This is a genomic window from Geodermatophilus sp. CPCC 206100 (assembly GCF_048569675.1).
Classification (GTDB): Bacteria; Actinomycetota; Actinomycetes; order Mycobacteriales; family Geodermatophilaceae; genus Geodermatophilus.
On sequence record NZ_JAQISV010000041.1, the window covers coordinates 1 to 56796 of the forward strand.

General features: G+C 74.4%; 50 protein-coding genes and 1 riboswitch (1 of these 51 only partly in view). Of the genes, 16 read left to right on the forward strand and 34 right to left on the reverse strand.

Translation table 11 applies throughout. The features are described 5' to 3' along the window. The 3 genes from lysS to PGN05_RS18280 form a co-directional block, all read right to left on the reverse strand. Window positions 1–1563 (reverse strand): lysine--tRNA ligase (lysS, locus tag PGN05_RS18270; protein ID WP_419753989.1); only part of this gene is annotated, 1563 nt, incomplete at its 3' end. Then, a complete protein-coding gene (locus tag PGN05_RS18275; RefSeq protein ID WP_419753990.1) occupies window positions 1560–3179 on the reverse strand; it encodes an FAD-dependent monooxygenase in 1620 nt (539 codons plus the stop codon). The genes PGN05_RS18275 and lysS, both read right to left, overlap by 4 nt. Window positions 3180–3299: 120 nt before the next feature. Beyond that, window positions 3300–3998, reverse strand: a complete 699-nt coding sequence (locus tag PGN05_RS18280; protein ID WP_419753991.1) for an HdeD family acid-resistance protein — start codon at window positions 3996–3998, stop codon at window positions 3300–3302. Window positions 3999–4351: 353 nt separating this feature from the next. Here PGN05_RS18280 and PGN05_RS18285 point away from each other — a divergent pair, with 353 nt between their 5' ends. Beyond that, window positions 4352–5656: an FAD-binding oxidoreductase gene (locus PGN05_RS18285; RefSeq protein WP_419753992.1), complete on the forward strand. Its 1305-nt coding sequence runs from the start codon at window positions 4352–4354 to the stop codon at window positions 5654–5656. Between the two features lie 42 nt (window positions 5657–5698). Here PGN05_RS18285 and PGN05_RS18290 read toward each other — a convergent pair whose 3' ends face one another. From PGN05_RS18290 to PGN05_RS18320, 7 genes are all read right to left on the reverse strand, one after another. Beyond that, window positions 5699–7972, reverse strand: a complete 2274-nt coding sequence (locus PGN05_RS18290; protein ID WP_419753993.1) for a LuxR C-terminal-related transcriptional regulator — start codon at window positions 7970–7972, stop codon at window positions 5699–5701. Window positions 7973–8008: 36 nt separating this feature from the next. Next, window positions 8009–10861 (reverse strand): cation-translocating P-type ATPase, encoded by a 2853-nt coding sequence (locus tag PGN05_RS18295; RefSeq protein ID WP_419753994.1) that lies wholly within the window; start codon window positions 10859–10861, stop codon window positions 8009–8011. Window positions 10862–10947: 86 nt separating this feature from the next. Next, entirely contained in the window at window positions 10948–11427 is a 480-nt protein-coding gene (locus PGN05_RS18300; protein WP_419753995.1) for a hypothetical protein, read from the reverse strand. Continuing rightward, window positions 11417–12268: a CPBP family intramembrane glutamic endopeptidase gene (locus tag PGN05_RS18305; RefSeq protein WP_419753996.1), complete on the reverse strand. Its 852-nt coding sequence runs from the start codon at window positions 12266–12268 to the stop codon at window positions 11417–11419. Before PGN05_RS18305 ends, PGN05_RS18300 begins: the two co-directional genes overlap by 11 nt. Continuing rightward, window positions 12265–12531 (reverse strand): hypothetical protein, encoded by a 267-nt coding sequence (locus PGN05_RS18310; RefSeq protein ID WP_419753997.1) that lies wholly within the window; start codon window positions 12529–12531, stop codon window positions 12265–12267. Before PGN05_RS18310 ends, PGN05_RS18305 begins: the two co-directional genes overlap by 4 nt. A 10-nt stretch (window positions 12532–12541) precedes the next feature. Continuing rightward, complete coding sequence (locus tag PGN05_RS18315; RefSeq protein WP_419753998.1) at window positions 12542–13114, reverse strand: DUF6653 family protein; 573 nt, start codon at window positions 13112–13114, stop codon at window positions 12542–12544. Window positions 13115–13231: 117 nt separating this feature from the next. Continuing rightward, complete coding sequence (locus tag PGN05_RS18320; RefSeq protein ID WP_419753999.1) at window positions 13232–13966, reverse strand: hypothetical protein; 735 nt, start codon at window positions 13964–13966, stop codon at window positions 13232–13234. A gap of 331 nt (window positions 13967–14297) precedes the next feature. Between PGN05_RS18320 and PGN05_RS18325 the strand changes: the two genes are divergently transcribed. Then, a complete protein-coding gene (locus tag PGN05_RS18325; RefSeq protein ID WP_419754000.1) occupies window positions 14298–16274 on the forward strand; it encodes an ABC1 kinase family protein in 1977 nt (658 codons plus the stop codon). Between the two features lie 85 nt (window positions 16275–16359). Then, window positions 16360–16881 carry a GNAT family N-acetyltransferase gene (locus tag PGN05_RS18330; RefSeq protein ID WP_419754001.1) on the forward strand — a complete coding sequence of 174 codons (522 nt, stop codon included), beginning with the start codon at window positions 16360–16362 and terminating at the stop codon, window positions 16879–16881. 142 nt (window positions 16882–17023) lie between these two features. Here the strand turns inward: PGN05_RS18330 and PGN05_RS18335 are convergent, their stop codons facing one another. The 4 genes from PGN05_RS18335 to rox all read right to left on the reverse strand — a co-directional run bounded on the left by PGN05_RS18335 (window position 17024) and on the right by rox (window position 20179). Continuing rightward, window positions 17024–17494 (reverse strand): hemerythrin domain-containing protein, encoded by a 471-nt coding sequence (locus PGN05_RS18335; RefSeq protein ID WP_419754002.1) that lies wholly within the window; start codon window positions 17492–17494, stop codon window positions 17024–17026. Between the two features lie 188 nt (window positions 17495–17682). Then, entirely contained in the window at window positions 17683–17895 is a 213-nt protein-coding gene (locus tag PGN05_RS18340; protein ID WP_419754003.1) for a hypothetical protein, read from the reverse strand. A gap of 32 nt (window positions 17896–17927) precedes the next feature. Next, window positions 17928–18515, reverse strand: a complete 588-nt coding sequence (locus PGN05_RS18345; protein ID WP_419754004.1) for a hypothetical protein — start codon at window positions 18513–18515, stop codon at window positions 17928–17930. 233 nt (window positions 18516–18748) lie between these two features. Then, on the reverse strand, window positions 18749–20179 hold the full coding sequence (rox, locus tag PGN05_RS18350; RefSeq protein ID WP_419754005.1) for a rifampin monooxygenase: 1431 nt from the start codon (window positions 20177–20179) through the stop codon (window positions 18749–18751). Window positions 20180–20411: 232 nt separating this feature from the next. Here rox and PGN05_RS18355 point away from each other — a divergent pair, with 232 nt between their 5' ends. After that, the gene (locus PGN05_RS18355) at window positions 20412–21212 is read left to right on the forward strand and encodes an SRPBCC family protein (protein ID WP_419754006.1); all 801 of its coding nucleotides are present in this window, start codon (window positions 20412–20414) and stop codon (window positions 21210–21212) included. Between the two features lie 40 nt (window positions 21213–21252). On the opposite strand, the gene PGN05_RS18360 is transcribed toward PGN05_RS18355, so the two are convergent. Continuing rightward, window positions 21253–21438 carry a response regulator transcription factor gene (locus PGN05_RS18360; protein WP_419754007.1) on the reverse strand — a complete coding sequence of 62 codons (186 nt, stop codon included), beginning with the start codon at window positions 21436–21438 and terminating at the stop codon, window positions 21253–21255. Between the two features lie 265 nt (window positions 21439–21703). Next, window positions 21704–22486, reverse strand: a complete 783-nt coding sequence (locus PGN05_RS18365) for a hypothetical protein (protein ID WP_419754008.1) — start codon at window positions 22484–22486, stop codon at window positions 21704–21706. Window positions 22487–22970: 484 nt separating this feature from the next. On the opposite strand from PGN05_RS18365, the gene PGN05_RS18370 reads away from it, so the two are divergent. The 3 genes from PGN05_RS18370 to PGN05_RS18380 all read left to right on the forward strand — a co-directional run bounded on the left by PGN05_RS18370 (window position 22971) and on the right by PGN05_RS18380 (window position 25926). Then, complete coding sequence (locus PGN05_RS18370) at window positions 22971–23306, forward strand: TraR/DksA family transcriptional regulator (RefSeq protein ID WP_419754009.1); 336 nt, start codon at window positions 22971–22973, stop codon at window positions 23304–23306. Window positions 23307–23333: 27 nt separating this feature from the next. After that, window positions 23334–24620 (forward strand): NAD(P)/FAD-dependent oxidoreductase, encoded by a 1287-nt coding sequence (locus PGN05_RS18375; RefSeq protein WP_419754010.1) that lies wholly within the window; start codon window positions 23334–23336, stop codon window positions 24618–24620. Window positions 24621–24702: 82 nt separating this feature from the next. Beyond that, complete coding sequence (locus tag PGN05_RS18380; RefSeq protein WP_419754011.1) at window positions 24703–25926, forward strand: PucR family transcriptional regulator; 1224 nt, start codon at window positions 24703–24705, stop codon at window positions 25924–25926. On the opposite strand, the gene PGN05_RS18385 is transcribed toward PGN05_RS18380, so the two are convergent. After that, window positions 25817–26341 (reverse strand): CBS domain-containing protein, encoded by a 525-nt coding sequence (locus PGN05_RS18385; protein WP_419754012.1) that lies wholly within the window; start codon window positions 26339–26341, stop codon window positions 25817–25819. The two genes, PGN05_RS18380 and PGN05_RS18385, sit on opposite strands and share 110 nt — an antisense overlap. A gap of 407 nt (window positions 26342–26748) precedes the next feature. Here PGN05_RS18385 and PGN05_RS18390 point away from each other — a divergent pair, with 407 nt between their 5' ends. Then, window positions 26749–27231, forward strand: coding sequence for a DUF1707 SHOCT-like domain-containing protein (locus PGN05_RS18390; protein ID WP_419754013.1), 483 nt, complete (start codon window positions 26749–26751; stop codon window positions 27229–27231). A gap of 87 nt (window positions 27232–27318) precedes the next feature. On the opposite strand, the gene PGN05_RS18395 is transcribed toward PGN05_RS18390, so the two are convergent. Further along, window positions 27319–27597 (reverse strand): hypothetical protein, encoded by a 279-nt coding sequence (locus tag PGN05_RS18395; RefSeq protein ID WP_419754014.1) that lies wholly within the window; start codon window positions 27595–27597, stop codon window positions 27319–27321. A gap of 207 nt (window positions 27598–27804) precedes the next feature. Further along, window positions 27805–29109, reverse strand: coding sequence for an AraC family transcriptional regulator (locus PGN05_RS18400; RefSeq protein ID WP_419754015.1), 1305 nt, complete (start codon window positions 29107–29109; stop codon window positions 27805–27807). Between PGN05_RS18400 and PGN05_RS18405 the strand changes: the two genes are divergently transcribed. Together PGN05_RS18405 and PGN05_RS18410 are read left to right on the forward strand one after the other, a co-directional pair. Next, window positions 29015–30604, forward strand: coding sequence for an FAD-binding oxidoreductase (locus PGN05_RS18405; RefSeq protein WP_419754016.1), 1590 nt, complete (start codon window positions 29015–29017; stop codon window positions 30602–30604). The two genes, PGN05_RS18400 and PGN05_RS18405, sit on opposite strands and share 95 nt — an antisense overlap. Window positions 30605–30738: 134 nt before the next feature. Continuing rightward, complete coding sequence (locus PGN05_RS18410; protein ID WP_419754017.1) at window positions 30739–31845, forward strand: NAD(P)-dependent alcohol dehydrogenase; 1107 nt, start codon at window positions 30739–30741, stop codon at window positions 31843–31845. A 218-nt stretch (window positions 31846–32063) separates the two neighbouring features. On the opposite strand, the gene PGN05_RS18415 is transcribed toward PGN05_RS18410, so the two are convergent. After that, window positions 32064–33518: a PLP-dependent aminotransferase family protein gene (locus tag PGN05_RS18415; protein ID WP_419754018.1), complete on the reverse strand. Its 1455-nt coding sequence runs from the start codon at window positions 33516–33518 to the stop codon at window positions 32064–32066. A gap of 118 nt (window positions 33519–33636) precedes the next feature. Here PGN05_RS18415 and PGN05_RS18420 point away from each other — a divergent pair, with 118 nt between their 5' ends. Beyond that, the gene (locus tag PGN05_RS18420; RefSeq protein ID WP_419754019.1) at window positions 33637–34749 is read left to right on the forward strand and encodes a cobalamin-independent methionine synthase II family protein; all 1113 of its coding nucleotides are present in this window, start codon (window positions 33637–33639) and stop codon (window positions 34747–34749) included. Window positions 34750–34827: 78 nt separating this feature from the next. Here PGN05_RS18420 and PGN05_RS18425 read toward each other — a convergent pair whose 3' ends face one another. The 7 genes from PGN05_RS18425 to PGN05_RS18455 all read right to left on the reverse strand — a co-directional run bounded on the left by PGN05_RS18425 (window position 34828) and on the right by PGN05_RS18455 (window position 41507). Continuing rightward, window positions 34828–35853 (reverse strand): AAA family ATPase, encoded by a 1026-nt coding sequence (locus PGN05_RS18425; RefSeq protein ID WP_419754020.1) that lies wholly within the window; start codon window positions 35851–35853, stop codon window positions 34828–34830. Window positions 35854–35984: 131 nt separating this feature from the next. Further along, on the reverse strand, window positions 35985–37052 hold the full coding sequence (locus PGN05_RS18430; RefSeq protein WP_419754021.1) for a DNA polymerase domain-containing protein: 1068 nt from the start codon (window positions 37050–37052) through the stop codon (window positions 35985–35987). A 51-nt stretch (window positions 37053–37103) separates the two neighbouring features. Continuing rightward, window positions 37104–38666 carry an alpha/beta hydrolase gene (locus PGN05_RS18435; protein ID WP_419754022.1) on the reverse strand — a complete coding sequence of 521 codons (1563 nt, stop codon included), beginning with the start codon at window positions 38664–38666 and terminating at the stop codon, window positions 37104–37106. Window positions 38667–38756: 90 nt separating this feature from the next. Continuing rightward, entirely contained in the window at window positions 38757–38915 is a 159-nt protein-coding gene (locus PGN05_RS18440) for a hypothetical protein (protein WP_419754023.1), read from the reverse strand. Window positions 38916–38925: 10 nt separating this feature from the next. Further along, window positions 38926–39669, reverse strand: a complete 744-nt coding sequence (locus PGN05_RS18445) for a class E sortase (protein ID WP_419754024.1) — start codon at window positions 39667–39669, stop codon at window positions 38926–38928. Window positions 39670–39726: 57 nt separating this feature from the next. Then, window positions 39727–40800, reverse strand: coding sequence for an ATP-dependent DNA ligase (locus PGN05_RS18450; RefSeq protein ID WP_419754025.1), 1074 nt, complete (start codon window positions 40798–40800; stop codon window positions 39727–39729). A gap of 5 nt (window positions 40801–40805) precedes the next feature. Next, window positions 40806–41507, reverse strand: coding sequence for a signal peptidase I (locus PGN05_RS18455; RefSeq protein WP_419754026.1), 702 nt, complete (start codon window positions 41505–41507; stop codon window positions 40806–40808). A gap of 84 nt (window positions 41508–41591) precedes the next feature. Here PGN05_RS18455 and PGN05_RS18460 point away from each other — a divergent pair, with 84 nt between their 5' ends. Both PGN05_RS18460 and PGN05_RS18465 read left to right on the forward strand, forming a co-directional pair. Then, window positions 41592–42560, forward strand: coding sequence for a hypothetical protein (locus tag PGN05_RS18460; protein WP_419754027.1), 969 nt, complete (start codon window positions 41592–41594; stop codon window positions 42558–42560). Then, window positions 42557–43345 (forward strand): hypothetical protein, encoded by a 789-nt coding sequence (locus PGN05_RS18465; RefSeq protein ID WP_419754028.1) that lies wholly within the window; start codon window positions 42557–42559, stop codon window positions 43343–43345. The genes PGN05_RS18460 and PGN05_RS18465 overlap by 4 nt, the downstream gene beginning before the upstream one ends. Before the next feature lie 38 nt (window positions 43346–43383). On the opposite strand, the gene PGN05_RS18470 is transcribed toward PGN05_RS18465, so the two are convergent. Both PGN05_RS18470 and PGN05_RS18475 read right to left on the reverse strand, forming a co-directional pair. Next, on the reverse strand, window positions 43384–44070 hold the full coding sequence (locus PGN05_RS18470) for a LuxR C-terminal-related transcriptional regulator (RefSeq protein WP_419754029.1): 687 nt from the start codon (window positions 44068–44070) through the stop codon (window positions 43384–43386). Then, the gene (locus PGN05_RS18475; protein WP_419754030.1) at window positions 44067–45581 is read right to left on the reverse strand and encodes a sensor histidine kinase; all 1515 of its coding nucleotides are present in this window, start codon (window positions 45579–45581) and stop codon (window positions 44067–44069) included. The genes PGN05_RS18470 and PGN05_RS18475 overlap by 4 nt, the downstream gene beginning before the upstream one ends. 250 nt (window positions 45582–45831) lie before the next feature. Here PGN05_RS18475 and PGN05_RS18480 point away from each other — a divergent pair, with 250 nt between their 5' ends. Both PGN05_RS18480 and PGN05_RS18485 read left to right on the forward strand, forming a co-directional pair. Continuing rightward, window positions 45832–46509, forward strand: coding sequence for a TasA family protein (locus tag PGN05_RS18480; RefSeq protein ID WP_419754031.1), 678 nt, complete (start codon window positions 45832–45834; stop codon window positions 46507–46509). A 114-nt stretch (window positions 46510–46623) separates the two neighbouring features. Continuing rightward, a complete protein-coding gene (locus PGN05_RS18485; protein ID WP_419754032.1) occupies window positions 46624–46860 on the forward strand; it encodes a type II toxin-antitoxin system Phd/YefM family antitoxin in 237 nt (78 codons plus the stop codon). A 12-nt stretch (window positions 46861–46872) separates the two neighbouring features. Here PGN05_RS18485 and PGN05_RS18490 read toward each other — a convergent pair whose 3' ends face one another. Together PGN05_RS18490 and treZ are read right to left on the reverse strand one after the other, a co-directional pair. Beyond that, window positions 46873–47598 (reverse strand): dihydrofolate reductase family protein, encoded by a 726-nt coding sequence (locus tag PGN05_RS18490; protein ID WP_419754033.1) that lies wholly within the window; start codon window positions 47596–47598, stop codon window positions 46873–46875. Window position 47599: 1 nt separating this feature from the next. Continuing rightward, window positions 47600–49354 (reverse strand): malto-oligosyltrehalose trehalohydrolase, encoded by a 1755-nt coding sequence (gene treZ, locus PGN05_RS18495; protein ID WP_419754034.1) that lies wholly within the window; start codon window positions 49352–49354, stop codon window positions 47600–47602. A gap of 123 nt (window positions 49355–49477) precedes the next feature. Here treZ and PGN05_RS18500 point away from each other — a divergent pair, with 123 nt between their 5' ends. Beyond that, complete coding sequence (locus tag PGN05_RS18500) at window positions 49478–51979, forward strand: hypothetical protein (RefSeq protein ID WP_419754035.1); 2502 nt, start codon at window positions 49478–49480, stop codon at window positions 51977–51979. Here PGN05_RS18500 and PGN05_RS18505 read toward each other — a convergent pair. From PGN05_RS18505 to glgX, 3 genes are all read right to left on the reverse strand, one after another. Continuing rightward, window positions 51948–52520, reverse strand: a complete 573-nt coding sequence (locus PGN05_RS18505) for a transglycosylase family protein (RefSeq protein ID WP_419754036.1) — start codon at window positions 52518–52520, stop codon at window positions 51948–51950. The genes PGN05_RS18500 and PGN05_RS18505 overlap by 32 nt on opposite strands. Before the next feature lie 2 nt (window positions 52521–52522). Next, window positions 52523–52666: riboswitch (cyclic di-AMP (ydaO/yuaA leader) on the reverse strand. Between the two features lie 298 nt (window positions 52667–52964). Beyond that, window positions 52965–55316 carry a malto-oligosyltrehalose synthase gene (gene treY, locus PGN05_RS18510; protein ID WP_419754037.1) on the reverse strand — a complete coding sequence of 784 codons (2352 nt, stop codon included), beginning with the start codon at window positions 55314–55316 and terminating at the stop codon, window positions 52965–52967. A gap of 2 nt (window positions 55317–55318) precedes the next feature. Further along, window positions 55319–56796, reverse strand: the 3' portion of a protein-coding gene (gene glgX / locus PGN05_RS18515) for a glycogen debranching protein GlgX (protein WP_419754038.1). It continues 637 nt past the right edge of the window; 1478 of the gene's 2115 nt are visible here — the last part of the coding sequence; its start codon lies off the right edge, out of view — the gene reads right to left on this strand; the stop codon is at window positions 55319–55321.

Sequence of the window (56796 nt, forward strand, 5' to 3'; positions counted from 1 at the left end):
CGGGGGCCCGGACTCGGGCCGCAGGGTCGGGAAGAGGATGACCTCGCGGATGGAGTCCACGCTGGCCAGCAGCATCACCAGCCGGTCGATGCCGATGCCGAGCCCCCCGGTGCAGGGCATCCCGCGCTCGAGGGCCCGCACGTAGTCCAGGTCGACGTCGCCGGCCTCGGGGTCCCCGTGCTGCTTGGCGCGGGCCTCGGCCTCGAAGGCGGCCAGCTGCTCGACGGCGTCGTTCTGCTCGGAGTAGGCGTTGCTCAGCTCGAAGCCGGCGACGATCAGCTCGAAGCGCTCCACGTAGGCGGGGTCGTCGCGGTGCGTGCGGGCCAGGGGTGAGACCTCGCGCGGGTAGTCGGTGCAGAACACCGGGCCGACGACCGCGTGCTGCACGCGCTCGTCGTAGACCTCCTTCATCAGGCGGCCGGCTCCCCAGCCGGCCTCGTACGGGAGACCCAGCCGGTCGAGGACGGCGCGGGCCTCCTCGACCGGCATGGCCGGGTGCATGGTCGCGCCGGTGACCTCGGCGATCATGTCGGCGAAGCGCCGGCGCGGCCACGGCGTCGCGCCGAGGTCGATCGCGTGCCCGCCGTAGTGGACGGTGAGGTCGTCGCCCAGCGCGGCGCGGGCGGCGTCGGTGACCAGGCCCTCGACCAGGTCCATCATGTCGGTGTAGTCGGCGAAGGCCTGGTAGGCCTCCAGCATCGTGAACTCCGGGTTGTGCCGGGTGTCGATGCCCTCGTTGCGGAACACCCGGCCGATCTCGAACACCCGCTCCATGCCCCCGACGATGAGCCGCTTGAGGTGCAGCTCCAGCGCGATCCGCAGGTAGAGGTCCAGGTCGAGCGCGTTGTGGTGGGTGACGAAGGGCCGGGCGCTGGCCCCGCCCTGGATGCTCTGCAGCACCGGCCCCTCGACCTCGGTGAAGCCGCGGTCCTCGAGGTGCCGGCGGATCGCCCGCACGGCGGTGTGCCGGATCCGGAAGACCTCGCGGGTCCGCTCGTTGACCTCGAGGTCGGCGTACCGCTGCCGGTAGCGGGTCTCGACGTCGGGCAGCCCGCGGTGCTTGTCGGGCGGCTCCAGCAGCGCCTTGCCCAGGACGGCGAAGTCCTCGACGGCCACGGAGAGCTCGCCGCGGCGGGTGGTCATCACCGTGCCCTCCACGCCGAGCCAGTCCCCGCGGTCGACGTCGTCGAACTCGGCGTGCCGGGCGGCGCCGAGCACCGAGCTGTCGACGAACAGCTGGAGCGCGCCGGTGCGGTCGCGCAGGGTGGCGAAGGTCAGGTGTCCCTGCCGGCGGATGAGCTCCACCCGGCCGGCGATGCGCACCCGGTCGGCCGTCCGCTGGTCCGGGGGCAGGCCGGCGTGCGCGGTGCGGATGCCGGCCGCGGTGGCGTCGGTGGGATACCGGTAGGGGAGGGCGCCCGGACCGCGGGCGCGCAGCGCCTGCAGCTTCTCCAGACGGTGCGCGCGCTGGTCGAGGTGCCGTCCCCCGGTGCCCGTCGCGCTCCCGGCGGGACCGGTGCGGGGGGCCACCGCGACCGGGGCGGGGTCGCCCGGGGTGCTCACGCCGGCTGCCGCTCGACGGAGAGCGCGGCGCTCAGGTGGTCGGCCAGGGCCGCGTCGTCGGCGGTGGACGACAGGTGCCCGAGGTAGCCGTCGGGCCGGATGAGGGCGGTTCCGGAGTCCCCGATGCCGTAGCGCCGGGCCACCGCTCCCGCGGGGTCGACGAGGGCGCCGGCGGGCGCGCCGGCGGCGGCCGGCACGACGGGGACGACGGTGCCCAGCGGGCCGAGGACGGCGCCGAGCCGGTCGAGCAGCGGCGGATCGGTCGCGGTGGTCAGCAGCAGGTGCCCGGGACGGCGGAGCAGGTCCCCGATCCAGGCCTCGCGGCCGTCGGCCGTCGTGAGGCCGGGGACGTCGGGCGCGTGGTCGCCGGGGCGGACGTGCCGGCCGGGACCGGTGTCCCCGTCGACGGCGGGGCTCCCCCGGTAGGCGATGCGGGTCTCGGTCACGCCCGCCATCACCTGGTCGCGCAGCGCCGGGACGTGCCCGAGCACGAACAGCGCGGCGTCGCGCAGGTGCGCCGCCGGCCCCTCGGCCGACATCGTGTCGGTCATCACGGTGGTCTGCCGCACGACGGCGGCGCCGACCGGGTGCCGCTCGGCGTGGTAGCTGTCGAGCAGCGCCGTCCCGGCCCGGCCGGTGGCGACCAGGGCCAGCTTCCACGCGAGGTTGACGGCGTCCTGCACGCCGGTGTTCATGCCCTGCGCGCCGGCGGGGCTGTGGACGTGGGCGGCGTCGCCGGCGAGGAACACCCGGCCGGAGCGGTACCGGGGGACCTGCCCGTGGTGCACCTCGAAGTAGGTCAGCCACCTCGGGTCGCTGATCCGCCACTGCCCGCCCATCCGCTCGTCGACCAGTCGCTGGGCCTCCGCCAGGGTCGGGACGGCGCCGGGCGCGGGGGCGTCGACGAGGAACAGCAGCCGGGTGCGGCCGCCGGGCATGGGGAACACCCCGCCGATCCCGTCCGGGTGGACGAACACCCGCAGGGTGTCGGCCGAGCGCTGCGTGTCCGCGGCCACGTCGGCGAACAGGAAGTGCTGGCCCCGGAACACGCCCTCCAGGCGGGTGCCGACGGCCACCCGGACCCGGCTGTGGCCGCCGTCGGCGCCCACGACCCAGCCGTAGCGGTGCCGCGTCGTCCCGGCCGGTCCGGTCAGCGTGACGGGAACCCCGTCGTCGTCCTGGGCGAGCTCGTCGAGGGACGTGCCCCGTTCCACGACGATGCCGAGCTCCGCGGCCAGCTCCGCGAGGATCGCCTCGGTCTGCGGCTGGGCCAGGTCCAGGATGCGGCGGTAGCGGGAGTCCACGTGCTCGGTGGTGAGGCGCACCCGCGGGGTGGCCTCCCGCCCGGTGTAGAGCTCCACCGCCGTCTGGGCCAGCCCCTGGGCCTCGAACCGGTCGAGCACGCCCATCGCGGCGAGGTGCTCCTGGGTGCGCGGGTGGACGGTCACCGCGCGCGACTCGGTCGCCGGTTCGGCCAGCGCGTCGACCAGCCGGACCCGGGCGCCCTGGCGGACCAGCTCGCACGCCGCGGTCAGGCCCACCGGCCCGGCCCCGACGACCAGGACGGTGCGGGCGTCGCCGGCTGCGGCGTCGGGGTCGGTCCTCAGCTCCGTCATGGGGGTCGTCCTCCTCGGTCCGGGTGCCGGGCCACGGTGCCCGCGGCCGGTCCAAGGACGCTCCAACGCAGCGGTCGGGCCCCGCCGCCCTCCGACGGTCGGGGTCCGACGACGTCCGGTTCAGCTGCGGGGTGCGCTCTCCGCCGGGGTGTCGCGCGGCGCGGCCTCCCGCCGTTCCTGCGGTGGGATGGACGCGGTGTCCGCACCGGCTGCGGCCCGCTCCCGGAGCTCGCCCTCCTTGGCCATGTGGCAGAGCGCGATGGCCAGCATGAGGTCCGAGATGCCGCGGAAGATGGCCAGGAAGCCGACCCAGAGCAGGATGAACGTCGCCCGGCCCGCGAGGTCCCAGATCCGGTCGGACGACGAGACCCAGACCGCCAGGACGATGAACAGCCCGCCGCTGAGCACCTCGAGCCACCAGTGCGGGGTCTCGTCCCGCATGGCGACGCCCCGCCCGAGCGTGAGGATCCCCTGCAGGAACAGCAGCAGGCCGAGCACCGAGGCGAGGGCGAAGAACGTCTCGATCGGCCGGACGAACGCCCACACGGCCCCCAGCACGAAGAACACCGCCAGGACGACGTGCAGCCCGGCCCAGCCGCGGGACACCATCGCCGCCATCGCTCCCTCGTTGACCGCCGCGAGGAGGAAGACCCCGCCGATGAGCAGGCCCACCGTGGCGAGCGAGGTGGTGTCGGCGCGGAGCACCAGCCACGCGATGAGGAACCAGGCGACCGCGGCGACCAGCGGCGCCCACCACCAGCGGGCGGCTCCCCGCTGGAGCAGGCGGCGTCCCTCGGGCACGAGGACGTCGGAGTTCATGGTGCCTCCTCTCCGGCGCACGGAGCGGGCACGGCCGCCGCTCGGCCGGGACCTCACCCTCCGTGGCATTCCGGACACACCGATGATCACCGCGGGCCGCCGGCCGGGACACGGACCTTCGACCCTCCCGATGACTTCTCGGTCCGGTCGCCGTCGATACCCGCAGACACCGGGCACGGCCCGGAACCGCGACGGAGGAGGGGAGCCGTGTCCCGCCTGGTCCTGTCCGCGTCGATGTCGTCGGACGGGTTCGGACGTTCGACGGCCGCACCTCCGAGCTCGTCCACCGGCCCACCCGGCGTGCCTGAGGTCCCGAGATGCCACCGACCCGCCCATCGACGAGGAGCGCGACCATGGCCGATCCCGAGTTCCTGCGGCCGGGCGACGCGGGCTACGACCGGCTCCGCCGGGTGTGGAACGCCATGGTGGACCGGCGGCCGGCGCTGATCGCCCGGTGCCGGGACGTTCGGGACGTCGCGGGCGCGATCGCCCGGGCGCGCCGGGAGGGCCTGGAGATCGGCGTGCGGTGCGGCGGCCACAGCGTGCTCGGGCTGGGGGTGCCGGACGGCGGGCTCATGCTCGACCTGACCCCGATGGGCGGCGTCCGGGTCGATCCGGAGCGGCGGCTGGCGTCGGTCCAGGGCGGCGCGCTCCTGGGGGCGCTGGACGCGGCGACCCAGCCGTTCGGGCTGGCCACGCCGGCCGGCAACGTCTCGCACACCGGCGTCGGCGGGCTGACCCTGGGCGGCGGCATGGGCTGGCTCGCCCGCCGGCACGGGCTCTCGTGCGACAACGTGGAGGCGTTCGAGCTGGTCACCGCCGACGGCGACGTCGTCCGCGCCTCGGCGGCGGAGAACGCGGAGCTCTTCTGGGGGCTGCGCGGCGGCGGCGGCAACTTCGGCGTCGTCACGGAGTTCCGGTTCCGGCTGCACGCCACCGGCACCCGGGCGGTCAGCGTCGAGCTGGACTTCCCGGTCGCGGCCGCGGCTGCGCCCCTGACCCGCTGGCGGGACCTGGCGGCCGAGGCGCCGAGGTGGGCGACGTACACGGCGACGGTCTCCGGTGGCGTCGCGACGCTCGGGTTCGTCTGGGTCGGCGACCCCGATGCCGCTCGTGAGCACGCCCGCGTGCTGAGCGCGCTCGGCCGGCCGCTCGAGCGGCGCGTGCAGGAGCTGTCCTACCTGGACCTGCAGCGCCGGGAGGACACCCCACAGGGCCACGCCGAGCGCCGGTACTGGAAGGGCCACTACTTCCAGGACCTCGCCGACGGGGCGATCGAGGCGCTGCTCGCGCACGACCCGTCGGTGGACGCCGGCCTGCAGGCGTACGGCGGGGCCATCGCCGAGGTGCCGGACGAGGCCACCGCGTTCAGCCAGCGCGGCACGGCGTTCGAGTACGTGGGCGCCGCCCGGTGGACGGACCCGGCCGAGGACGCGAGCCGGATCGCGACCGCCCGGGAGAGCGCGGCCCGGCTGGCCCCGTTCGCGTCCGGCGTCTACGTCAACGTGCTGGGCGACGAGGGCGCGGCCGGCGTCCGACGCGCCTATCCGCCCGCGAAGCTGGCGAGGCTCACCGCGCTCAAGGACGCCCTCGACCCCGGCAACGTCTTCCACCTCAACCAGAACATCCCGCCGAGCCGGGTGGGAGCGCTCGCGTGAAGGCGCCGCGCGCCGGGGGAGTGCGGGCGGGCGCCGGAGCGGTCAGAGGAGACCGAGCCGCCGCGCTCGCTGCACGGCGTCCTGCCGGGTGGCCACGCCCAGCTTGCGATAGACGCTCTTCGTGTAGCCCTTGACCGTGTTGATCGACAGGTAGAGGGCGGCGCCGATCTCGCGCTGGGTGGCCGAGCCGGTCAGGGCGCGCAGGACGGCGCGCTCCCGGTCGGTCAGTGGCTCGACCGGCGCGCCGTCGGCCCGGCCGGCGGGCGCGGCGGCGCGGCCGGTCCGCCGCTCGGTCGCGGTCAGTCGCTCGACGAACAGCGGCACGACCGGGGAGGCGCGGACGACGTCCCGGGCCTCCGCGAGCGCCTGCTGCGCGGCAGCGGTCTCCTGCCGGCCGGCCTGGACCTCGGCCAGGGAGGTCAGGGCGGCGACGAGCGCCGAGGGCTCGCCGAAGGCGCGGGCGAGCTCGACGGCGCGCTCGAGCAGCCCGCCGGCCGCGTCGTCGTCCCCGTCCCGGTGCGCGAGCCGCCCCTGCACCATCCACAGGCGGGCCAGCCCCGGACCCGCGGTGTCGTCCCGCCTCCCTCGGGCGGCCTCGACCGCGGGGGCGCGCGCCGCGAGCAGCCGGCGCAGCCGCTCCAGGCGGCCGGTCTCGAGCAGCGCCCACGCGAGGGCACTCACCGCCTGCAGGCCGAGCAGTGGTGGCAGCCCGATCACCTGCGCCCGTTCCCACGCGGCGGTGAGGTGCGGCAGGGCCTCCTCGGGCCGGCCGGCGTCGTTGAGCGCGATGCCGAGCACGGTGCGCGTGACGAAGTAGCCGAGGACCATCGGGTCGTCCTCCAGGGCGACCGCGACGGCGGCCTCGGCCGAGGCCGCGACCGGATCGGCCCCGGCGGTGTCGAGCACCCGGGCCCGCATGGTCGACGCGGCGCCCTGCAGGGTGCGCCAGCCCGGCAGCGGCGCGCTGTCCTCCCGGATCAGCGGTTCGGCGGCGTCCAGCCACGGGCCCATCAGCGCGTACCGCCCGCCGAACCCCGCCGCCCAGGCCAGGGCCACGCACAGGCCGGGGTCGCCCAGCACCACCGGAGCCGGCAGCCGCCGGCCCAGCCCGAGGACGGTGGCCGCGGCGCCCCGTTCCAGGAACCAGGCCACCCTCGACCGCAGGAGCCCGGCCGCCGCGGGGGAGTCGCCGGCCCGGATGCGCAGGTCGACGGCCTCCGTGACGTGGTCCCGGGCCAGGAACCAGTCCGCGGCGCGGGCGAGGACGGGCGCGCCGGCGTGCGCGTCGGTCCGCGTCAGCCGCCGGGACAGCACGTCTCTGAGCAGCGGGTGGCATCGGTACCACTCGCGCTGCGGGTCGACGGGGACCACGAAGACGTTGGCGCGGTCCAGGGACTCGAGGACAGCGGCCGATCCCTGGCGACCCAGCACCTCGTCGCACAGCGAACCGGACACCCGCTCGAGAACCGAGGTGCGCTCCAGCAGGTCGCGGTGGTCCGCCGGCAGCCGGTCGATGACCTCCAGGGACAGGTAGTCCAGGATGTGACGCTCGTCGCCGCGGACCTCCTCGGTGGCCGACGTCGGCTCGCCGGAGTGCCGCACCCGGAGCGCCGTGAGGTGCAGCCCGGCCGCCCAGCCCTCGGTGCGCCCCCAGAGCGGGGCCACGCCCGCCGCGTCGAACGGGGTGCCGGCGACGGCGGTCATCAGGGCGGCGGCCTCGTCGAGGGTGAAGCCGAGGTCCGCGGCCCGCACCTCGGTCAGCTCCCCACGCGCCCGCATCCGGGCCAGCGGCAACGGCGGATCGGAGCGGCCGGCGATCACCAGGCGGAGCGCGGGGGGCAGGTAGGACAGCAGGAACTCGATCCCTGCGTGGATCGCGGGGTGGGTGAGCAGGTGGAAGTCGTCGAGGACGAGGACGTGCTCCGAGTCGAGCGCGCTGAGCTCGTTGAGCAGCGTGGGCAGGGCCAGGTCGACCGGTTCGGCCCCGGGCGCGGACAGCGCGGCGAGCGGGTCGCCGGTGAGCGCGGGGACGCCGCGCCGCAGCGCGCTGAGCACGTAGGACCAGAACCGCAGCGGCTCGTCGTCCGCCCGGTCCAGCGACAGCCAGGCGATGCCGCGGCACTCGGCCGGGTCGTGGGCCCACTGCGACAGCAGCGTCGTCTTGCCCCAGCCGGCCGGCGCGACGACGACCGTCAGCGGGGTCTCGGCCGAGTGCAGCAGCGGCGCGTGCAGGCGGGCCCGCAGCACGCTGCTCCGCCGGAGCGGGGGGATCGCCAGCTTGGCCTCGAGCAGCGGCACGACCCGGCGTCCAGACATCGCCGCTCCCGACCCGATCGGGGCTGAGGAAGGCGGTCAGTCTGGCAGGTCCCCCGCCCGTTCGGGCCGTCGCGGCGCACCGGACCCGGACGGCGCCGTCCCCGCGCGGCTGCGGCGCCGCGCCCGGGCGATCGCCTTGCGGACCTCCTCGGCCCACAGCACGGACGACGCGACCGCCGCCGCGAGCGCCCACTGCCCGGCGTCGAGCGCGGTCGTGCCGAAGAGGCCCTGCAGCGGGGGGAGGTGCACGACCAGCACCTGGAGCACGAGGATCGCGGCCAGCGCGATCCACAGCGCCCGGTTGGTCAGGGTGTGCCGGCTGAACACCGAGGTGTCCTGGCCCCGCACGTTGAGCAGGTTGACCGCCTGGAACAGCACGAACGTGGTGAACGCCAGGGTGCCGGCCTCGGTGGCCAGCCCGAGGGCCGGTTCGGTGCCCGGGGTGAGCGCCAGGACCAGCAGCGTGCCGACGGCCATGACCACCGCGGAGAACAGGATCCGGCCGATCCGGCCGGGGGTGAGGATGCGCTCGCGCACCGGCCGCGGAGGACGGGACATCGCATCGTCCTCGACCCGGTCCAGACCCAGCGCCATGGCCGGCGGCCCGTCCATGATGATGTTGACCCAGAGGATCTGCAGGGCGGCGAACGGCGCCCCACCGGCCAGGCCCAGCACCCCGGCGGTCAGGAAGATGAGCACGAAGCTCCAGGCCGTCGTGATCTGGAAGCGGACGAACTTCACGACGTTGTCGTAGATGCCCCGGCCCTCCCGGACGGCGGTCACGATCGTCGCGAAGTTGTCGTCGGTGAGGACCATCGAGGCGGCGCCCTTGGACACCTCGGTGCCGGTGATGCCCATGGCCACGCCGATGTCGGCCTCCCGGAGGGCGGGGGCGTCGTTGACCCCGTCGCCGGTCATCGCCACCACGGAGCCGTCGCTGCGCAGCGCCTCCACCATCCGGATCTTGTGCTCCGGGCTGACCCGCGCCAGCACCCCGATCCCGGCGGCCCGTCGGGCGAGGTCGTCGTCGTCCAGCTCGTCCACCTCGCTGCCGGAGAGCGGCTCGCCGGGGATGCCCAGGTCGGCGGCGATGGCCGCGGCCGTGCCGACGTGGTCGCCGGTGACCATGTGGACGCGGATGCCGGCCCGCTGGGCCTGCGCGATGGCGTCCCGGGCCTCCGGGCGGGGCGGGTCGACGATGGCGACCAGGGCCAGCAGCGTGAGCCCGGTGACGAACCCGTCCAGCTGCTGCGGATCGCCGGCCGCCCCGGTCATGGCCTCGGCGTCCGCGCCGTCCAGGTCGCGGGAGGCGATCGCGAGCACCCGCAGCCCGCGCGACCCGGCCTCCGCGTTGAGCCGGTCGAGACCGGCCCGCCCGGGGTCGGTCAACGGCGCGGCGCCGTCGGGGGTGTCCAGCCGGGTGGCGCGGGCGAGCACGACGTCGGGCGCGCCCTTGACGTAGAGCCGGCCGCCGGGGCGGTCGATGCCTGTCGTGCCATCGAACCCGTCCAGCCGGCCGCTCCGGGGATCGGCGGCGGACCACCGGTGCAGCGTGGCCATGTACTTGCGGTCGGAGTCGAAGGGGACCTCGGCCGCCCGGGGCCAGGCGCGGCGGGTGGAGTCGACGTCGACCCCGCCCTTGGCGGCCAGCACCACGAGGGCGCCCTCGGTGGGGTCACCGACGAGCGCGCCGTCCCGCGCGACGGCGTCGCTGCACAGGGCCATCCCGAGCAGCGCGCCGCGCACGTCGGGGGCCGGCCCCTCGCCGGTGGGCCGCAGGTCGCCGTCGACCGCGTAGCCCTCGCCGGTGACCTCGAAGCGGCCCTGCCGTGCGTACAGCTCGCGCGCGGTCATCTGGTTGAGCGTCAGCGTCCCGGTCTTGTCCGTGCCGATGTGCGAGGTCGCGCCCAGGGTCTCCACCGAGGAGAGCTGCTTGACGATCGCGCCGCGGTGCGCCAGCCGGGCCGCACCCATGGCCAGGGTGAAGGCGACGACGGCGGTCAGCCCCTCCGGGATGGTGGCCACGGCCAGGGAGACCGCGGTGAGGAGCAGCTCGGAGACCTCGGCCCCGCGCAGCAGGCCGAGCACGAAGACGATGACGACGACGACCGCGGCGACGAGGGTGAGCAGCCGGGCCAGGGCGCCGATCTGGCGCTGCAGCGGCGTGGTCTCCCGCCCCGCGGCGGCGAGCAGGTCGGCGACGCGGCCGATCTCCGTGGCCGTGCCGGTCGCCGTCACCACCAGCGCCCCGCGGCCGCGGGTCACCTCCGTGCCCATGAACAACATGTCGTGCCGGTCGCCGACCGCGGCGTCGGCGTCGGCCAGCGCCTGGACGCGCTTGGCGGTCGGCGCCGACTCACCGGTCAGCGCCGCCTCCTGGACCTCCAGCCCGGCGGCCTCGAGCAGCCGCCCGTCGGCGGGGACGGCGTCCCCGGCCTCCAGCAGGACGACGTCCCCCACGACCAGGTCCTCCGCGGGCACCTCGCTGACCTGCGCGTCGCGGCGGACCCGGGCGCGGACGACGGTGAGGTCCTGCAGCGCCTGCAGGCTGTTCTCGGCGCGGCGCTCCTGGACCAGGTTGAGGACGGCGTTGAACACGACGACGACGAGGATGACGACCGGGGTCTCGACCTCGCCGGAGACGAACAGGCTGACCAGCGCGGCGACGATGAGCACGACGGTCATCGGCTCGGTCAGCATCCCGAGGACCCGCCGCCACACCGGCCGCGGCCGGGGCGGCTCCAGCGCGTTGGGGCCGTCGTCGACCAGCCGCGTCCGGGCCGTCGACGACGACAGGCCCGCGTGCGGGTCGACGTCCAGCGCGGAGGCCACCTCCTCGGACGGCAGCGTGTGCCACCGCGGGGTGTCTCGATCCGATGCCACGGTCACGTCGGGTCATCTCCCTTCCGGGCGGGCCTCCAGGGCGGGCGCGCCGGCGGCGGCCGCCGGGACGGCAGGTGCCGGCGGTCGGGCGCTCAGGTGTAGTAGAGGTAGGCCGCTGCGACGAACAGCCCGAGCGCGAGCCAGGTCAGGATCGCGCGTTGCCAGTTGAGGCGGAAGTAGCGGGAGCGGGCGATGCCCCAGTCCGGCGGCACCGCGTCCGGGTCCCAGCTGAGGATGACGGCGTAGTTCGGTTCGGCCAGCCGGCTCGACATCAGCAGCGGACCGGCCACGGTGGCGGCCAGGCCGGCGGCGGTCAGGACGAACGGGGCGCTCCCGGCCTGGTGCCACAGGCCGACCAGCGCCACCACGGGGCTGACGACCAGCGCGACGACCAGCACGTAGTTGGTCGGCGAGCGCCGGGCGATCGGCAGGAACCGGCGCATGTCCTCGGTGAAGCCGGCCGCTCCGCGAGGCGCGAACATGGGGTGCAGGATCGTGGTCAGGGTGAGGAGCAGGCCCGACCACAGGGCCGTGGCGACCACGCTCAGGCCCAGTCCGATGTCAGCGGTCACGATGTCGACTCCTCCGCGTCAGGGGGTGGTCGTCGTCCCGCGGTCGGCGGGACGGCGGTCGGAGCAGGGCAGTTCCGCCCGCCTGCCCTCGTGGCAGCAGGAAGACCAGCAGGGGCGCGGCGAGGCTGACCGCGATGAGCGACAGCGAGAAGGAGGTCGTGGCCCCGGGTGGGACGTCGACGACCTTGAAGCTGTCGATGGCGGTGTGGACCAGCGCGGGAGCCCAGAGGGTCCGCCGGCCCCACTCGTAGAGGTAGCTGAGCGGCGCCGAGGTCACGGCGGCCACGAGCACGGCGCCCAGTCCCACGACCGGGCCGGCGGTCAGCACGATCGGGACGTGCGCCGCGGCGATGAAGGGCACGCTCCACCAGACCGCCGGCCAGAACGCGTGGTCCGCGCGCAACCGGCGGAAGAGGAACCCGCGCCAGACCAGCTCCTCGGCCAGCCCGTGCACCGCGAAGGCCCCGACGAGCAGCCACGGCCAGTCCGGGCGGAGCGTCACCGGGTTGCCGGTCAGTGCGGCCGTCACCGGGTGGACCGCCAGCACGAGGAGCGACACGGCCGTGGCGGCGAGGAGAGCGACGACGCCCGGCCGGCCGAGTCCCAGCCGGGCGCGGATCTCCGCCCCGGCCGCTCGCGTCTGGAGCCGCTCGGTGCAGGCCGCCGCCACCAGCACGGCGGCCAGGGTCAGCAGGCCGAGACGCGCCGTGCTGTCCAGCGCGGTCCCGACCGCCAGGACGCCGTACACGACGACGAAGCCGACGAGCAGCTGGGGCCACGTCGTGGTCCGGCATGCGGTCGTGTGCGTCGCTCGGTCGGCTCGGCCTTCGCGGGTGCTCATGACCCCGCCTCCTCGTCCGGATCGGAGCCCGTCGGCCGCGAGCTCCGCGGACTGCCGTCCACCGACAGGGCGACGACGCTGACGCCGGTGTCCCACATCAGCTCGAGCAGGGCCCGGAGCGCGGACTGGTCGCAGACGGTGCCGGAGACCGCGGTGGTCCCGCCCTCGGAGTGCACCTCCACCGGGCCGAAGCGGGCTCGGATGGACCCGGCCGTCCACTCGGGCACCCGCCCGGCCACGGTGACCTCGTAGTGCGTCGTCATGACGGGAGGGTCACCACCGCCGGGGTGGCGGCGCACCACCCTGCTGCAGGACCACCCGGGTGGGATCGGGGAGGTCGCCGTCGCTCGTCGCCGTCCCCGGCGGAGGTGCGAGGACGACGTCGTCGTACAGGATGGCCATGCGGTCGATGAACCAGTTCTTCCCGGCCATGTGGACGGCGAGGCCGCACAGCACGGCCCAGGGGTCCAGGACCACCAGGCCGTAGGCGATCACCGGCACCCCGAGCGCGTTGATCCCGAGCAGGACGCGCGGCGCCGTCCGGTGCCTCGGCGGCACCGGGACGTCCCCCCGGTCCGCCCAGAACACCTCGCCCAGCACCCCCTTCGAGGCCCAGTGGTCCAGGGACCGCGGCGGCGGGAAGACCCTGGGGTTGATCACGGCCCAGACGCACACGGCGGCGACCGGCACCAGCGACCACCAGCCGATCCAGGCGCGGGTCCAGACGGCGGCGGCCAGCAGCGCCGGGATGGGGATGCGCGTGTACACGCTCCACGGGTTCGCGTGGCGCTGCCAGGCCTCGCCGGTGAGCCCGAACGCCTTCGCCATCGATGCCTCGATCGCCATGTCACTGTCTCCTCCCGCGCCTGTCGGTCAGGCGTCGGGCGGAGCGTCCCGGCGAGCGGGGTGGGGCCGCACCACCCGGGGGGCGTTCCACCCGGGTGGTCCGGCGACCGGGGGCGGTCAGTCCCCGCAGAGGGTGGTCACGCGGGCGGCTCCGACGTAGGGCGCCCCCCAGCGCCGGCGGAACTCGGTGATGTGCTGCTCGGTCGGGAAGTACACGGCCACGGCGTGCTCCGCCGAGTCGCGTCCCAGGGCCGCGGCCGCGCCCTGGTCGCAGCCCAGCTCGCCGAGGCTGGCGCCGGGCCAGAGCTCCTGGACGTCCGCGAGGACCTGCTGGAGCGCGGGGTCGCCGGGCGCGCCCACGGCGACGTAGGCGGCCCAGAACTGGCCGCCGTGCACGGGCGTCGACTCGATGGGCCAGCCCGGCAGGCCCTCCGTCCCGCCGCCGGAGCTCCCGCCGCCCGTTCCGTCGCCGCCCGTTCCGCCATTGCTCGGGCTCTGGCCGCCGCTGGATCCCGCGCCGGCCGTGCCCTCGTCGGCCGTGCTCTGGTCGGCCGTGTCCTGGCCTTCCGTACCCGCGTCCGCGTCCTCGCCGGCCGGGTCCGACGGTTCTGCGGGCGCGGCGGACGGCTCGGTCGAGCTGCCGGAGGGGCTGCCCGCGCTCGACGCGGCCGGTTCGGCCGTTCCGCCCGAGCAGCCGGCGACGAGGACGGCGGCCAGCGCCCAGGACGCGAGCGCGGCGGCCCGCCTGCCGGGCGCGGGACGGCGGGAGCCGGCGGCCCCCCAGGACTGGTCGGACGTGGGTGCGTCGCCCGCGGGGGGGTCCACCGCCGGGACACCGGACGTCGTGCGCATGGCTGTCTCCTCGGAGTCAGGGCCGCCCGTCCTCGGGTGGGGGGATCGCTCGTCGAGCGTTCCCCTAGCGGCCTCCTTGTCGGCGGCGCCAGAATCCGCCGACACACCCTCTGCAGCCATGGTTCCGAGAACGCAGTGGTGCCCAAGTGCGGGGGCCGGACTTGTCGCATGGTGCTGGACCGGCGGCGTGTCGCGTTGACTTCGCTCTCGGTCCCTCACCGTGGGTCCGCAGTCCCGGAGTCGGCCGAGCGCCAGTCGGGCGAGCAGCCGAGCTTGACTGGTCGGTGCCCCAGCGGTACGTGTGGGAGGAACGCGCCGGGAGGGCGTTGGCATGCAGACTCTGCTCGAGGGCGTTCTGCTGGTCCCGACGGTCGTGGTGATGGTGCTCGTCTTCGGCGCGGTCATCCGGCGGCTGCTCGGCGTGCGGCTGGGGCCGGTCCGGACGGTCCTCGCGGCGACGCTGGCGCTGCTCCTCGCCCCACCGCTGCTGACGGCGCTCGTGCCGGATCCGGAGGCGGCCGACCTCACGACCGCGCTGCTGCTGTCCGTGCTGGGCGTGTGCAGCGTCAGCCTCGCGGCCATGGCCGTCGTCGTGGTGGCCGAGGTGGTGGTCCCCGAGGGCTCCGTGCCCGGGCCGATCGAGCTCTGGCGCACGTGGCGGGTCCGGGTGTCCCGCGGCCGTCGGTACGCCCAGATCCTGCGCATCGCGGTGCGCCACGGCCTCGGCCGGTTCCTGCGCGGACGACGTCACACAGGGGTCGGGTCCTCGGTCGCGCGGCAGGGGCTGGCGCGTTCCCTCCGCCGCGCCCTCGACGAGGGCGGTGTCACCTTCGTCAAGCTCGGCCAGCAGCTGTCCACGCGGCGGGACCTGGTGCCCCGCGAGTTCGCGGACGAGCTCGCGGGGCTGCAGGACCGGGCCGCGCCGATCACCTGGGACGAGGTGCGGACGGTGCTCGCCACCGAGCTCGGGCGACCCGTGGAGGACGTCTTCGCCTGGATGGACCCGAAGCCCCTGGCCGCGGCGTCGGTGGCCCAGGTGCACGCGGCGCGGCTGTTCGACGGCACCGACGTGGTGGTGAAGGTGCAGCGCCCCGGCATCGCCGCCGTCGTCGAGCGCGACCTGGACATCGTGCGGCACCTGACCCGCATCCTCGAGCTGCGGACCTCCTGGGGACGCTCGCTCGGCCTGGGCGGCCTGGCCGAGGGCTTCGCCGACGCGCTCCGCGAGGAACTGGACTTCACCACCGAGCTCGACAACCTGGTCGCCATGGCTGCGGTGCTCGCCGCCGCACCCGGCGACGGTGTCCGCGTCCCCGCGCCGCACGTCCACCTCTCGACGCGGCGGGTCCTCGTCATGGAGCGGCTGACCGGGACGCCGCTGGGCGCGGCCGGGCCGGTGCTGGCCGGCCTCGGTCCGGTCCGCCGATCCGCTGTCGCCGCCGCGCTGCTGACCACGGTCTTCCACCAGGTGCTCGACCACGGCATGTTCCACGTCGACCTGCACCCGGGGAACGTGCTGGTGGACGCCGATGGGTCGCTCGGACTGCTCGACCTCGGTTCGGTGGGGCGCTTGGACAGCACCACCCGCCGGGCGTTCGGCCGGTTGCTGGGCGCCTTGGACAGCGCCGACTCCCTCACCGCGAGCGACGCCCTGCTCGAGCTGGTCGACCGGCCGGCGGAGATCGACGAACGCGCCCTGGAGCGTGCCGTCGGGGTCCTCATCGTGCGGTACGCCGCGCCCGGTGCGACGGCCGGTGCCGCCGCGTTCACGGCGCTGTTCCGGCTGGTGACCGCCCACCGCCTGCCCATCCCGGCGCAGGTGGCCGCGGTCTTCCGGACGTTCGCGACCCTGGAGGGCACCCTGGCGATCATCGACCCGGACTTCGACCTCGTGGCCGGGGCGCGTCGAGCCGGGCGGAGCCGGGTCACGGCGTCGCTGGCGCCGCAGCGCCTGCGCCGGACGGCCGAGGAGGAGCTGTCGGCGCTGCTGCCGATGCTGCGTCGGCTGCCGCGCCGGGTCGATCGGATCGCCGACGCCGTCGAGCACGGCCGGCTGACCGTCCACGTCCGCCTTCTGGCCGACAGCCGGGACCGCCGCGTGGTCACCGGGCTGGTGCACCTGACGCTGTCCGCGGTGCTCGGCGGCGTCGCCGGCCTCATGGCGGTGCTCTTCCTGGGCATGCCCGGCGGGCCGCAGGTGACGGAGTCGGTGCGGCTGTTCGCGGTGTTCGGCTACGGCCTGCTCGTCGTCGCCGTCGTCCTCGTGCTGCGCGTGCTGGTGGTGATCCTCCGACCGGACCGTTCCTGAGCCCGACGTCGCGTCGGCGGCCGATCGCCTGCCAGCAGGAACCGGGAAGCGCACACCGAGAGGGTCGGAACAGGAGGGACGAGCAGTGCTGATCCGACGAGAGGTGCCTGGCGACGAGTCCGCGATCCGCCGGGTGCACGCCGAGGCATTCGCTCCGCTCTCCCCGGGCGGGCAGCCGGTCGAGCCGCGACTCGTCGACGACCTGCGCGCCGGCGACGCCTACCTGGACGCGCTCTCCCTCGTCGCGGTCGCCGACGGGGAGGTCGTCGGACACGTCTGCTGCACCCGCGCGACGCTGCTGCCCGGTGGGGCCCCGGTGCTCGGTCTCGGGCCGCTCGGCGTTCGGCCGGGCCACCAGCGCCGGGGGGTGGGCGCCGCCCTCGTGCACGCCGTCCTCGGCGCCGCGGACGCGCTCGACGAACCGCTGGTCGTGCTCCTCGGACACCCCGACTACTACCCGCGCTTCGGCTTCCGGCCGGCCGCCGAGATCGGCGTCGAGCCGGAGCACCCGGACTGGGTCCCGTTCTTCCAGGCGCGCACCCTGACCCGCTACCGCCCGGAGCTGCGGGGCCGGTTCCGCTACGCGCCGCCCTTCGACGACCTCTGAGCCCTCCGGCGGCCGGGTCGGAGTGCCGGGATCAGACGAGGGCCGATCCCGCCGCTGACCCGGCACCCCGACCCGGGAGCCCGCCCGGGGTGGAGCTCGACGCCGTCGTGCTCGATGTGGCGCCTCGGGGTCGGTGTCGTCGTCACAGCGGTCCCAGCACCTCGCTCGTCCCGGCGTCCAGCTCCAGGGTCTCGAGCACCGCGAGCAGCTGGCGCTCCTCGTAGCGGAAGTGGTTCTCCATCACGGCGGCGATCCCCTCCAGGTGCTGCTCCAGCTCCGGCACGGGCGCACCGCGCTCCGTCGCCGTCCGCAAGCCCTCGAGGAGGTACGCGATCATCGAGTGGTCCTGCCCAAGCGACCGCAGCACCGGACCCAGCTCGGGATGGGCAGCCGCGATGGCCGGGAACAGGGTCCGGTCCTCGCCGCGGTGGTGTCGGTCGAGGGCGGCACAGAACCCCCGGCAGTAGAGCAACAGGTCGCGGGCGGCCGTCTCCCCGGGTACGCCGTCCTCGAGAGAGCTCCGGGTGAGCCGCAGAGCCGCTCTCAGGCGCTCGTGCACCCGGCGCAGCTCTGCGCTCCAGGCGACCAGCCTGGTCGTCTCGCGCTCAGTCACGCGAGGACGGGAGGGGCGACGAGAGCAACGTCGTCCTCCTTCGATCCGACGCCTCCATGCCTGGCACGGTCTGCCACCGACACGCGACGCTGCTCTGACCCTAGCGGCTCGGGCCCGTCCGTCAGGGCTCGACCCGGCTCAGCCGCACCTCGCCGCGGCCGTGCCCCCGGCTGGTGCTCGCCACGGAGCTACTGCCTCCGGGTGGCCCGGTGCACGGCGGTGACGGCGACGAAGAGAACGGCGGCGATGCCCACCGCGAGGAGGACGTCGCCCCACTCGGGCAGCGTGCCGAACGGGAGCGCCAGCTGGCGGAGGTAGTTGGCGGCGAGGATGAGGACGAGGTAGACCCACCACGGGGCCCACCGGCTCGTCCGCTCGTGTTGAGCGGATCGCTGTGTCATCGCTGTCCTCCCAGGAGGGTGGGTCAGAGGGGTCACGGTCGGGTGCCGACCTCGTCGCGGGCCTCGTCGTCGGACCCGTCGGCCGCGTGGCCGGAGCGGGCGCGAACGCTGGCCGGCACCGGTCCGGTGAGGAACCAGATCGCGAGGACCACCGTGGACATCCCGGCGTAGCCGAGGAGGACCCGGGCTCGGTCCAGGTCGTGCGCCAGCAGGGTCATGCCGAGCAGCAGCCCGGTGCAGACGGCCCACGCCACCGCGGCCTTGCCGAACTCGCGCCACTCGTGCTCAGCACGTCGGCGCCCGAGGCGGCGTGGTCTGGTCACCGGGGGTCCGCCGGCGAGACGGTGCGCCACGTGCTGGTCGGCCCAGTGCACGACGCTGTGCCCGAAGCCGACCGTGAAGCCGAGGTAGACGGCCGCGAGGGCGTGGGCCTGGGTGGGCACACCGCCCCGGCGCAGGTCCACCGCAGTCAGCGCGAGCAGCGCGAGGTCGGCTGCCGGCGATCCCAGCAGCAGGACCAGACCCAGGCGGGGGCGACGCAGCAGGTACCGAGCCGCCAACCCGGCCGCCAGGAACAGCCAGAAGAGCACCTCGCAGACGAGGATGGCGCCGACGATCATCGGAACGGGCCCGGTGCAGGTCCGCGTCGCTGCTTCGGAAGACGGCGAGTCACGGGAATCCCGATGCGACGGGAACGCACGAGTGGATGTGCCATCGAGGCCTCCCGGTTCTGGTGCCCTCTCCCACGCAACCGGCTGGACGAGGGGGTCTTCCCGAGAGCGGCGGTCTGGCGGACCGGTTGCGGTGTGTGGCAGCAATGCGGCGCCAGGGGCTCGGTCGGCGCCGGCGACGGTCAACCGGCGGCAGCGCCGAACCACCGAGGCAGGTGGCCGAGCAGGTCCCGCTGGTCGTCCCCGACCCACGCCACGTGACCGTCGGGCCGGAGCAGCGCCGCCGGCACGTCCAGCTCCTCGCTGACGTCGACGACGGAGTCCACCCGGTCGGCCCAGCCGGCCACCGAGAGCCGGCCGGTCTGGTCCAGCAGGAGTCCGCGCCCGCGGTGCATCAGCGCGTAGAGGCGTCCGCGCGTCAGTGCCAGGTCGCGGAGGCGCCGGCCGAGGAGCCGGTGTCCCTCGCCGACGTCGTACCGGACGCCGATCGCGGTGACCTTCTCGACCAGGTACCGGTTGACCTCGTCGAGGTCCATCAGGTCCGCGATCAGCCGGCGCACCGCCTGGGGACCGGGCTCGGTGGACAGGAGCTCGGCCTGCGCCCGGGTGGTGTTCAACACGTCGGCGGCCACCGGGTGCCGTTCGGTGGAGTAGCTGTCCAGCAGCCCCTCCGGCGCCCAGCCGTTGACCTCGGCGGCCAGCTTCCAGCCCAGGTTGACCGCGTCCTGGAGCCCGAGGTTGAGGCCCTGGCCCCCGGTCGGCGGGTGGACGTGGGCGGCGTCGCCGGCCAGCAGCACGCGGCCGGTCCGGTACCGCTCGGCCTGCCGGGTGGCGTCGCCGAACCGGGAGAGCCAGCGCGGCGAGTGGACGCCGAAGTCCGTGCCCGCGACCACCCTCAGTCGCTGCCTGACCTCCTCGAGGGTCGGGGGAACCGAGCGGTCCTCGGCCACTCCCTCGGCGGGCACGACGACGCGGTACAGCCCCGCCCCGGACGGCCCGACACCGAACCCCTTCTGGGTCTCGCGGACCGCGGTGACGACGGCGGCCACCTCCTCCGGCGACGCGGTCAGCTCCACCTCGCCCGACAGCCACTCGCGCCGGGCCGGCTCGCCGGGGAAGCCGACACCGAGCAGCTTGCGCACGGTGCTGCGGCCCCCGTCGCAGCCGACGAGGTAGCGCGAGCGCAGCCGCGTGCCGTCCGCGAGGTCGACGGTGACCCCGGAGTCGTCCTGGCTCAGCCCGACCACGTCGCGGCCGCGCCGGATCTCGACGCCCAGCTCCGTGGCGTGCTCGGTGAGGAGGCGCTCGGTGGTGGGCTGGGGGATGCCCAGGACGTACGGGTGCGCGGTGTCCAACCGGGCCGGCGCCGGCTTGCTGATGCCGGCGAAGGAGCCGCCGAGCGGGTACTGCGTGCCGACCGCGAGGAACCGGTCCAGCAGGCCGCGCTGGTCCAGCAGCTCGATGCTGCGAGCGTGCAGCCCGAGCGCGCGGACCACCCGGGTCGGCTCGGCGTCCCTCTCCAGCACGAGCACGCGCACGCCGTGCTGCCGCACCTCGCTGGCCAGCATCACGCCGGTGGGCCCACCACCGACCACGGTCACGTCCCAGTCCACCGCTCTGTCTCCCCCCGGATCGTCGCTCCGGCCGGGCACTCTCCAGCACGACCGGGGGCTTGCGGCAAGCCCCCGGGTGCGTGCGAGCCTGGGTGGGAGAGCCGCGCCATCGACGAGCGCCTGCACGAGGAACCCCGTGAGGCGCACCGAGCCGTCGGGAGTCGCCACGGGTGATTCGCCCGGGCCCGGGGTACCTGGCCGTGCCCCCGATCCCGTCGACGAGGGAGACCCCATGACGACCAAGGTGGAGAAGTCGATCCAGGTCGATGTGCCCTTGAGCACGGCCTACAACCAGTGGACCCAGTTCGAGGACTTCCCCCACTTCATGGGTGGCGTGCACGAGGTCCGCCAGCTCGACGACCGACGACTGCACTGGGTGGCCCAGATCGCCGCGGTCCGGCGCGAGTGGGACGCCGCCATCCTCGAGCAGGTACCCGACCAGAAGATCGCCTGGGCGGCCACCAGTGGGGCGACCAACGCCGGCGCGGTGCGGTTCGAGCCGGCCGGCGCCGGGTCGACCATCGTCTACCTGACGCTGGAGTACGAGCCCGAGGGGCTGGTGGAGCAGGCCGGCGACAAGCTCGGTCTCGTGGAGCGGCAGGTGAAGTCCGACCTCGAGCGGTTCAAGGCGCTCGTCGAGAGCGAGGGCTACGAGAGCGGGGCCTGGCGCGGCTCGATCAACGAGAACCTCGACGTCGGCACCCCCGGTGCGGAGGCCGCCTACGGCTCCCACGGTGACAAGGGCAAGGCCGGGATCTCGGGCAAGGCCGTCGCCGCCGGCGCGGTGGCCGCCGCGGCCGGGGTCGCCGCCGCGGCCGCAGCGGTCACGAGGTCGTCGCAGGACGACCAGCGGGCCGAGGACGCAGCCGTCGTCCCGCCCCCGGTGACGGTCACCGAGACCGTGGTGGTCGAGGAGGACGTCACTCCCGGCGTCCCGGTGTCACCGGCCACGGAGCCCCCTGGCCCGGTCGCCGTGACCGACGAGCTGCCGAGCTCGCCCGACGCGCCGTCCCGCGGAGAGCGCGGCGTCTGACCGATCGGACGGGGCCTCGGGGCGGGTGCCCGTGATGCGTTCAGAGGAGGCCGCGACGCCGAGCGGTCGCGATGGCGGCGCGGCGGTTGGAGGCTCCGAGCTTCTGGTAGATCGACCGCACGTGCGTCTTCACCGTGTTGACCGAGACCTGGTGGCGGGCCGCGATCTCCGCGAGCGTCAGCTGTGCGGGCAGGTCGCGGAGCACCGCGAGCTCTCGGGGTGTCATCGGCACGATCGCGGCGTGCGCCCCCGGACGTCGGCCGCACCGGCCGGGGAGCTCCAGGGATCGCGGTCACGGCTGGTCCTCCACGCGGTGAGGCGAGTGCACTGGTCGAGGACCGTACGGAGGCCGCCGTGCCGGCTGCCTCCCCTGCCACGGGTGAGCAGCGGATGCCCTGGCAGGGAGGCTCGACCGTGGCGCGGCTCAACTGGACCCGCATCGGCTCGCCCGGCATCTTCGCCGAGCGGAATCCGGGAGCTGACGTGCCGGCTCAGGACCCGGGGTCGTCCTGCCGGATCTCCCGCTCGGGGATCTCGTCGAGCGTCCCCGGCACGGGTCCGCCGGGTCCGCCGGGTCCGGCGGGTCCGAAGGCCCTGCCGGCGGACGTGATCGTGCCCTTCAGGACGTACTGCATGTAGTTCGCGGCGGCCATCGGCCCCAGGCCGAAGGGCAACAGCCCGGCCAGGAGTGGCGGGCCGACCGCCAGTGCCCAGGCTCGGAGGATCTCCGACTGCGAGGCGGCGACCTCCTGCCGCTCCTCCGGGGTCAGGGCGGCCAGGGCCTCGTACGAGGCCGGCGTGCCCAGCAGCGAGGCGTGGCGTCCGAGGATCGCGTCCGGACGGATCCTCCCGGTCTTGTCCAGCTTGACCGCTCCCTCGGTGAGGACCAGCAGGACGGCGACGCGGGTCAGTTCGGGGTCGGTGAGGTCCCTGTCGAACAGCAGGCCGACCTTGATCGTCGCGCTCACCGCCTCCTTCAGGACCTCCCTCAACGCGACCGGGAGCGCGGCAGCCGAGATCGCCGTTCCGACGCCCGGGAGGATCGAGGGCAGGGAGAACGAGACGGCCCGAGCCGCCCGCATCCGGTTCCCGCGCGTCACCTGGTCCATCAGGTCTCCTGGCGCGACCAGCGGCCTGGCCGCACGGACCTTGTCGACGGCCTTCTGCGCGTCCTCGAGCGAGGGCTGGAGGGTCCTGTTGATCAAGGCCATCGCACGGTCGACGGTCGCCTCGATGTCGAACTCCGGCTTCGGGAAGTTGAAACCGCTGGTCATGTCGGTCTCCTGTCAGGTGGCGACTCGATCAGGATGTCAGCCGGCCACCTGCGACGCAGGCCGCCCTCAGCCAGGGCGGCGCCGGCGACCACGATGATCGCCGAGAGGAAGAACAGACTCTCGCGGAACCGGTAGACCGCCGCCATCCGCAGCGGGGGCAGCGGGCCAGGTCGGCTGGTCACCCGCGTACCTGTGCCCAGCCACGACAGCCGCTAGGCGGAGGGGCGGCCGGTAACTGCGCGCTCGTCGGGCCGCAGCAGCGCCACAGGACCGGGCCCCGGGCGTTCAGCGCCGCACGCAGGCCCGTCGGGAGTCGTTGCCGGTCGTCGGCAACCGGAGGGGCCCCGGGTTCGCCGGTGAACGCCCTGTTCCCGGCGTCCGGGGGGCGGGATGGTCGGGTTCCGACTTCGCAGCCTCGATCGATCCACTCCCGCGCGTCGACCCCTGGGGTCGGCGCGCCTTCTCCTCATGGAGGCGAACACCCGTGTCCACCGTTCTCTCACCCCGGACGACGACCGCTCCGGCCCCCGCGGCCCGATGGGAGGCGTTCCGGGTCCTGCTCGACGAGCAGCGCGCCGACTGCGTCCGGCAGCACGAGCTCGCCCTGGCCGAGGCGGCCACCGCGATGCCCGATCCGGTCGCCGTGAGCCGGGCCGCCAGCCTGGCGCTGACCATCGAGGAGATCGATGCGGCCCGGCACCGCATCGCCGAGGGCACGTACGGCTCGTGCGTCCACTGCCGGGTGGCCATCCCCACCGAGCGGCTGGAGCTCCGTCCGTTCGCGGCCGGCTGCGTGGCCTGCCAGGCCTCGGCGCGCTGAGCCCTCGACCGGTCAGGAGGAGCGGACATGTCCGTCGAGGGGTTCTCGGACGAGGGGCCGGTGTCCGTCGCCGGTAGCCCCGAGCGCGTGGCCGTGATCGGCGCCGGCATGGTCGGCCTGTCCTGCGCCTGGTTCCTCCAGGAGGCCGGCGTGGAGGTGACGGTCTACGACCGCGACCGGATCGCCGCCGGCGCCTCCTGGGGCAACGCCGGCTGGCTCACCCCGGCGTTGACCGCACCGCTGCCGGAGCCGGCGGTGCTGCGCTACGGGCTGCGCGCGGTGTTCAGCCCCCCCTCGCCGGTGTACCTGCCGCCGCGCGCCGACGCCACGCTGGCCCGCTTCCTCGCCGGCTTCGTCGCGCACAGCACGACGCGGGCGTGGCGGCGGGGGATGGCCGCCTACGTGCCGTTGAACGAGCGGGCGCTGGGGGCGTTCGACGCGCTGGCCGCCGGCGGCGTGCTGGCCCCGACGCACCGGGCGGAGACGTTCCTCGCCTGCTTCAGGACCGAACGAGAGGCCGAGCGGCTGTGCGCCGAGCTCGAGCACATCCGCGACGCCGGCCAGGAGGTCAGCGGCCACCCGATCACCGGCTGGCGGGCCCGCGCCCTCGAGCCGGCGCTCACCGACCGCGTCGGCGCGGCGGTGCAGATCTACGGCCAGCGGTACCTGCACCCGCCGGAGTTCGTCACCGGCCTCGCCTTCGCGGTGCAGGCCCGCGGCGGCGTCGTCGTCCAGGGCGCGGACGTCGTGGACCTGCAGCACCGCGCCGGGGGGATCACCGTCGTCACCGCCGCCGGCGAGCGGCTGCAGCACGACGCCGTGGTGCTGGCCACCGGCGCCGACCTCGGTTCGCTGGCTCGACCGTTCGGCGTGCGGTACCCGGTGCAGGCCGGTCGGGGCTACAGCTTCAGCGTGCCCGTCGAGCGGATGCCCCGCGGCCCGCTGTACTTCCCGACCCAGCGGGTGGCGCTCACGCCGTTGGGCCAGCGGCTGCGGGTGGCCGGGATGATGGAGTTCCGCCGCCCGGGCGACCCGCGCGACCCGCGCCGCGTCGCCGCGATCGTCGACGCCGTCCGCCCCTTCCTGGCCGGGGTCGACCTCGACGACCGGCGCAACGAGTGGGTCGGCTCCCGGCCGTGCACCCCCGATGGGTTGCCGCTGCTCGGGCGCACCGCCGCACCGCGGGTGTTCGTCGCCGGCGGGCACGGCATGTGGGGTGTCGCCCTCGGCCCGATCACGGGACAGCTCATGGCCCAGACCGTGCTCAAGGGGGAGACGCCGCCGGAGCTGGCGCCCTTCGACCCGCTGCGCTGACCCCGGCCGCGTGGGGGCCGGGGCGGTCGGAGGGAGGCACGATGTCCTTGCCGATCTCCGGCAGTGACCAGGAGGAGGGGCCGTGGCCCGCAGCCAGGACCGCCCCGGCCCGCCCGACCCCGACTCGGCCCTCGACGACTGGCTGGAGACGGTCGGGGCCTCGGCTGCGGCCGCCGTCGAGGCGCCGGCGGACCTGCTCGGCGGCTACCTGCCGCTGCTCGCAGACGCCGCCATCAACAGCCGCCGTCCCGACTCCTTCGAGCTCGACGCGGTCCGGGAACTGGGCCGGCGCGCGGCCGCCCGGGACGTCAGCGCGCGCCGCGCCGTCGACCTGTACCTGTCCGCGGCCTGGCGGCTGTGGCGGCAGTTGCCGGTCGTCGTCCGCTCGTCCGATCCGGAGAAGGTCCGCCGGGCCGCCGAGGCGGTTCTGCGGGTGCTCGACGACGCGATCGGCGTGCTCGTCGACGGCCACCAGGCGGAGCGCCGCGCGATGATCCGGCAGGAGGAGGCGCTGCGCGTCGAGTTCGTCGACGACCTGCTGCGCGGGGACGCCGACGTCTCGCGGATGGTGGAGCGGGCCGAGCCGTTCGGCATCGACCTGGGCAAGTCGCACCAGGTCGCGCTGGTGGCCCCGCGCGAGGACGACGGCCCGGTGGACCGGGTGGCGATCGCGCTGGAGCGCGCGGTGGTCGAGCGGTTCGGCGACCGGGAGGTGCTGGTCGCCACGAAGGACGGCCGCGTGGTCGTCGTCGTCCCGGGTGGCTCGGTCCCGGCGCTCGCCCGGCCGAGAGGCGGCGACGTGGGCGCGGCGATCCAGGAGGACCTGCACCGTCGGCAGCTCCCGGGCCGCTGGCGTATCGCCGCCGGACGCGCCTTCCCCGGCGCCTACGGCGTCGCCCGCTCCTACGAGGAGGCACTGGAGGCGCTGACCTTCGCCGACCGGCTCGGCCTGGACGCCGACGTGGTGCACGCCCGGGACCTGCTCGTCCACCGGGTGCTCGGCCGCGACCAGGCGGCCATGGTCGACCTCGTCCGTGACGTGCTCACGCCCCTGGACCAGGTGCGCGGCGGCGCGGAGGTGCTGCTGGAGACCCTGCGGGAGTACTTCAACGCCGGCGAGGTCGCGACCGAGGCCGCCCGCCGGCTGCACGTCTCGGTGCGCACGGTCACCTACCGCCTGGCCCGGGTCGCCCAGCTCACCGGCTACCGCGTCTCGCGGCCCGACCAGCGGTTCTCACTGCACGCGGCCGTCCTGGGCGCGCAGTTGCTCGAGTGGCCCGCGAAGCCGCTGCCCGCCGAACCGTGACCCGCTCGGGGCGATCCTCCACCGGGTCGACGCGCCGCTGGACGGCGGACGCCAGCCCCACTCCGACGCCGCGGCGACGGGGTCGGGATCGCCCCTCGTCCGGAGGCGCGGCCGCGGCCATTTCCGCCGAGTGCCACAGCGTGACCAGGCCGAAGAGCCGACCGTCCCGGTCGACCACGGGGACCGCGTCGACGCCGGCGCCCACCATGGTGCGGGCCACCACGGCCACCTCGGCGCCGTCGAGCACCCTGGGGCGGGGGCGCCGCGCAGCAGGGAGTGCGCCGCCGTCCGGGTGCGCGGCCATCGGCGCGACGGCCGCGACTTGCCGAGCGTCGGCAGCCCGAGCGGCCGCCGGTTGGCCGGTGGGAGGCGTGGGCGGGACGCCTCCCCGGCGGCATGCTCGAGGGGAGCACATCCGGAGGAAGGGGAGGAGACGACGTGCAGGCCACTCTCGTCAGAACGGCCGTGCCGGAGATCGGGCAAGCCGTAGAGACGGATCACTCGGGGTCCCGCACCGGTGGGCAGGGGAGTCCGGTGACGGACGTCGTCGAGGAATGGGGGCTCCAGTCCTTCCCGGCCAGTGATCCGCCGGCCAACTGGTGATCGGCTCCCGAGCCGAGGTGCGTGACCGGCGGGCGGCGACGTGGTGCAGGTGCTGTCGGCCGATCTGGTGCGGCTGACGCGGGAGGCGTCCCGGCGCAGGAGGGTCTCCACGGGAGGCGCCTCGTGTGGTTGCGGAACCGCGCGCGTCGGAACCTGCCCGGTCCCCGGGGGGCGGGTGCAGGCTGTGGTCCTCTGCGCGTCACTCTGGGAGGAGCAGCCATGCCGCCCCTGATCGATCTGGACAGCGGGACCACGTCCGCGCCGCGGATGCGGGCATCGGACGCCGACCGGCTGGCCGTCGTGAAGCACCTGCAGGACGCGGTGGCCCGCGGCCTGCTCACGCCGGACGAGGGCAGCGAGCGGATGGCCGACGCCTTCGCCGCCGTCCACCGGACCGACCTCGACCCCCTGGCCGAGGACCTCCCGCCGGCGCCGGCTGAGCGCACGGCGCCGGGTTGGCGGTCACTCGGGACGCTGGCGGTCGAGCAGGTGCGGGCCTCCCTGACCACCGCCGCCACCGGCCGGTTGAGGACGGCGCGGGTGGCGGTCGTGCTCGTCGTGGCCTCCCTCTTCCTCGTCCTCCTCGGCGCGCTGAGTGGGGTGGCGATGTCCGACAGCGGTGGCAGCGGCGGCGGTGGCGGTGGTGATGGCTGGCACGAGCACTGGGACCACGACCGGCACGGCGACTGGGACGACGACTGACCTGCTCGGCGATCCACCGGCGTCCGCGCGGCCCGGATCACCCGTCGTCGCTGGCAGGACGACTGGCGCGTCGATCGGTCCGTCCGATCAAGCGGTGGCGGCCAGCTCGGGACTGGAGCGCATCTCCACGTCGAGCACGCTGGGGACCCGGTGCAGACGAGCCTCCAACAGGTCCAGCTGGTCAGCCCCGAGGATCACGTCGAGGGTCGTCCTCCAGCGTCCTGCAGTTGCTTCGTCGGCCGCGAAGTAGGTCAGCGCGTAGTTGCGTCCGGTCAGCATGGTGAGCACTCGCTGGACGCCGGAGAGGTCCGTGACGGTGACCGAGAGCTTGGCGGTGTTCTTGCTGTGACTGTGACGGGGGAGCATGGTTCCTCCGAGCCCGAGTGGCTCTGGTGTTCCGGGACTGCTCTCGACACGGGGCCACGGACCCGTCGGCTCGAGAGTCAGACGCCGGCGGGCCCGCACGAAATGAGTCGCCCGGTCACATCGGGAGGCTACGTCTCGGGCGTTCAGGCCACAACCGACGCACAGCCACGGACGGCGCAGCGGTGAGCTCCGCGTGCCGGGCAGCGCTCAGGTCCGCCGGCGGAGGGTCTCACCGGGGGAGGCGCCATGGCGTTCGCGGTACTGGGCGGCGAAGCGTCCGTGGTGGAGGAAACCCCATCGTGCCGCGATCTGCGCGACGGTCGTCCTCGCTGGATCGGCTCCGAGCAGCTCGCGGTGCACGTGCCGGAGGCGCACCTGGCGGAGGTACTCGGTCGGGGACATGCCCAGGGCGCGGGAGAAGCCGTGCTGCAGGCCGCGGACGCCGACCCCGGCGGCGCGAGCCACGTCGACGACGGTGATCGGGTCGGCGGCGTGCTCTTCGATGAAGGCGCGGGCCCGCCGCACCGTGGTCGCGCCGACGCCGGCCGCCGGCGCGGCCAGCTCGTCGAGGTGGTCGTGCCCAGCGGCGTACAGGAGCCCGGTCAGGATGCTGTGCACGTACGGAGCCGCTACGGATGGCTGCCGGAGCAGCGAGTCCCGGTCAGCGATGCAGTGGGCCAGCGCCCGGACGAGGGCGAGCCACTGTTCGCCACGCCCGGTGGAGACGTCCATGGCCAGCTCGAAGTCGACCGATGCGCGCAGCGGCCGGTCGAGCAGCTGTTCCAGCGCCTGGTCCAGGGTCGGTTGCGGGATCCGGAGGGCCAGCACCGGCGCCGGGGAGCTCCAGCTCGTGAACGCGGCGGCACGGTCGGGGCGGTAGACCGTCGCCGTCCCCGGACTCACTGTCGCCTCCCGGGGCCCGCAGCGGGCGACCATCGACGCCGTGGTGGGCACGTTGACCTGGTAGTGGCCCTGGTGGAAGCCCTCGATGCGGACCTCCGTGTCGTAGGTCAGCCAGCCCACGGTCAGTGGTCCGAACGACGCGGCTTCGAGCGACATGGCGAACCGCGCGGCGTCACCCAGGACGGTGACACGGTGTGGGTGGTAGACCCGGGAGCCCACCTCGCGGGCCTCGTCCGGGTCCCTGCTCAGGATCGAGACGTCGGGGCAGCACCGAGCGCCGGGCCGTGGTTGTGCTCGCACGTCCGGTGCGTCCTCCTCCCCGGAGGTCCACGGAGCGACATCGTCCGGCCGGTTTGCGACCAGTTCCCGGGACTTCGTTGTGTCCCCGGACACAACGAAGTCTCCTACAGGGGCGCTGATGACCCAAGGGGATGCGCGTCCTCCGGGTCGGCGCCGGCGATCCACAGCCAGGTCTGTGCGACGCCCACACCATCCGCACGACGAAGGAGTCCCCGTGGCCCGTCTCCTGCCGCCCGGCTTGTCCGAGTCCGAGTTCGACGCGGCGACCGCCCGCTTCCGAGAGGTCGTCGGCGAGAAGTACGTCGTCACGGACGATGGCGACCTGGCCCGCTACCGCGACCCGTACCCGGTCGGTGGTGAGCCGGCCGCCGGCGCCTCGGCTGCGGTCGTCCCGGAGACCACCGAGCAGGTGCAGGAGATCGTCCGGATCGCCAACGAGTACGGCATCCCGCTGTCGCCGATCTCGACCGGGAAGAACAACGGGTACGGCGGCGGCCAGCCCCGGCTGTCCGGCGCCGTGGTCGTCGACACCGGGCAGCGGATGAACCGCATCCTCGAGGTGAACGAGAAGCTCGGCTACGCCCTGCTGGAGCCCGGCGTCTCCTACTTCGACCTCTACGACCACCTGCAGGCGAACGCCCCCAGCCTGATGCTGGACTGCCCTGACCTGGGCTGGGGATCGGTCGTCGGCAACACCCTGGACCGCGGCGTCGGCTACACCCCGTACGGCGACCACCTGATGTGGCAGACCGGCATGGAGGTCGTGCTGCCCACGGGAGACGTGATGCGCACCGGTATGGGTGCGGTCCCCGGCAGCAACTCCTGGCAGCTGTTCCCCTATGGGTTCGGGCCGTTCCCGGACGGGATGTTCACCCAGTCCAACCTGGGCATCGTCACCAAGATGGGGATCGCGCTGATGCAGCGCCCGCCGTCCTCGACGACGTTCGTGATCACCTTCGACAGGGAGGAGGATCTCGAGCAGGTCGTCGACATCATGCTGCCGTTGCGGATCAACATGGCCCCGCTGCAGAGCGCGCCGACGCTGCGCAACATCGTCCTGGACGCGGGGGTCGTCTCGAAGCGCACCGAGTGGTACGAGGGCGACGGTCCGCTCCCGCCGGAGGCCATCGAGAAGATGAAGAGCACTCTGGGCCTGGGCTACTGGAACCTCTACGGCACCGTCTACGGACCTCCGCCCGTCATCGACATGTACCTCGGCATGATCAGAGAGGCCTTCCTGTCGGTGCCCGGCTCGCAGTTCTTCACCCACGAGGACCGGGACGAGGCCACTGACCGCGGCGCGCACGTCCTGCACGACCGCCACCGGATCAACAACGGCATCCCGTCGCTGGACGAGATGAAGCTGATGGAGTTCGTGCCCAACGGCGGGCACATCGGCTTCTCGCCGGTCTCGGCCCCCGAGGGTGCCGACGCGCTCAAGCAGTCCCTCATGGTCCGCCGACGGGCCGACGAGTACCGCAAGGACTACGCCGCCCAGTTCGTCGTCGGTCTGCGGGAGATGCACCACATCGGGTTGTTCCTCTTCGACACGGCCGACCCGCAGGCGCGGCAGGAGACCCTCGATCTGGCCCGGGTGCTCATCGACGAGGCGGCCGCCGAGGGTTACGGCGAGTACCGCACGCACAACGCCCTGATGGACCAGGTCATGGCGACCTACAACTGGGGCGGCGAGGCTCTGCGGGAGTTCCACGAGACGATCAAGGACGCCCTCGATCCGAACTCCATCATGGCTCCCGGCAAGTCCGGGATCTGGGGTCGGAAGTACCGCGACCAGGCGCTCTGACCGGCAGCGCCTCGGTGGGCGGCAGTCGCCCGCCCACCGAGGCCGCTCGGCCCCTGGTGCGCGTACGTCCAGCGCGGTCCGTCGCGCCGTCCCAGCCCTGGCCCGACCGGCCACCTGTCCTGAGGAGCACTGCCATGACCACCACCACCACTGCTGCCGTCGTCGAGAGCGGCGGGGCCGGGTTCACGCTGTCCGACGTGGAGCTGTCCGAGCCGCAGGCCGGCGAGGTCCGCGTCCGGGTCGTCGCTGCCGGCGTCTGCCACACCGACCTCACGGTCGCCTCCGGCGCGCTGCCCTTCCCGCTGCCCGGCGTCCTGGGACACGAGGGTGCCGGCGTCGTCGAGGCCGTCGGGCCCGGCGTGGACCGTGTCGCCGTCGGGGACAACGTGCTGCTGTCCTTCACCTCCTGCGGGCGGTGCGTGCACTGCCGCGACGGGCACCCGGCGTACTGCACCACGTGGGTGCCGCTGAACCTCATCGGTGGCGCCCGGCTCGACGGGACCAGCCCGGTCCGCCGGGACGGCGCCGACCTCGGCGGCCACTTCTTCGGCCAGTCCAGCTTCGCCCGCCAGGCCATCGTCGACGAGCGGAGCCTGGTCGAGGTCGCCGCGGATGCGCCGCTGGAGCTGCTGGCCCCGCTCGGCTGCGGGGTGCAGACCGGTGCGGGCGCGGTGTGGAACGTGCTGGACCCGCGCCCCGGCGCTCGTCTGCTGGTCACCGGTGCGGGAGCGGTCGGGCTCTCGGCGGTGATGGCGGCGGCCCTGACCCCGGCCCTGCAGATCATCGCCGTGGACCGGGTGCCCGCGCGGCTGGAGCTGGCCGGTGAGGTCGGCGCCACCGACACCATCGACACCTCCACCGCGGACCTGGAGGCGGCGGTCGCCGAGCTCACCGGTGGGCACGGGGTGGACGGCGTCGTGGAGACCACGGGCAACGTCGAGGTGCTGGAGGCCGCGGTGCGCAGCCTCGCCGTGCGCGGCACGGCGGTGATGGTGGGCGCGCCGGCGTTCGGCAGCACGGCCGCGGTGGACGTGAACTTCATGCTCCCGGGCCGCAACGTGGTCGGCCTCACCCTGGGCGACAGCGAGACCGAGACGCTCATCCCGGTGCTGGTCGACCTCGTGGCCGGCGGCCGCCTGCCGATCGGCAAGCTCATCGGGCACTACGAGTTCGAGGACATCAACACCGCCGTCGAGGACATGACGTCGGGGACGACGATCAAGCCGGTCCTCACCTTCTGAACCATGCCGGGGCACGTCCGGACAGCGGCCTTGTTCCGCAGTCCCTGTCCAGGCGGCGGTCCCCGGCACCGAGGAACCTCGCAGGGGCGCGGCGTGAACGCGGCGAACCCCTCGGAGGGGACTGCGGGCCAACGGCCGGTGCCGCCTCCAGGCCAGAGGATCGGCCGGGGTTCATCGCAGTGGTGGCTGCGGCGGCGTCCCTCAGTACTCGCTGGAGCTCACGGGTGAGGGGTCTGCGCGCCGGCTCCTCGGCGGGCTGTGACGAGCTGCCCGAGGTGCTCGAGCTGGCGTTCGGTGGTGGGCTGCCAGGGGAAGCCGGTGTTGAGGCGCACGAAGTCCCGGTAGCTGCCGCTGGGGGAGAACATCGGGCCGGGGGCGATGCGGACGCCGTCGGCCGCGGCCACCCGGTGGAGCTCCACGGCATCGACACCATCGGGGAGCTGCAACCAGAGGACGTGCCCGCCGTCGGGGCGGGTGGCGCGCGTATCGGGTGGGAAGTAGCGGGTGACCGCACGGATGGTGGAGTCCATCTGCTCGCGGTACATGCGGCGGACCCGACGGAGGTGCCGGTCGAAGCCCCCGCCGTCGACGAAGGCCGCGACGGCCAGCTGGGGAGCGGGCGCCGTGGCCTGGTTGACGACCAGTTTGAGCAGCTGCAGCTGGTCGCGGTAGCGGCCGGGGATGGCCCAGCCGACCCGGAGGCCGGGAGAGAGGGTCTTGCTGTACGAGCCGCAGTAGAGCACCAGGCCGCGGCGGTCGAAGGCCTTGACCGCCCGGGGGCGGGATCCGGAGAAGGCCAGGTCGCCGTAGACGTCGTCCTCGACCAGTGGGACGTCGTGGGTCTCGAGCAGGTGGACCAGTCGGGCCTTGGCCTCGTCGGGCATGCAGGAGCCGGTGGGGTTGGAGAAGGTGGGGACCAGGGCGACGGCGGCGATCCGCTCGGTACGCAGCACGCCGGCGAGCTGGTCCAGGTCGATGCCGGTGCGGGGGTGGCTGGCCACCTCCACGGCGCGCAGGCCGAGGGAGGCGAGGACCTCGAGCAGCGCGTAGTAGGTGGGTGACTCGATGGCCACGGTGTCACCGGGTCGGGTCACCGCCCGGATGGACAGGTAGACGGCTTCCTTCGCGCCGCTGGTGATGACGACATCGTCCGGGGTCGCCGCGATGCCGGCGTCCAGCCCTCGGCGGGCGACGGTCCGGCGCAGGGCCGGGGTGCCCGGCGGGGCGTCGTAGGAGTGGCAGGCCGACGGCTGGTACCGGAGCGCCTGGCCCAGCAGCCGGTTCAGCGCATCGACGGGCACGAGCTCGATGCCCTGGACGGCGGCGCCCAGGGTGGGCTCGTGCGGATTGCCGATGCCGAGGTTGAGCGTGACCGCGAGGGAGGCGTCGACGCGGCCGGCGACGCCCGGGGGAGTGGAGGGTTCCGGCTCGCGCAACTGCGGCGGGCCGGGGGCGCGCACGTAGTGACCCGACTGTGGGCGGGCCTGCACCAGTCCCCGATCCTCGAGCACCCGCAGCGCCGCGAGGGCTGTGGCCACGCTGACCTGGTGCTGCTGCCGCAGCTTGCGCACCGACGGGATGCGATCGCCGGGCTGGTGGACCCCGGACCGGATGGAGGCCTCGAGGCCGGCGGCGATCTGCTCGTAGAGCGGAGCTGTCCCCGCGACGCTCACCCGGCGGACTGTACCGGGCACAGTTCGGCCGATGGGGGAGCCGAGCCCGACTGTGCCGGTCCCGAATGCGGCCAACTGTGCATTCCGGGCCGGCCGGCGGCGCCCCTAGCGTCGCGACATGCGGACCAGCACCGAGCGGATCCTGACCACCCACACCGGCAGCCTGCCCCGGCCGGACGGGCTCGACCGCCACGACCCCGAGGCGGTGCGGGCCGCGGTGCAGACCACCGTGCGCCGGCAGCTCGAAGCCCGCGTCGACAGCATCAACGACGGGGAGGTCAGCAAGCCCAGCTACGCCACCTACGTGACCGAGCGGCTGTCGGGATTCGAGGGGGAGCCCGTGCCGCTGGACATGCGCGGCTTCGACGTCTTCCCCGAGTTCGCCCAGCGCACGTTCGGGAATCCCGACCTGGCGGCCGTGATGGCCAACCCCAGCTGCAACGGTCCGGTCGCCTACGTCGACGGGACGAAGGTCCAGACCGACATCGCCAACCTGCAGGCGGCGGCCAGTGGGGCCCCGGAGGTCTTCATGTCCGCGGCGTCGCCCGGCGTCATCGAGATGTTCATGCCCAACCGGCACTACCCCAGCACCGAGGACTACCTCGCGGCGCTGGCCGATGCCATGAAGGAGGAGTACGACGCGATCGCCGCCGCCGGTCTGGTCCTCCAGCTGGACTGCCCCGACCTGGCCTGTGCCTGGGCGATCGGCCCCGAGAAGACCCTCGACGAGTTCCGCCGGGTGGTCGCCCAGCGCCTGGAGGCCCTGGACCACGCCACCCGCGACGTCCCGGCGGAGCAGATGCGGCTGCACCTGTGCTGGGGCAACTACGAGGGCCCCCACCACACCGACATCCCGCTGGCCGACATCATCGACCTCGTCCTGGCCGCCCGACCGGCGGCCATCTCGTTCGAGGCCGCCAACCCCCGCCACGCCCACGAGTGGAAGATCTTCGAGGACGTGAAGCTGCCCGACGGCAAGCTCCTCGTTCCCGGGGTGCTCGACTCCAAGACCAACTACATCGAGCACCCCGAGCTGGTCGCCGAACGGCTGCAGCGCTACGCCGACCTCGTCGGCCGGGAGAACGTGATCGCCGGCAGCGACTGCGGGTTCGCGACCTTCGCCGGGTTCGTCCCCATCGACCCGAGGATCACCTGGGCGAAGCTCACCGCCATGACCGAAGGCGCCCGCCTGGCCAGCCAACAGCTGTGGGCCACCACCAGCGTGCACTGAGGCGTTCCAGTTCGTCGTCGGACTGATCGAGGGCGATCTCGATGGAGGCGCGGGGTCGAGTCACAGCCGTCCTGGACGTCACCCGAGCCAGCGTTGCCATCGGGAGAGCTCGGGTTCACGCGCCGGCTCTTCGCCCAGCGAGCGAGCAGCCTCGGCGACGTCGTCCGCGGTGAGCGTGGTCACGTCGGCACGGTCGAGCGCATCGACGCTCCGGTCCTCGTCGCGCGTCAGGCGCAGGGCCTGGCGGTTGAGCGCCTGCTCGAACAGGGTGCGGGCGAAGCGCGCGTTGCCGGACTCCTCACCGGGGCGGCGGCCACCGAGGATGCGGCGGAGCGTCGCTTCGGCGCCAGGCTCCAGCGCGTACTCGTGCTGAGCCAGGATGAGCGCGAAGATCGCTTCGAGTTCGTCCGTCGAGTAGTCGGGGAACCTGACCTCGCGAGCGAACCGGGAGCGGAGGCCGGGGTTCGAGAGCAGGAACGACTCCATCAGCCGGGGATAGCCGGCCACGATCACCACGAGGCGATGGCGGTGGTCTTCCATGCGCTTGAGCAGGACCTCGACTGCCTCGGGCCCGAAGTCCAGCCGGCCGTCGCCTTCCGGGGCCAGCGAGTAGGCCTCGTCGATGAACAGGACGCCGTCGAGTGCCCGGCGGATCACACGATCGGTCTTGATCGCGGTCGCACCGACGTACTGCCCCACCAGAGCGGCCCGATCGACCTCCACCAGGTGGCCCTTCTGCAGCAGGCCGACCGCCCGGTACATCTCGGCCAGGAGCCGCGCCACCGTGGTCTTGCCCGTGCCCGGGTTCCCGAGGAACACGAGGTGCTGGGACGTCGCCACCTCGGGCAGGCCGTGCGTCTTGCGGCGCGCCTGCACCTGCAGGAAGGCGACGAGCGCCTGCACCTGCTCCTTCACCGTCTCCAGTCCGACGAGCGCATCGAGCTCCGCCTGCACCGCCGAGAGCGGCCGAGCCGGCCCGGGGCGGCCGCCGAAGAGGTCGCTCACCAGGTCGTCCACGCCCCGCAGACCGGGCCGCGGGAGTTGATCGCCCAGGCGACCGACGGTCTCACGCAGGTCATCGAGTGACTTGCGCTTGGAAGCCATGCCGGCAGCCTAGGGGCCGCGGGGGCAGAGGACCCGTCGTCAGAACCGCTCGAGAGACACGGGGGGATCCCGCTCGGGCTCGCGGTTGTCCGGGAAGAGCGGCCTGGGCGTGTGTGTGGTCCGGCGTCCGATCACCCGTCGTCGCTGGTGGGACGCCTGGCGCGGCTGGGCTGGACCCGCATCGGCTCGCCCGGCATCTTCGGGTAGTCCGGGGGATAGGGGAGGTCGCCGAGGCCGTCGTCCTGCGCCTGGCGCTCGGCCAGCTCCAGCAGCGGCTCGATGCCGAACGCGTGGTCGGCCAGCCCGGCGTGTTTGTCGCCGACCTCCGTGAACCGGGCCGGCATGGTGAGGACGTCGAAGTCGAACGGCGAGACGTCGGGCAGCTCGTCCCAGTCAACCGGCGCCGACACCGGCGCGTGCGGCTTGGGGCGGATGGAGTACGCCGAGGCGATCGTGCGGTCCCGGGCCATCTGGTTGTAGTCGATGAAGATCTGCTCGCCGCGCTCCTCCTTCCACCACGACATGGTCACGCGGTCGGGGATGCGCCGTTCCAGCTCCCGGCCGAACGCGATGACCGCACGGCGCACGTCGGGGAAGGTCCACCGCGGCTGGATCGGCACGTAGATGTGCACCCCGCGCCCGCCCGACGTCTTCGGCCAGCCCTGCATGCCGAACTCGGCCAGCAGCTCGCGCACGTGCGGCGCCACCCACACCGCGTCGGAGAAGTCGGTGCCCGGCTGCGGGTCCAGGTCGATGCGGATCTGGTCGGGCTGCTCGACGTCGGTCTTCGACACCGGCCACGGGTGGAACGTCAGCGTGCCGAGGTTGGCGCACCAGGCGACGACGGCGACCGAGTCGGGCGCGATCTCGTCCGCCGTCCGGCCGCTGGGGAAGGTGATGTGCGCGGTCGGCACCCAGTCGGGGGCGTTCTTGGGGACCCGCTTCTGGTAGAACGCGTCGCCGGTGTTGTCCACGCGGGTGGAGATCCGGGCGCCCTCGAACACCCCGCCCGGCCACCGCTCCAGCGTCGTGGGACGGTCCCGCAGCGCGTTGAGGATGCCGTCGCCGACGCTGACGAAGTACTCGACCACGTCGATCTTGCGGATCCCGCGCTCACCGAAGTACGGCTTCTCCGGACTGGAGACCCGCACCTCCCGCCCGTCCACCTGGAGGACGACGGCGTCCTTCGCCGCCGCCATCACCGGCCCGTCCCGAGGGTGCTCATCCGGGCACCCTAGGACGAACCCCCGTCAGAACGGGCAGGTCGTCCCCTCGGCGGGGACGGTGAGGTCGATGAGGTAGGCGTTGACCGCCCCGTTGACGCAGTCGTTCTTGGGGTAGGCGGTGTGGCCCTGTCCCTGCCAGGTGAGCAGCACGCCGGACGCCAGGTCCGCGGCCATGTCGACCGCGCCGGGCAGCGGCGTGACCGGGTCCCCGGAGTTGCCGACCACGAGGATCGGCGCGGCGCCCTGCGCGTCCCGCTCGGGCAGCGGCGTGCGCTCGGCCTCCCACACCGTGCAGGGGTACAGACCGGCCGCGGCGCCCGCGCCGAACAGCGGGTAGCGCTGGCCCCAGTCGGCGGCCAGCACCCGGATGTCCTCCTCGGGCACCTCGGTGTCGGGGTCGCTGTCGGCGCAGTTGATCGCCGTGTTGGCGTCGATGAGGTTGGAGTAGGAGCCGTCCTGCAGCCGGCCGTAGTACGTGTCGGCGAGGGAGAACAGCGCCTGCGCGTCGCCGGCCTGCGCGGCGGCCAGCCCCTGCGCGAGCTGCGGCCAGGCGGTGGTGCTGTAGAGCGCGGCCTGGACGGCGGTCATGATCACCCCCGGGGTGGCCTGCCGCGTCTCACCCGGGCGGGCGCTGGGGATGGGGGCCGCGGCCGCCCGCGCCAGCAGGTCCTCGACGAAGCGCCGCGGCTCGGCGCCGATCGGGCAGCCGGCGATCAGCTGGGTGCAGTTGGCCGCGAAGGCGTCGAAGCCGGCCTCGAACGCGGCCGCGCTCGCCTCGGCGTCGGCCTGCGGGTCGGCCTCGGGGTCCACCGCGGCGTCGAGCACGAGGGCCCGCACCCGGTCGGGGAACAGCTCGGCGTAGGTCGAGCCGAGCGTCGTGCCGTAGGAGTAGCCGAGGTAGGTCAGCTGCTCGTCGCCCAGGGACTGGCGCAGCAGGTCCATGTCCCGGGCGGTGGCGGTGGTGGAGAAGGTCCCGAGCGCGTCGCCGTACTCCTCGGCGCAGCCCTCGGCGGCCTCCTGGGCCATGGCGAACACCGCGTCGAGCTGCTCGTCGGTGACCGGGCGCGGCTCCGCCGCGACCATCCGGTCCTTCAGCTCGTCGGGCACGCACTCGACCGGCGTGGACAGCCCCACGCCGCGCGGGTCGAAGCCGATCAGGTCGAAACGGCGCAGCACGTCCTCGGGGAGGGTCAGCGCCCGCCCGATGGCGGCGTCGGCCCCCGACGCGCCGGGGCCGCCGGGGTTGACCAGCAGGGAGCCGATGCGGTCGGCCTGCCCGGCCAGCCGCGCGCGGACCAGGAAGATCGGCATGGTCGCGCCGTCGGGCTCGTCGTAGCTGATCGGCACCTCGGTGCGGCCGCACTCGAACGCCACGTCGCGCTCGCTGCCGGGCCGGCCTTCCACGAGCGGCTGGATCTGCTCGTCGCAGTCGGTCCAGGTGATGTCCGCGGCCGTCGGCTCCGCCGGGGTCGCCGAGGCCGCCGCCGAGGACGACTCGGCCGCCGTCGTGTCGGAGGACGAGGTGCAGCCGGAGACCGCCACGAGCAGCGCGGAAGCGGCCGCGACGAGACCGGGGGACAGACGCATGATCACGAGCGTATGAGGCGGGCGGGCCCGCCGCATCGAGGTGTCCGCGGGGTCACAGACCCCGACGGAGCGTTGCCGGCGTCCGGCGGGTCAGTCCACGACGGTGACGTCGGCGAACGGCAGGTACGGCTCGACGTGAGGGAACACGACGAAGAGCAGCAGCGCGCTCACCGCCGCGATCAGGACGAGGGACAGCAGGGCCTTGACGGCGGTGCCGCCGGGCAGGTGGCGCCAGATCCAGGTGTACACGGTGTCGTCCTCACTGCCCGTTCAGGGCCGGCGGGCCGGCGGGGGCGTCGGCGCGGGCGATCGGGGCGCCGTCGAGCACCGCGTGCACGATCAGCCGCTGCCGCGCGGAGTACTCGGGGTGGCAGGTGGTGAGGGTGAGGTACGCGCCGGTGGCCGGGCCGTCCGCGGCGCCGCCGGGGGTGGGGGAGATCACCGCGACGTCGGCCGGCGACACGATCTGCTGGCCCGGCACGGGGGAGGGGCCCCCGGCCAGGTCGCCGGTCACCGGGTCGCCCAGGACGCGGTAGACGAACCAGCTGTCGGCCGTCTCCACGATGATCGGGTCGCCGGGGCGCATCTCGTCCAGCTCGAGGAAGGGCGAGCCGCGGCCCACCCGGTGGCCCGCGACGGCGAAGTTGCCCTGCTCCCCGGGCATCGCCGTGTCGCGGTAGTGGCCGGGTCCCTGCTCCAGGTCCTCGGCCGCGGTGCCCTCCACGACGGCGCGGGCGTAGTCCTCGCCCAGCCGCGGGATGTGCAGGAAGGCGAACGCCTCGCCGTCGGTCAGCTCACCGGGCACGGCCCGCGCCGCCGGGGCCTCCCGGCTCCACTCCTCGCGGAGCTCGGTGGTGAGGTCCTCCTGCGCCGCTGCACTCTGCAGGTCGGTCACCCACAGCTCGTAGACGACGAACAGCAGCAGCACGAACCCGACGGTCAGGAAGGTCTGGCCCAGACCGCGGGCCGTCGTCCGCAGCAGGTCCCCCACGTTCCTCGACACGGGAGACCACTCTATGTCCGGCTGCGGCTGCGCCGTGTCCGCGACAGGCCGCCGGAGTCAGCCGGCGAACACTTCCGCCAAGTCGTACCTCACCGGCACCTCCAGTTGCTCGTACGTGCAGCTGCGCGGCTCCCGGTCGGTGCGCCAGCGCAGGAACTGGCCGGTGTGCCGCAGCCGCCGTCCCTCCAGCTGGTCGTACTTGATCTCCACGACCAGCTCCGGGCGCAGGGGCACCCACGAGAGGTCCTTGCCGGCGTTCCAGCGGCTCTGCGCGCCGGGCATCCGGTGCTCGCCGTCCCCGTTGGTCTCGGCGTTGGCCCAGCTCTGCCAGGGGTGCCCGTCCAGCGCCTCGGCCCGGTACGGGGCCAGCTCCTCCACCAGCTCGGCCCGGCGGGCCATCGGGAAGGACGCCGCGACGCCGATGTGCTGCAGGTCGCCGTCGTCGTTGTAGAGCCCCAGCAGCAGCGAGCCCACGATCGGGCCGCTCTTGTGCCAGCGGAAGCCGGCGACCACGCAGTCGGCGGTGCGCACGTGCTTGACCTTCGTCATCAGCCGCTGGTCGGGGCCGTAGGGCAGGTCGGCGGCCTTGGCGACGACGCCGTCCAGGCCGGCGCCCTCGAACTCCTGGAACCAGCGCTGCGCCGTCCCGGCGTCCTGGGTGATGGCGGTGACGTGCACCGAGTCGGTGCCCGCCCCGATCACCTCGCGCAGGCGGGCCTGGCGCTGCTCGAACGGCGTCTCCATCAGTGACTCGTCGCCGAGGGCCAGCAGGTCGAAGGCGACGAAGGACGCCGGCGTCTGCTCGGCCAGCAGGTTCACCCGCGACTCGGCCGGGTGGATGCGCTGCAGCAGCGCCTCGAAGTGCAGCCGGTCGCCCTGCGGGACGACGATCTCGCCGTCCACGACGCACCGCTCCGGTAGCGCGGCCTTGACCGCGGCGACCACCTCGGGGAAGTAGCGGGTGAGTGGGCGCTCGTTGCGGCTGCCCAGCTCCACCTCGTCGCCGTCGCGGAAGACGATGCAGCGGAAGCCGTCCCACTTGGGCTCGTAGAACAGGCCCTCGGCGGTGGGCAGCTTGGTCGACGCCTTGGCCAGCATCGGCTTGACCGGCGGCAGCAGGGGCAGGTCCATGCTGGTCAGTGAAGCAGTCCGATCGCCGACCGGGGTGGCGGGACGGCCGGGCGGGCGACCTGGAGGTGCACGGTCGCGTCGCCCGTCAGCGGGGTGGGCGGTTCCTCGCCCCGGTCCGCGGTCGTCGTGGAGCGGTCCCGCTTCGCGGACCGGTCGCGGTCGGGAGACTCCTTCGGCCGCGGTCCCGGTGAGAGGGCGATGACGGCGCACACCAGGACGATCAGCATGCCCGCGCCCTTGGGCGACTGGAGGATCGACGCCGTCCGGCCCAGGTCGTCCACGCTGAACGCCAGCTCGCCGCGCACGGCGGAGGCGGGGACCGGGTCGACGTCCGGGGCGTTGTTGGCGTCGCCCTGGGTGGTGAAGACCGGAGTGCCGCTCGATGCGTCGACGGCCATGATCCGGTGGGTCACCAGCTCGGGGGCGTCGGGCCGGCGCTGGAAGGTGATGACGTCGCCCACCTGCAACGTCGCCGGGTCCTCGACCGGCTTGGTGAAGGCCATGGCCCCGACCGGCAGGCCCGGCGTCATGCTGCCGCTGAGGACGGCGAGAGCCGCACCCCCGGTCACCATGGGATAGGCGACCAACCCCAGGGCCGCGCCGGTCCCGGTCAGCAGGACCGCGCCGAGCACCCAGGAGGCCACCCGGCGCAGGGTGTGGACCCACGCGCTGCCGGCGGCTGTCGAGGTGGGGGCAGGGGAGGGCACGCTCCGATGCTCCCCGGCGGGCTCGCTCCCGACATCATCGATTTTGTCGATGTGCGCCGTGTTCCGGCGCACGAGCATGGGCACGTGCGCCGACCCCTCCCCGCCCTCGGCGCCGTGCTCGCCGTGGCCGCCGTGCTGGCCACGCCCGGCACGGCGCTGGCCGGCGAACCACTGGCCCCCGGCGGCAGCCAGACGCTCGACGTCCCGCTGCCGGCGGGGTGGGCCACCGACGTGGACCGCCTCGGCGTCTCCGTGAGCGCGCTCACGCAGTGGGAGAACGACTGCGTCGAGCCGGAGTCCGAGTCCGGCGACGACACCTGCGGCGACGAGGAGGGCGAGCTGGCCGACTTCCTGGAAGCCACGGTCGCGGGCGGGGTGGACGGCGAGACCGGCTGCCGGGCCACCGGCGAGGGCGTGCCACTGGCCCTGATCGACGGGGTCGCGAGCAGGTTCGACGTCGAGGGCGTGAACTGCCTCGTGCTCCGCCTGGAGTTCCCGGACGGGGGATCTGCGGACCCCGACAACCTCGCCCAGTCCGACAGCATCACGTTCAGCCTCGGCGTCGTCGGCGAGGAGGAGCTCGCCCCGCCCTCGGACGACGACGAGACGACCACGGCCGAGGACCCCGTCGACGGAGCCACGTCCGACGGCGCGACCTCCGGCGGTGCAGCATCCGGGAACGCGGCCACCTCCTCGGGTGGCGGTGCGGCAGCCGCCGCGGGTGGGCCGGTCGGGACCGGCACGACGACGGGGAGCGCCACCGCGGCAGGCGGCGGCGCCGGTGGTGCGGCCGCCGCGGGCGGAGCGACCCCGGCCGGCGCGCCCGCGCCTGTCGACGCCGGCACCAGCGTCGCGGCGGACGGACCGGTCGTCGGACGGGTGGACACGCCCGTCACCGTCGACGACGGCGGGGTCGCCGTGGCCACCGAGTCGGCGTCGACCTCCATCGTCGGCCAGGCGCTGGCCTGGGGCAGCACGTTCCTCGGCGCGGTCGTCCTCGGCGGCCTGGTCTTCGTGGTGGTGCGCCGCCGGCGCTCGGGGCGTGCCGCGTGAGGCGCCGCACCGCGCTCGGACTGGGGAGCCTGACCGCCGCGACGGCGCTGCTGCTCGGCCTCGGCGGCACGACCGCCCTGCTCAGTGACACCGCTTCCGAGTCGGCCGTGGCCGGCGCCGGATCGCTGCGCCTCTCGCGTACTGACAGCGACACGGGCGTCGAGTTGCAGGCCGGGAGCACGGCGACGATCCCGCTGCAGGCGCAGCTCTCCGGCGGCGCACCTGCCGTGCTCAAGGTCTCTGCTGTAGGGGAGTCGGGCGCTGCACCGTGCCCGGCGGGAGTGACGATCTCCGTCGACGTGCCGCACGAGGAGAGGCAGGAGCCGACGGATCTCTGCGGCCTCCTGCCCAGCACCGGCCCGATGCAGGCGAACGTGCTCCTGCTCGAGGCGGATGCCGCGCCGATCGACCTTCCGCTGACGGTGCTGCTCATGGCGGAGGGGACGTCACCAGCCGCAGATTGGGAGGGCGTGCTCAGCTTCACGTTGCAGCACCCGGACGGCGGCTTCAGCGACCAGGCGGACGTGGCGCTGCGCGTCAGCCCCCCGGTGCCCGTCCCGGTCGAGGAGTCGCCGAACGTGACTGCTCGCACGAGCGACGAGCTGACCGATGAGTCCGGCGACTCGCCCGGGCAGACCGCTGTCACGGGCGACGTCGACGGGGGTGCCGGTGAGGACGTGGACAGCGATCCCGAGGCGGAGCAGTTGCCCACGGACGCCCCCGGGAACACCGCCGCGGACGCAACCGTGGCCGACGGCTCGCCGACGGGTACGACGGCCGACTGAACCTGATCACGGCCGGGCGCGGCGCCCCTGGGTCCCGGTCAGGTCACAGGGGTGGCGCCGGGCAGGTCCAGCCAGCCGGACCGGCGGGCCAGTGCGACGGCCTGCAGCTGCGAGGTCACCTCCAGCTTGGTCAGCACTGCCCGGATCTGCGTGCGCACGGTGGCCTCGCTGACGTGCGCGGTCGCGGCGATGGTGGCCGCCGGCATCCCGGTGGCCAGGCAGCGCAGCACCTCTCCCTCGCGGGCGCTGAGTTGACGGAACGGCGCCAACCGGGCGTTCTCCTCCGCCCGCGCCCGCCGGGCGGCCGCGAGCAGGTCCTGGCGACGTCCCTCGGACAGCACGGGCCGGCCCTCGCGGACCGCGGTGACCACCTGAAGGAGGTCGTCCAGCCCCGTGTCCTTGGGCAACACGGTCACCGCACCCCGCTCGACGGCGGTTCCCCACGTGCCGTCTCCCGTCTCGCCGGTGACCACGACGACGCGGCACCCGGCGGCCGTCACAGGGCCGACCAGGTCCAGGCCGTCGATCGGCACGCCGTCCACGCCGGTGCCGAGCCGCAGGTCCAGGAGCACCGTGGCCGGGGCCGCCGCGGCGCAGGCGCGTTCGATGTCGGCCGCCGACGTCGGCGGCACCCGCTCCGCGCGGATCCCGGCGGCGCGCAGCCCGATCTGGACCGACTGGGCGAACAGGGAGTGGTCGTCGACGAGGATGACCGGTTCCGTCACCCGGCCAGCTTCAGCGGCACCGCGGTGTCCCGCATCCCGGACGATCTTGTTCCGGGGGCGGTCGGCGGGTGGAGGGGCAACCGGAGCACGAAGCGGGTCCCCGCGGTCACGTCCTCGGCGACGAGGTCGCCCCCGTTCCGTCGGGCGAGGTCGCGGGAGATGGCCAGGCCCAGGCCCTCCCCGGGGCTGCCCGAGCGGCGGGCGCCGGCCTCGAACGCGGCCGCGCGGCGGGCCGCCGGGAGGCCCGGGCCGTCGTCGGCGACGGTGACGGTGAGGGAGTCGTCCACGTCCACGGTGACCCGGCACAGCGCTCCCGGTGCGTGCACCAGGGCGTTGCCGAGCAGGTTCCCCAGGATGACCGCGAGTGCGTCGCCGTCGACGACGACCGGCGGCTGCTCCGACGGTGCCCAGTTCACCCGCAGCCCGCGCTCGCGGTGGCCGATCACGAGGGCCCGCACGAGCCCGTCGAGGTCGACGCTGCTGACCGACGGCGGCCGGTCGGGCAAGCGCAGCATCCGCTCCAGCCGGGCCAGCTCGACCGCGACGGACTCCTCGAGGTCGGCGCGCGCCGCGGCGGCCTCCGGCCGGGTCAGGTGGCGGACGGCGGACGACCCGGCGCGGACGCCCGCGACTGTGGCCCGCGCGTCGTGCAGGCAGCCGCGGGCCTGCTGCAGCTGCCGCTCGTGTCCGGCCAGCTGCTCCAGGAGCCCGGCGACGTAGCGCTCCTGGCCGGCCAGCGCGTCGGCCAGGCCCCGGGCGGCGGTGTCGAACGCGACCAGCGCGACCAGCAGCAGTCCCAGGTCGGAGACGGTCTGCACCTCGGTGGTGGTGGCCGGCAGCACCGACGGCAGCCCGCTGAGCGCGGTGAGCAGCCCGACGGCGAGTGCGACGACGGCCAGGGTCCGCGCCGACCGCAGGTCCCGCACACCGAGCGGGTCGATGCGCCACGCTGCGACGGTGACGGCCAGCCACGGCGCTCCGGCCAGCAGGTAGGCCGCCGGGACCGTCGCCCAGGCCAGCGCGGGCCAGGGGCCGGCCACCGCGACGAGTGCCAGTGCGGCCCCGGTCGTCACGAGCGCGGTGAGGCTCACCAGGACGGCCCGCTGCAGCCGCGGCCGGGTGACGGGGTCGGTGAACGCACGGAGGCTGGCGACGGCCGCCCACGCGACCACGCACAGGCCCGCGGCGGTGGCGACGGCCGGCCAGCGGCCGTCGAGGAGGGCGTCGACCGCGATCGCGGCAGGGAGTTGCAGCCCCAGCAGCACCAGACCCATCCCGGTCTGCCACGTGGCCCGCGTCCCGGTGACCCGCCAGCGCAGCAGGAACCCGGCGCCGGCGGCGAACAGGCCCAGGACGCCGAGCACGACGAGCACCGCGTGCCGCGCCTCGTCGCTGGCCAGCGCGAGGACCGCGAGCAGCCCGACGACGGCGGTCAGGCGGCGGGTCGAGGTCCGGCTCCACGTGCTGCGGACCGTGCCGGCGAGGGTGCCGCCGCGCGTCGTCGTCCTCATGTGCCCCGCGTCCCCGTTCGCAGAACCAGCCGTTCTCGCGAGGAGGAGACCACAGGACCCGGATCCCGAGCGCAGGGGAGTGGCGAGTGCGACTCGCGTGCCCAGTGTGGCGGAGGTGTCGTGGAGCGCAGGGCAATCAACAGTTCTGACGATGCCGCGGCAGCTGCCCGGAACCGAGTCTTGGGTCGTTCGCCGCGCAGACGTCCGGCGAGAACCGTCGCCTCGACGGGGACACCGACAGGAGACTCCCGTGAAGAAGATCGCCCTCGCCGCCGCCGCCATGGGTGGCACCGCCCTCATCGCCTTCGGTGCCAGCGGCACCTTCGCCGCGTTCACCGCCCAGACGGCCACCGGCAGCACCGCCGGCGCGGGCACGCTGCTCGTCGGCGCCGAGGGCACGGCCTCGACGACCGCGACGGTCGACGACATGGTCCCCGGCGAGACCCAGGTGCTGCCGTTCTTCGTGCAGAACACCGGGACGGGCATCAACGGCCTGCTGACCGGCAGCATCGGCAAGGTGGACAACCTGGAGGGTGACTGCCTCCAGCCGGAGAAGGACGCCGGGGACGACTGTGGGACCGGCAAGGGTGTCGGCGAGTTCGGCGAGGCCGTCAACGTCAAGATCGGTTACGCGGCCGCGGCGGACGCGGCCGCCTGCACCGAGACCACCGTGCCGACGACCGGGTTGAGCACCCTGCCCACCGGCAAGGTCACCCTCTTCCCGTTCTCCGTGACGCGTGACGGCCTGCTCCGCAACGCCGCCTTCCCGACGTTCGCGCAGCCGACCGTGGTCAGCAAGGACCAGGGTGCCTGCGTGCTGGTGTCCATCCAGCTGCCCACCGGTGCGACCAACGTCGTCCAGGGCGACCAGGCGACGTTCGAGATCAAGGTCAACCTGGCGCAGGACACTCGTCCCTCCGCCGCCTGACCCACCACCCGCCGAGGGCGGTCCGGGATCTCCCGGGCCGCCCTCGCGGCGTTTGAGGCGGCTCGACGTGCGCACTGGCGCGGAGCGCGAGAGTTCGCGAGCAGACTGAGCGGTGTGACCACGTCCGTCGAGGTGCACGAGGCGGAGAAGCAACTCACCCGGCTGCTCGAGAAGGTAGCGGCCGGCGAGGAGGTCGAGATCACCGACCGCGGGCGGGTGGTCGCTCGGCTCGTCGGGCCGGCACGTCGGACGCCGAACTTCGGCTTCGACCGTGGCCGCGTCTGGATCGCTGACGACTTCGACGACCCGCTGCCGGAAGACCTGCAGCGCGCTCTCGAGGGCGAGGACTGAGGGGCCGGCGTCTCAGCGGTCGAGCGCGTAGCGGGTGAACAGGACGCCGTCCTCCTCCAGCAGCTGCACCAGCCGCGGCCGCACGACCGCCGCCAGCGCCCCGGGCAGCAGCCGGCTCTCCCCGCCGACCAGCGCCGGCGCCACGGTCAGGTCCAGCTCGTCGACCACCCCGTCGTCCAGCGCCGCGGCCAGCAGCGCCGGGCCGCCCTCGCACAGCACCTGCTCGAACCCGAGGTCGGCCAGCCGGTCCAGCGCCAGCGGCAGGTCGACGTCGTCCTCCCCGCACACCAGCACCGTCACGCCGGCGTCCGCCAGCGCCGCCCGGCGGTCCGGGTCGGCCGCCTCGCAGGTGACCAGCAGGGTGGGCGCGGCCGCCAGCCGGTCGCCGGGGGCCAGGGACGCCCGGCGGGACACCACCGCGATCGGCAGCTCGGCCGGCCGGCCCAGCGCCGCACGGAGCCGGCCCACGGTCGACGACGGTGGCACCGGCCGGTACCCCTCGCCGGCCGCGGTGCCGGAGCCGACCAGGACGACGTCGGCCAGCGCCCGCAGCAGCCGGAAGACCCGACGGTCGCCGGGGGAGCCCAGGCCCTCGCTCACCCCTGCCACGGTGACCGCGCCGTCGAGGGACGTCACGAAGTTGACCCGCAGCGACCGGCCCGGCGGCAGTCGGTAGGCGTCGGCCAGCGCGTCGTCGGCCAGCTCGTCCGTGTCGCCCCCGGGCAGCAGCCGCCGCACGTCAGCGGGTCGAGAGCACGACGGCGCTCTCGCGCGGCACGGTCACCGTCCGTCCGTCGAGCGCCGGCAGCTCCCCGCTGGCGAACAGCACGTCGCCGGCCGGGACGTCGAGGTCGACCTCCCGCGGCTGGTCGGCGAGGTTCGCCACGATCCGCAGCGACCCGCGGTGCACGACCAGCCACCGGTCGGCGTCGTCCCACGTGGCCTGGATCCGCGACAGGTCCGGGTCCACCAGGTCGGGGTGGGCCCGGCGCAGCGCCAGCAGCGCGCGGTGGACGGCGAGCAGCCGGGCGTGCGGCTCTCGCTCCGGCTCGCTCCAGTCCAGCTTCGAGCGGGTGAAGGTCTCCGGGTCCTGCGGGTCGGGGACGACGGCGGCGTCCCACCCGTGCTCGGCGAACTCGCCGATCCGGCCCTCCGCGGTGGCCTTGCCCAGCTCCGGCTCGGGGTGGCTGGTGAAGAACTGCCACGGTGTGGTCGCGCCCCACTCCTCACCCATGAACAGCATGGGCGTGAACGGGCTGGTGAGGACGATCGTCGCGCCGACGGCGAGCAGGTCGGGGGAGAGCGACGCCGAGATGCGGTCGCCGACGGCCCGGTTGCCGATCTGGTCGTGGTCCTGCAGGTAGCCCAGGAACTTCCAGCCCGGCAGGACGCTGGTGTCCACCGGCCGGCCGTGGTGCCGGCGCCGGAAGCTCGACCAGGCCCCGTCGTGGAAGTACGCCCCGGTGAGCGTCTTGGCCAGCCCCGCGACCCCGGCGGCGGCGAAGTCGGCGTAGTAGCCCTGCCCCTCGCCGGTCAGCGTCGCGTGCAGCGCGTGGTGGAAGTCGTCGCTCCACTGGGCGGTCAGGCCCATCCCGCCGGCCACCCGGGGGGTGACCATGCGCGGGTCGTTGAGGTCGCTCTCGGCGATCAGCGTCAGCGGCCGCCCCTCCGCGACCGACAGGCGGTCGACCTCCTGGGCGAGCTCCTCCAGCACGTGGGTGGCCCGCTCGTCGACCAGCGCGTGGACGGCGTCCAGGCGCAGCCCGTCGACGTGCATGTCCCGCAGCCACATGAGCGCGTTGTCGATGATGTAGCGGCGCACCTCGTCGGAGTCCGGCCCCGAGAGGTTGACCGAGTTGCCCCAGGTGTTGGCCCCGCCCTCGGCGAAGACCGGGAAGAACAGCGGCAGGTAGTTCCCGGACGGGCCGAGGTGGTTGTAGACGACGTCCTGGATCACGCCGAGCCCGCGGTGGTGGCAGGCGTCGACGAAGCGCTGGTAGCCCGCCGGGCCGCCGTACTCCTCCTGCACCGTGTACCAGAGGACGCCGTCGTAGCCCCAGTTGTGCGTGCCGTTGAACCCGTTGACCGGCAGCAGCTCGACGAAGTCGACGCCGAGCTCGACCAGGTGGTCCAGCCGGCCGATCGCGGCGTCGAGCGTCCCCTCGGGGGTGAACGTGCCGACGTGCAGCTCGTAGACGACGCCCCCGGCCAGCGGCCGGCCGGTCCACGCGCGGTCGACCCAGCGGTACGCCGCCGGGTCGAACCGCCGGGACAGCCCGTGCACGCCCTCGGGCTGGCGGCGGGAGCGCGGGTCGGGGCGGGGTGTCTCGTCGTCGTCCAGGAGGAAGCCGTAGTCCGCCTCCGGCCCGGCCTCGACCTCCGCGCGCCACCAGCCCGAGTCCTCCCGGCGCATGTCGTGCACCGCGCCGTCGACCTGGAGCCGGACCCGCTTCGGCAGCGGAGCCCAGACGGAGAACTCGACGGGTGCGGACATGCGGGCGCCTCCAGGAGTGCGGGGCTGAGGGGCTGGCCAGGGCCGGCGGACGGGGCAGATCATGCCCGCGAACCCGACGGCCAATCGTGAGATGCACGGCAGTCCGGAGAGGGAGAGCCGCCCATGCCGCACTGGGTCGAGCTGCGCGTCCACGGGGTCAGCGGAACCCCGCCGGAGTACATGCTGGGCAGCGCGCACACCGCCCAGGTCGCCGGCGACGACCGCAGCCGGTGCTTCCGCCCGACCGATGGACTGGGCCGCGAGCTACGCGCTCCCGGCGGGCACGTCCTGGAGGCGTTCCACTGGGGCCGGTGGACGTCGGGGTCCTGGTCGCAGGGCCTGTGGCTGCTGCTCATCCCCTTCGGCATCGTCAACGCCGCGCAGTTCATGCTGCCGCCGCCGGAGTCCCGGAGCTCGCGGCGCGTGCACGCCCTGTGCGGGGCGCTGCTGCGCACGGTGGCCCTCGTGCTCACCGGGCTGTTCGCGCTCGCCCCCTGCCTGGTCGTCGTCGACCTGGTGGCCTGGCAGTGGCTGGCGCGGCGGAGCCTGCCGGTGGCCGACCGCCTGATCGTGGTCGGGGGGCTGGTGGTGGCCGCACTCGTCATCGCCGGGCTGTCCCGGCTCGGGCAGGTCGACACCGGCCGTCGCTTCCGCTTCGGGCACGCCGGGCCGCGGGACCTGGGCCGCGGCGCCGACGGGCTGCCCGGGCTGGGCGACGCGGCGTTCTTCGACGGCGACCCGGACAGCCCGGCCCTGCGCCGGCTGCACCGCGCCGCCGGCCTGCTCGTCGTCGCCTGGCTCGGGCTGTCGGTGGCCGGCGAGGCGGGCGTGGCCTGGGCGCGGTGGTGGCGGTGGGCCGCCGCGGCGGTCCTCGGCCTGGTGGCGCTGGTCGTCCTGACCAGCGGCGATCCGGAGCGGCGGACGACGGTGCGCCGGAGGGACGGTCCCGACCGCCGGCCGCTCGGCTGGACGCTGCTCGCCGCGAGCATCGGCCAGGTCCTCGTCGCGGCCGGGCTGCTCCTGGCCGTGGTCGCCGTCCTGGTCGCGGACGTGCGCAGCAGTGGCCGGCTGCCGGGCACGGAGCCGGCGGTGGCCGTCCTCGTCCTGGCCGGCACCGCGACGGTGGCGGTGCTCGTGGCCGCCGTCTGTGCGCTCGCCGCCCTGACCCGCGGCGCGGCCCGGGCGGTGCCCCGGCCCTTCCGGCGCTTCGCGGGCGGCACGTCCGCGGCGCTGGCCACGGCGGTCGGCTGCTTCCTGGGCGTCGGCACCACCGCCGGGCTCACCCTGGGGGTCGAGGAGCTGGTCGACGGGATCACCGGGACCGACGTCGTCGCGCCCGCCGTGCTGCAGCGGTTCTCCTACGCGTGGGGCGTGACCGCGCTCGTGTTCGCGGCCGGCGCCGGGGTCACCTGGGCCCGGCTCCGCCACGACCGGGCGGTGTTCCGCGCCCGGGCGGAGGCGGCCATGACCTTCGGCGACCCGCCGGAGCTGCGGCTGCCGCCCGCGTGGGTGCGGCGCACCGGCCGGGCCATGCAGACGGCCCGGCTGAAGAACGGCGTCCCGCTGGTGCTGGCCCTGTGGACGGCGCTCGGGCTGGTGCTCGCCGTGGCGATCGGCGCCGCGGCCTGGGCGGGCCGCGGCGCGGGCGAGGAGCCGGGGTTCCCCCTGAGCCTGCTCACCGGGGTCGAGTCGCCGTCCGGCGGCGCGGTCACCGGCGACGACGTGGTCATCGGCTTCGGCCAGCTCACCCTGCTCGGCATCGGCCTGGGCACCGTGCTGCTCGCCCGCGGAGCGCTGCGCTCCGAGGGAGCCCGCCGCGGGCTCAACGTCGTGTGGGACGTCGTCGCGTTCTGGCCGCGCGCGGCGCACCCCTTCGTCCCGCCGCCGTACGCCTCGGAGGTGGTGCCCGCGCTGGTCCGCCGCATCTGCTGGCACCTGGGTGTGCCCGACCCGCTCGAGGACGCCACCGCGGGCGACGGGCCGCCGCGGTCCGCGGAGAACCCCGCGCCGGCCGGCGAGGTCGTCGTCGCCGCGCACAGCCAGGGCAGCCTGATCTCGCTGGTGGCCCTGCTGTGGTTGCCCGAGGAGGTCCGGGACCGCGTGCGGTGGGTGACCTTCGGCTCGCAGCTGCGCCAGCAGTTCGCCCGCGGCTTCCCGCACTACGTGCACGCCGACCTGCTGCGCGGCATGGGTGGCGCGTTCCGCTGGGTGAACCTCTACCGAGACACCGACCCCGTCGCCGGGCCGGTCACCAGCTGGGGCCACACCCGCGACGGCGGGCCGCTCACCTCCCGCCGGATCGACGACCCGGCGGCGCCGCAGCCGGACTGGCTGGACCCCGACACCGGCCGCCGGGTCTGCGGGGCGGAGTGGCGGCTGCTGGACCCGGTGCCGGCCGACCTCGACCTGCAGACCCGCGCGGTCACCGGGATCGGCGGGCACGGCGGGTACTGGACCGACCCCGACTGGCCGCTGGCGCTGGACGTCGCCCGCGGACGGGTGCCCGACGGGCGGGTCCGCCGGGCGGCCCGCCCCCCGGGCCACGGGAGGCCGGGGGACCGGCTGCCCGTGGCCCGGGTCGAGCGGCCGTCGGTCAGACCACGAGCGCCTGGCCGACGCGGATGACGTTCGGGCTGCTGAGCTGGTGCCGGTTCTTCTCGTACAGCGCCTGCCACGTGGTGCCGTGCGCCGCCGCGATCTCGGCCAGCGTGTCGCCGGCCTTCACCACGTAGCTCCCGGCCGGCGCGGCGGCAGGGGCGGGCGCCGGTGCGGCAGCCGGGGCCGCTGCACCCGCCTCCGGCGCGGCCGGGTCCAGGCCGCGGCCGCAGGTGGGCCAGGCGCCCGGGCCCTGCCCGTCGAGCGTGCGCTCGGCGGTGGCGATCTGCTGCTCCTTGGTGGCGAGGTCGGCCCGCGACGCGTACTGCGTGCCGCCGTAGGCCGCCCAGGTGCCCGGGCTGAACTGCAGGCCGCCGTAGTAGCCGTTGCCGGTGTTGATGCTCCAGTTGCCACCGGACTCGCACTGCGCGACGGCGTCCCAGTCGTTGGGGCCGGCGGCCGCGGCCGGACCGGCGAGGACGCCGAGGGAGAGGGCCGCCGCACCGGTGAGGACGACGGCACCGCGGCGCAGGCCGCGGGCAGGCAGGAAGGAACGATCGTGCTGGGACAAGGGGATCCTCCGATCGCCGCCGGAGGGGTTAGCTGTCGGGTTCGGGCGATCGGTGCCCGGCCGCGCTGACGCGGCTTCACCCCCAGACGCGCGGGGCGTCAGAAGTGGGTCCCCCACCCCCGTCCACGGTGCTGCGGTGGGGACGCCGCCGGACGGGGTTGGGCGGGACGGCGTCCGTGCCCCGCCGGTCGGCCGGGCACCCGGGCGACGGTAGGTGGCCGCGCGGATCCGGCCCGCCCGACGCGGCGAGTTCTCCCGGCGTGGCGCGACAGGCCGGGCCGGGGACGGCACACCGTCCCCGGCCCGTGACGAGGAGTCATGCTGTGGCCCGTGCTGTGCGGCCCCGTCCCGGGTCCCGACCTGAGCCCGGTGACGTGCTGGAGCGGCCGCCCTTCAGGGGCCCGCGCCGAGCCTGCGCGGCGTGGGGGGAAGGGCGGTCCTTCTTCAGTCGCGGACGAGGAGGGCGACCGGCAGCCGCCCGAGGACCTGCGCGACCGGCATCCCCGCGGCGTCGGAGACGAACCGGTCCCCGGTGAGCAGGTCCCGCCAGGCCCCGTTCGGCAGCTGCAGCGCGGTGTCGCCCCAGCCGCCGGCGTCCGCGAGCCCCACGGGCAGCCGGGTCGCCACCGTCACCGCGCCCCCGCGGTCGAAGGCGACGACGTGCCCGGCGGCGGTCCCGGTGGCCTCGACCGGCTCGTAACCGGTGAACCACTCGGGGTGCTCCCGGCGGGCGCGCAGGGTCCGGGAGACGACGAGCAGCTTGGCCGCCCCCTCGGCGTCGACCGGGGGCACCCAGCCCCCGTCGAGCCGGGCGAGCAGGCGCCGGCGCAGGTCGTAGTCCACCGGGCGGCGGTTGTCCGGGTCCACGAGGGACAGGTCCCACAGCTCGGTGCCCTGGTAGACGTCCGGGACGCCGGGGATGGTGAGCTGCAGCAACTTCTGCGCCAGCGAGTTGGACCGGCCGAACGGCGCGATCCGGGCGACGAGGTCCTCGATCGCGCCGTACGTCGCCTCGTCGTCGTACGCGGCGTCGACCAGCGCGTGCAGGCGGGCCTCGAACTCCTCGTCGGCGTCGGTCCACGTCGTCGACGTCCCGGCCTCGCGCGCGGCCTTCTCGGCGTAGGCGTGCGCCCGGTCCCGCGACAGCGGCCAGGCGCCGACCAGGTTCTGCCACACCAGGTGCGCGAGCGGGCGGTCGGGCAGCGGGTGCCGGTCCAGCAGCCGGCGCACCAGCTGCGCCCACTCGCCCGGGATCTCGGCCAGCACCGCCAGCCGGGCGCGCACGTCCTCGCTGCGCTTGGTGTCGTGCGTCGACAGCGTGGTCATCGACTCCGGCTTGCGCTCCAGCCGGCGCTGCTGCGCCTCGTGGAACTCCGCCACCGTGCCGCCGAAGCGCGCCGGGTCGCCGCCCACCTCGTTGAGCGCGACGAACCGCGCCCAGCGGTAGTAGGCGCTGTCCTCGACGCCCTTGGCCATCACCGGGCCGCTGGTCTGCTCGAACCGGGTGGCCGCCTCGGTGCCGGCCTGCGACAGCACCGGGTGCAGCGCGTCCAGCGCCGCGCCGAGGTCGGGGCGCCGTTGCCGCACCGCGGCCACGGTCGCGTCGAGGTGCTCGCGGCCGTCGGGCAGGTAGCTGCGGTAGACGGCGAAGGAGGCCAGCAGCTCGGCCAGGGCCTCCTGCTCCGTGGCGGTGTCGACGCCCGGCAGCTCGCCGATGACCCGCACCAGGCGGGCGACCTCCGAGCCGAGGATCCCGTCGGTGACCTCGCGCTTGCAGTCGTGCACCAGCTGGGCGTAGTCGACCGCCCGGCCGCTGAGCTCGGTGTCGAGCGCGGTCAGCTCCGGCTCGCCGGCCGGGTCGACGAGGACGTCGTCGACCTCGGCCAGCGCGTCGTAGCCCGTCGTCCCCGCGGTCGCCCAGCTCTCCGGCAGGTCCTCCCCGGGCTCGAGGATCTTCTCCACGACCGTCCAGCGGCCGCCGGAGGCCTCCGCCAGCCGGTCCAGGTAGCCCTTGGGGTCGGCCAGGCCGTCGGGGTGGTCGATCCGCAGGCCGTCGACCGCGCCGGCCTCGACCAGCTCCAGCACCAGCCGGTGGGTCGCGGCGAACACCTCCGGGTCCTCGGCCCGCAGCCCGGCGAGGGTGTTGATCGCGAAGAACCGCCGGTAGTTCAGGTCGGTGTCGGCCCGCCGCCAGTCCACCAGCTCGTAGTGCTGGCGGGCGTGCACCTCCTGCGGAGTGCCCTCCCCGGTCCCCGGGGCGATCGGGAAGCGGTTGTCGTAGTAGCGCAGCTCCGCTGGTCCGTCCCCACCCGCCCCGCCGGCGACGACCTCGAGCTTCTCGACGTCGTCCGCCGACCCCAGGACGGGCAGGCGCACCTTCCCGCCGCCGAAGTCCCAGTCGACGTCGAAGGCGCCGGCGTGCGCGCTGTCCCGCCCGTGCTGCAGCACGTCCCACCACCACGGCGCCTCGGCCGGGTCGGCGACGCCCATGTGGTTGGGCACCAGGTCCAGGACCAGGCCCAGGCCCTGCTCGTGCAGGGCCTCGACCAGTCGGTCGAAGCCGGCCCGCCCGCCGCGCGACTCGTCGATGTGCGCGTGGTCGACGGTGTCGTAGCCGTGCGTGCTCCCCGCCGCCGAGCGCAGCAGGGGGGAGGAGTAGGCGTGGCTCACCCCCAGGTCGGCCAGGTAGCCGGCCACGGACGCGGCCTCCCCCAGGGGGAAGTCGGCCGTCACCTGCAGCCGGTAGGTGGCGGTCGGGACGCCGCGCCGCCGGTCCTCGCTGAGCGGTGCGGACACGGTCACGCCCGCCGCGAGGCGCTGAGCACGACCATCGACCGGTCCTGCACGGTGATCGACTCGCCCGGCTTGAGCTCCGTCGGCTCGACCTGGCCGAACTCCGCGGTGTCGAGCCGGACGGTCCAGACCTGCGCGTACTCCTCCGAGGGCAGGCAGAAGTCCATCGGCTCGTGCGAGGCGTTGAAGGCCAGGTAGAAGTGGTCGTCGACGACGTCCTCACCGCGCTCGTCGGTGGACCGGATGCCGTGCCCGTTGAGGTACATCGCGATCGACTTCGCGAACCCGGCGTCCCAGTCGTCCTCGGTCATGAGGTCGCCGGACGGGGTCAGCCAGGCCACGTCCTGCACCGGTGCCCCCTCCTCGCGCCGCACCGGGCGGCCGTGGAAGAACCGGCGACGGCGGAAGGTCGGGTGCTCGGTGCGGATCCGGGTCGCCGTCTTGGTGAACTCGAGCAGGCCCTCGTCCACGTTGTCCCAGTCGATCCAGGTCAGCGGGGAGTCCTGGCAGTAGCCGTTGTTGTTGCCGTTCTGCGTCCGGCCCAGCTCGTCGCCGTGCAGGAGCATCGGCACGCCCTGGCTCAGCATCAGCGTGGCGATGAAGTTCCGCCGCTGGCGGGCCCGCAGCGCGAGCACCTTCTTGTCGACGGTGTCGCCCTCGACCCCGCAGTTCCAGCTGCGGTTGTGGCTCTCGCCGTCGTTGTTGCCCTCGCCATTGGCCTCGTTGTGCTTCTCGTTGTAGGAGACCAGGTCGTTGAGCGTGAACCCGTCGTGCGCGGTGACGAAGTTGATGCTGGCCACCGGCCGCCGGCCCGAGTGCTGGTACAGGTCGGCCGACCCGGTGAGCCGGCTGGCGAACTCGCCGATCGTCGCCGGCTCGCCGCGCCAGTAGTCGCGGACGGTGTCGCGGTACTTGCCGTTCCACTCGGTCCACAGGGCCGGGAAGTTGCCGACCTGGTAGCCGCCTTCGCCGACGTCCCACGGCTCGGCGATGAGCTTGACCTGGCTGACCACCGGGTCCTGGTGGACGAGGTCGAAGAAGGCCGACAGCCGGTCGACGGCGTGCAGCTCGCGGGCCAGCGTCGAGGCGAGGTCGAAGCGGAAGCCGTCGACGTGCATCTCGGTGATCCAGTAGCGCAGCGAGTCCATGATCAGCTGCAGCGCCTGGGGGGTGCGGGCGTTGAGCGAGTTCCCGGTGCCCGTGTAGTCCATGTAGTACTGCGGGTCGTCCTCGACCAGGCGGTAGTAGGCCTGGTTGTCGATCCCCTTGAACGACAGCGTCGGGCCCAGGTGGTTGCCCTCGGCCGTGTGGTTGTAGACGACGTCGAGGATGACCTCGATGCCGGCCTCGTGCAGGGTCCGGACCATCCCCTTGAACTCCTGCACCTGCATGCCGTTGTCGGTGTTGCTGGCGTACTCGTTGTGCGGGGCGAAGAAGCCGATCGTGTTGTAGCCCCAGTAGTTGCGCAGGCCCTTCTGCTGGA

What these genes read in the sequence shown, in the direction of transcription:
- PGN05_RS18345 (WP_419754004.1), bottom strand. Translation starts at nt 18,515, where the DNA reads ATGATCGTCGGCGCCATCCTCGTCTGCGAGGTGCTCTTCTGGCTGTTC.
- PGN05_RS18425 (WP_419754020.1), bottom strand. Translation starts at nt 35,853, where the DNA reads ATGGCTTCCAAGCGCAAGTCACTCGATGACCTGCGTGAGACCGTCGGT.
- PGN05_RS18435 (WP_419754022.1), bottom strand. Translation starts at nt 38,666, where the DNA reads ATGCGTCTGTCCCCCGGTCTCGTCGCGGCCGCTTCCGCGCTGCTCGTG.
- PGN05_RS18325 (WP_419754000.1), top strand. Translation starts at nt 14,298, where the DNA reads ATGCAGACTCTGCTCGAGGGCGTTCTGCTGGTCCCGACGGTCGTGGTG.
- PGN05_RS18320 (WP_419753999.1), bottom strand. Translation starts at nt 13,966, where the DNA reads ATGCGCACGACGTCCGGTGTCCCGGCGGTGGACCCCCCCGCGGGCGAC.
- PGN05_RS18475 (WP_419754030.1), bottom strand. Translation starts at nt 45,581, where the DNA reads ATGAGGACGACGACGCGCGGCGGCACCCTCGCCGGCACGGTCCGCAGC.
- PGN05_RS18290 (WP_419753993.1), bottom strand. Translation starts at nt 7,972, where the DNA reads ATGTCTGGACGCCGGGTCGTGCCGCTGCTCGAGGCCAAGCTGGCGATC.
- PGN05_RS18410 (WP_419754017.1), top strand. Translation starts at nt 30,739, where the DNA reads ATGACCACCACCACCACTGCTGCCGTCGTCGAGAGCGGCGGGGCCGGG.
- PGN05_RS18390 (WP_419754013.1), top strand. Translation starts at nt 26,749, where the DNA reads ATGCCGCCCCTGATCGATCTGGACAGCGGGACCACGTCCGCGCCGCGG.
- PGN05_RS18365 (WP_419754008.1), bottom strand. Translation starts at nt 22,486, where the DNA reads ATGACCAGCGGTTTCAACTTCCCGAAGCCGGAGTTCGACATCGAGGCG.
- treZ (WP_419754034.1), bottom strand. Translation starts at nt 49,354, where the DNA reads ATGTCCGCACCCGTCGAGTTCTCCGTCTGGGCTCCGCTGCCGAAGCGG.
- PGN05_RS18395 (WP_419754014.1), bottom strand. Translation starts at nt 27,597, where the DNA reads ATGCTCCCCCGTCACAGTCACAGCAAGAACACCGCCAAGCTCTCGGTC.
- PGN05_RS18340 (WP_419754003.1), bottom strand. Translation starts at nt 17,895, where the DNA reads ATGACACAGCGATCCGCTCAACACGAGCGGACGAGCCGGTGGGCCCCG.
- PGN05_RS18430 (WP_419754021.1), bottom strand. Translation starts at nt 37,052, where the DNA reads ATGGCGGCGGCGAAGGACGCCGTCGTCCTCCAGGTGGACGGGCGGGAG.
- PGN05_RS18305 (WP_419753996.1), bottom strand. Translation starts at nt 12,268, where the DNA reads ATGAGCACCCGCGAAGGCCGAGCCGACCGAGCGACGCACACGACCGCA.
- PGN05_RS18280 (WP_419753991.1), bottom strand. Translation starts at nt 3,998, where the DNA reads ATGAACTCCGACGTCCTCGTGCCCGAGGGACGCCGCCTGCTCCAGCGG.
- PGN05_RS18275 (WP_419753990.1), bottom strand. Translation starts at nt 3,179, where the DNA reads ATGACGGAGCTGAGGACCGACCCCGACGCCGCAGCCGGCGACGCCCGC.
- PGN05_RS18360 (WP_419754007.1), bottom strand. Translation starts at nt 21,438, where the DNA reads ATGACACCCCGAGAGCTCGCGGTGCTCCGCGACCTGCCCGCACAGCTG.
- PGN05_RS18285 (WP_419753992.1), top strand. Translation starts at nt 4,352, where the DNA reads ATGGCCGATCCCGAGTTCCTGCGGCCGGGCGACGCGGGCTACGACCGG.
- PGN05_RS18500 (WP_419754035.1), top strand. Translation starts at nt 49,478, where the DNA reads ATGCCGCACTGGGTCGAGCTGCGCGTCCACGGGGTCAGCGGAACCCCG.
- PGN05_RS18375 (WP_419754010.1), top strand. Translation starts at nt 23,334, where the DNA reads ATGTCCGTCGAGGGGTTCTCGGACGAGGGGCCGGTGTCCGTCGCCGGT.
- PGN05_RS18420 (WP_419754019.1), top strand. Translation starts at nt 33,637, where the DNA reads ATGCGGACCAGCACCGAGCGGATCCTGACCACCCACACCGGCAGCCTG.
- PGN05_RS18355 (WP_419754006.1), top strand. Translation starts at nt 20,412, where the DNA reads ATGACGACCAAGGTGGAGAAGTCGATCCAGGTCGATGTGCCCTTGAGC.
- PGN05_RS18385 (WP_419754012.1), bottom strand. Translation starts at nt 26,341, where the DNA reads ATGTGCTCCCCTCGAGCATGCCGCCGGGGAGGCGTCCCGCCCACGCCT.
- PGN05_RS18450 (WP_419754025.1), bottom strand. Translation starts at nt 40,800, where the DNA reads ATGGACCTGCCCCTGCTGCCGCCGGTCAAGCCGATGCTGGCCAAGGCG.
- PGN05_RS18310 (WP_419753997.1), bottom strand. Translation starts at nt 12,531, where the DNA reads ATGACGACGCACTACGAGGTCACCGTGGCCGGGCGGGTGCCCGAGTGG.
- PGN05_RS18315 (WP_419753998.1), bottom strand. Translation starts at nt 13,114, where the DNA reads ATGGCGATCGAGGCATCGATGGCGAAGGCGTTCGGGCTCACCGGCGAG.